This is a genomic window from Hyphomicrobium sp. (assembly GCF_051860585.1).
Lineage (GTDB): Bacteria > Pseudomonadota > Alphaproteobacteria > Rhizobiales > Hyphomicrobiaceae > Hyphomicrobium_C.
The window spans coordinates 310,408-365,422 of record NZ_JBHYDS010000002.1; the positions used below are offsets into that span (position 1 = coordinate 310,408).

The window sequence follows — 55,015 nt, forward strand, 5'->3', positions numbered from 1 at the left end:
AGGTCCTGGTAGAACACGGTGTTGATCCACGACAGGATCATCGCGCCCAGATATTCTCCCGACCGCATCAGGTGGTGCAGGTACGCGCGTGAATACTCGCGCGCCGCCGGACACGTGCTCCGCATATCGAGCGGCGCCGGATCGTCGGCATGTACCGCATTGCGCAGGTTCACCGGTCCGGCCCACGTGTAGGCGAGCCCATGCCGGCCGTTGCGGGTCGGCAGAACGCAATCGAACATGTCGATGCCGCGACGCACCGCTTCGATCAGATCGAGCGGCGTGCCGACGCCCATCAGGTAGCGCGGCTTCTCCTGCGGAAGAAACGGCAGCGTCGCATCGAGCGTGGCGAGCATCAACTCGTGCCCCTCGCCCACCGCAAGCCCACCGACCGCATAGCCCTGGAGATCCATGGCCACCAGCGCCTCTGCCGAGCGCCGCCTCAGCGCTTCGTCGGTGCCGCCCTGCACGATGCCGAACAGCGCTTGTCCCGGCCCCGCGCCCCCGCTCGCCCGTTGCGCCAGGAACGCGTTCCGCGACCGCTCGGCCCAGCGCAACGACAACTCCATCGCGCGCTCGACTTCTTTGCGCTCGGCGGGGAGCTCGATGCACTCGTCGAACTGCATCTGGATGTCGGAGCCCAGCAGGCACTGGATCTCGATAGATCGTTCCGGCGTCAGCATGTGCCGCGATCCGTCGATGTGCGACTGGAACATCGCGCCGTCCTCGGTGATCTTCCGGATCTTCGACAGGCTCATGACCTGGAAGCCGCCGGAGTCCGTCAGGATCGGTTTGTCCCAGCGCATGAAGGTGTGCAGACCGCCGAGCTTGGCGACCCGCTCCGCGCCCGGCCGCAGCATGAGGTGATAGGTATTTCCGAGCAGAATATCGGCGCCGGCATCGCGAACCTGTTCCGGATAGAGCGCCTTGACGGTCGCGACCGTCCCGACCGGCATGAACGCCGGCGTGCGGATGACGCCGCGCGGCGTCACGATTTCGCCGCGCCGCGCCAGGCCGTCGCGCCCGAGCGAGCGATAGTGAAATGTCGTGCTGTCAGTCATTGTAGTCCTTGTCGTGAGTGGGCGCGCCTGGCGCTTGTGCGTCGAGGGAGGCGCGATAGCGAATGCACCCGCGCATGAATTTCTCCCAGGGCGGAACGGCGATGGCGGGATCGGTTTTCTCCGGCAGCAGTCCCCAGAGCGCAGGATGATGCCAGCAGAGATCGTGGCCCGTGCTGTCGCGATGCTCGCGAATTCCGGCACGCAGCTTGCGCACCTCGGCGATCAGTCCCGCCCGGTCCATCGCCTCCAGATCGTCATCCATGATCTGCCTCCTGAAACAGCTTCATGGCCGCCGATATGGCAGATTGAGACGCGCCCGGATAGGGCGGAACGAATAGAGCAGACCGGATAGCGCACGTGCGTCGCTTGAACACGCCCCCGCCCATCCCCAGCTAGATGAGGGTTCACAGGAAAGCGGGCCGTCATGCGAAATCTCCGCTTTTTGGGTCTTGCTTTCCTCGCCGCACTCTCCCCGCCCGCGCTCGCGCAATCGTTTACCGGGACGCGCATGCCCTATGACGCGTTCGACCGTCTCCCCGCGAACCCCATCAATATCGGCAAGGCCCGCCTCGACGTTGCATTCGCTCCTGGCAAGCTTGCGCTGCCCCATCAAGAGATCCTGGAGTGGATCGCGAAATCGGCCCGCGCCGTCGCCGTTTACTACGGACGTTTCCCGGTCGACCGGGCTCGCATCCTCATCGTCCCGGTCGACGGGGCCGGGGTGAACGGTGGACAGGCCTTCGGCTATCGTGGCGCCGCGATCCGGCTGATGGTCGGCAGCGACAGCACCAAGGAGAGCCTCGTTCGCGATTGGAAGGCCGTGCACGAAATGGTGCATCTCGCGCTCCCGGATGTCGACCAGCAACACCTTTGGCTGGCCGAGGGAGTAGCGGTGTATGTCGAGTCCATCGCGCGCGCACAGACCGGCGACCTGCCCGCAACGAAGATCTGGGGCGAGTTTGCGCGCGATATGCCCAAGGGCCTTCCGGAAAGCGGCGATCGTGGTCTCGACTTCACGCCGACCTGGGGACGCACCTACTGGGGCGGGGCCATTTTCTGTCTCGAAGCCGATGTCGAAATACGCAAGCGCACGGACAACAGGCTCGGACTTCAGGACGCGCTTCGCGGCATACTCGCCAAGGGCGGCAACCACGAGCAGGATTGGCCGATCGAACGCGTGTTGGAGGTTGGAGACGCCGCGACCGGCACGTCCGTTCTGTCCGACCTGTACGAGAAGTCACGCGCGCAACCGGCCGCCGCGGACCTTGCCGGCATCTGGCGCGACCTCGGCATCGCCGCCGCTGATGGGCGCGCGACGTTCGACGACACGGCCAAGCTGGCGCAAGTCCGGAAGGCCATCACAGCGGCGCCGAAGCAGACGCCTCCCCTGTAGGCTCCGCCCGGAACAGCAGCGACGCATCGCCGTACGAGTAGAACCGATACCCCGACGCAACCGCGTGCGCATAGGCCGCCTTCATCGTCTCGAGCCCCGAGAAGGCCGACACGAGCATGAACAGCGTCGAGCGCGGCAGATGGAAATTGGTCATCAGCACGTCGACGGCGCGGAAGCGATAGCCCGGCGTAATGAAGATCGCGGTGTCGCCCGCGAAGGCAAGAACGCGGCCGTCTAGCGACGCGGCGCTTTCAAGGATGCGCAGCGACGTGGTCCCTGCCGCCACGATCCGCCCGCCGCGCGCCCGCACCGCATTGAGCGCATCCGCGGTCGCAGCCGAAACCTCGCCCCACTCGGAATGCATCTTGTGGTCGGCCGTATCGTCCGCCTTGACGGGGAGAAACGTGCCGGCCCCCACATGCAGCGTCACGAAATGCCGCGAAATCCCGCGCGCATCGAGCGCAGCAAAGAGGTCCGGCGTGAAATGCAGCCCCGCCGTGGGCGCCGCCACCGCGCCTTCGCGCGCGGCATAGATCGTCTGATAGGTGTCGCGGTCGCGCGCATCGGGCGCGCGCCGCCCGGCGATATAGGGCGGCAGCGGCATCGACCCGACACCCTGGATCGCCAAATCGAGATCGGGCCCCGATAAGTCAAACGCCAACTCGACTTCGCCCGCGTCGAGCTTGTCAGACACGGTCGCTTCGAGCGCGGACATGAGGCAGGCCGTGTCCGTCTCCGCGCCGAACCTCAGCCGGTCGCCCACGACCAGCCGCTTGGCGGGACGCGCCAGCGCGCGCCAGCGGCAGTCGTCCACGCGCCGCAGCAGATTGAACGACACGCGCGAGGCGACCCCGCTGCGCACCCGCACGCCGTCGAGAGCCGCCGGGATCACGCGCGTATCGTTGAACACCATCGCGTCGCCCGGCCTGAGCAGGTCCGCGAGGTCCCGCACCACCCGGTCCTGAAAGGCAGGCGAGCGCATCGGATCGACCACCAGCATGCGAGCACTGTCGCGGGGCTCGGCCGGATGCAGCGCAATACGGTCTTCGGGAAGATCAAACTCGAAAAGGTCGGTTCGCATGGCGGCTCTCATAGCCCCAATCGACCGGTCTCAGGAACCCCCGCGACAAGGCAGCGTTTATTCAGCGCACCCTTTGTCCGACCGTGGAGCGCCGCAGTGTCCGATCCGAACAAGCCGAAACGGCAGCCGACCGACCCCGATCCGCACACGCCGCCCGAACCGGTCCGCCATGACCCGACCGAAGCCCCTGTGCCTCCGCCGGACGATCATCCGCCCGAACCCAGGATCGAACCTCCCCCCGGCTCCGAACAGCCGCCGAAGTGGGCCTGAACATCTCTTCCCCTCCCCCGTCCTTACGGGAAACGCGGGGTGAGCAAGCTCTTCCCCTCTCCCGTTCTCACGTCCATGCGGAGCATGGCTCCGCCATGACGAGAGGGTCAGGGTGAGGGGCAGAAAGAGATGGTGAGGGGCGGAAGAATCGCATGTGAGCGGCAACAGAACCGCGCGAAGGTTCGAACCGCGTGAGCCGCTAGCCCCTGATCGCCGCCGCGATGGAGGCCACGGCCGCAATCAGCCAGGACGCGATCAGCAGGCTTCCCCCCGCCGGCGCCGCCATCGGAAACAGCCGGTCGCCGAGCAGCACCCGCGAGCTGACGTCGCCCGAAAACAGCGCCACCGCCACGAGCATCAGCGATGCGGCGCCGAGCAGCACCGAGGGCCACGGCGTCCCGCCCGCAATCGCCGTCAGCGCCACGGCGCCGACCCCATGCAGGATCAGAAACAACGCCGCCGTCGCCAGCGACGGATCAGCCGTTCGATGCGCGGCGACGGCCGCCAGCGCCACGCCTACCGCGCCCATCAGCGCTCCGATCCCGACATTCCAAAGCGCCCACGATCCTGCCGTCATCGTCGCCTCACTGTTTCGCCGCCTTCCAGCGGAGTGAACTTATAGATAGCGCACCATCAGCGCGCCCACGAAGGCGAGCGCCGCCCCGATACCACGCCCGAGTGTGACCTCCCGCACCGCCAGGCCGAACATCCCGAAATGATCGAGCGCCAGCCCGGCGACCACCTGCCCCGCGATCGCCAGCGCGATCACGGCTCCAATGCCGAGCGTCGGCGTCAACACGATGGTGATGGTGACAAAAATCGCGCCCAGCACGCCGCCGAGATACAGGAGCGGCGGAAGCGAAGCGGCTTCACCCCAGGCCACTTGTCCGCGCGCAACCACGAGCGTCACTGCGAGCAGGCAGAGCGCGCCGACCACGAAGGACAGCGTCGCCGCGCCCAAGGGATGACCGAGCCGTGACGCGGCGATGGCGTTGAGTGGCGCCTGCACGGAGATCATGGCGCCGGCCAGAAAGGCCAGCGCGGCGAGCCCGAGAGCTTGCAGTGACATGAGCTTTCCCATCCCGGCGATCACGCCGCGTCGGCAGCGACCTTCACCGACACCATCTTATCCGGGTTCTGCACCGGCTCGCCGCGCTTGATCTTGTCGACGTTGTCCATGCCTTCGATCACCTTACCCCACACCGTGTACTTCTTGTCGAGGAACGAGGCGTCGTCGAACACGATGAAGAACTGGCTGTTGGCGCTGTCGGGCGACGATGAGCGCGCCATCGAGCACACGCCACGCACATGCGGCTCGGCATTGAATTCGGCCTTGAGGTTCGGAAGCTTCGAGCCGCCGGTGCCGCTGCCGTGCGGGCATCCCGTCTGCGCCATGAAGCCGTCGATCACGCGATGGAACACGACGCCGTCATAGAACCCTTCGCGCGCGAGCTGCTTGATGCGCGCCACGTGGTTGGGCGCCAGATCCGGGCGCAATGCGATCACGACGCTGCCCTGCGTCGTCTCGATGATCAGGGTGTTTTCGGCATCTGCGATATCGGCCATTGAAAAAGCTCCAGTGGATGTTGAATGGAAAAGGACGGCGACCGGTGCCGAGGCTCCGCCGCCAGGACGTGAAGTCAGGTGCGCGAACGCGCGCTCAGGGTGCGCCGTTCGCCATGTACATCTTCACGATGACGTCCGGCCTTGGCGGCGGTTCGCCTTTCGCGATCTGATCGACATGCTGCATGCCGTCGACGACTTGCCCGAACACGGTGTACTGCCCGTTGAGATGCGGCGCGTGCGCGAACGTAATGAAGAACTGGCTGTTGGCGCTGTCGGGATCGCCCGTGCGGGCCGCGCCCAGCGTACCGCGCTCGAACGCCTGGCCCGAGAATTCGGCTTTGAGGCTCGGATACTTCGAGCCGCCGCCGCCGGTACCCTGCGGATCGCCCGTCTGCGCCATGAAGCCCGGGATCACCCGGTGAAACTTGAGGCCGTTGTAGAAGCCTTCGTTGACCAGCATCTTCACGCGCTCGACGTGCTTGGGCGCGAGGTCGGGCCGGAGACGGATCGTGACCTTGCCGGTCTTGAGCTCCATGATCACCGTGTTCGAAGGATCGTCGGCCGTCGCGCCCGTCGTCACCATGCTGCCGGCGCCGGCTGCGTTGGCGGCGGGAACCTGGCCGATCTGGGGAGCGCTGTTGCTGCCGCCGCATCCTGCGAGGCAGAATGCCATCGCCAGCGAGGCCAGAATCTCGATCGATCGCATGCGCGCTCCCTTGTCCTATATCGTGTCTTTTTATCGCGGCGGCTTCGCGAGCCGCCATTTCGCCCTTATGGCCCGCCCGCCCGTCCCGGGCAACCGACACACCCGCGCCCGGCAACCTGCCCGGGGACCTAGGCGGTTTTAGACGGGACTGTCCCGTTTGGCCTTGTTCGCGAGCCTAAGCGCCACGCCCTTGGACACGAACGGCGTCACGTCTCCGCCCAGCACGGCGATTTGGCGCACGAGATTGGCCGCGATATGCCGGACTTCGGGCGACGCCGCCACAAACACCGTCTGCACGGACGGGATCATCTGCCCGTTCATGTTCGCCATCTGCATTTCGTAGTCGAAATCGGTGCCGTCGCGCAGGCCGCGAAAGATGACGCTCGCGCTGGCCCTCTGGGCGGCCGACACGGCAAGGTCGGAGAACGTGACGATCTCGATCGGAATGCCGGCCGAAGCCGCGATCGCACGGGTCTCGCCCTCCAGCATCTCGACGCGCTCGTCGTTGTCGAACAGCGGCGCCTTGGAAGGATGGATGCCGATGCCGATCACGAGTCGGTCGACGAGACGGCTCGCCCGCTCGATGATGTCGGTATGGCCGTGCGTCACGGGATCGAACGATCCTGAGTAGAATCCGGTCCTGGTCATGGGTCACTCTAGCCGGGTGCGCCCGCCAAATTCAACATTCCGCCGCTGCCCCTCCGGTTGGCGGAACGCGCCTCCCGCGTCATAGTAGCTCATGCAACGATAGCTGGGAGGAGCAGATGGCTGCACGTAACACTTTGATGAAAGTTTCCGTTCCCGCCGTGACGGCCTTCGCCGCGCTGGTCCTAATGGTGCCGGCCATGGTCGCGCCAGCCGAGGCGAAGCCAGCCAGCTGCGTCACCAAGCATGGCTCGGCCACCGGCATCACGCGCGATTTCGCGGAGTACGAGGCGTTTCTGATCATCCGCCAGGTCACGGGCAACTGGCCCTTCGAGACCGACACCTTCTCGAAGCCGGTCTACAAGTGCTCGAGCGACGGCGCCCTCTGGACCTGCCGCGCCTCTGCCCAGGTGTGCAAGAGCTGACCCGGCGCCCAAGCGGCGGCCACCCGCCGCCCAATTTGTTATACCGAACATCGCAACACGGAGAGACGTTCATGGCCCGCCGCCTCGCACTCGCACTTGGACTTCCCGCTTTGGCAGCGTTGGTCTTGATCGCCGCGTCACCTCCCGCGAACGCAAAAGATATCGTGTGCGCCGCAGGCCAGGTCTCCGTACCGGACGATCGGGAAGAAGGTGGCAATCTCTGCGTCTCTCAAGCCGAATGGGACAAGGCAAAGGAGATCTGCGCCAAGCACGCGGCCAAGAATGATGAGATCGACCCGTCGTTTTGCATTTGCCAGGACGGCGACCAGGCCGGAGCGTGCGGCGACTAGCAGCCGACGCCCCGCCTCGCCCGCATCCGCAGTTTAGGAATTGGTATCCCGCACGCCCGAAGCCGCCGACACCGCTTGTCCCAGCCGCTCGGCGAGCGCCTTTGCCGAGTAGGGCTTGCGGACCACCGGCACCGCCCGCAGGTGGTCGGGTATAATGGTATCGTCGCCAAATCCCGTCGCGAACACGAACGGAATTTTCCGGCGCAACAGCTCGTCGGCGACCGCGAACGAGTTCTCCATGCCGAGATGCACGTCGAGCACCGCAGCGTCCGGCGGGCCGCGTGCCAGCACCCCCATCGCCTCGGGCGCCGTCGCCGCCGTCTCAGCGACAGCGCCGTGTTCGGCAAGCATCGTTTCCACGTCGATGGCAATGACGAGCTGATCTTCGAGCACGAGCACCTTAAGTCCCGCAATGCCGTCGCACGTGGCCGGCGCAGACGTGATCACGCTGTCCGCGCGGCGCCGCGAAGCGACATAAGTGACGAACTTGATTGGAATAAGAAAACGCGCGGAAACGCCGGAAGGATGAAACGTCAGCTCGCTTTCGCCGCCAAGATCGAACGGCACGCTGCGGTCCACAAGCACCATCCCGAAGCCGCTGCGCAAGGGCTTCCCGACGAGAGGCCCGCCCTCTTCTGTCCAGAGCACCTCGCATCCCCGATCCGCCGTGATCGACCAGCGCACCGTGAGGCGGCCGCTCTCCGACGAGAGCGCGCCGTATTTCGCAGCGTTTGTCGCAAGCTCGTGAAACACCAGTGCCATGACCGAGTAGGCACGGGAGTCGAGCCCGATATCCGACCCCTCGAGTTCGACGACTGTCGCGCCACCGGAATACGGCGTCAGCTCCGCGTCGAGCAGGTCCTTCAGATTCCCACCGCTGTCGCTCCGGATGACCTGATCGTGCGCGAACGCCAACGCCATGATGCGGCCTTTGAGCGAGTTGACGTACTCCTCGAGGCTCCGGCTGCCATCGACCGGTTGCGAAACGAGCGACTTGATGAGCGCCAGGATGTTCTTGACGCGATGGTTCAATTCTTCGTTGAGCATCTTATGGCGCAAGTCAGCCTTGCGCCGCTCTTCGGCCACCAGCTCCGTCTGGCGCATGACCACTTCCAACAGCGCCGTCCGCACGGCATCCGCGCAATCGCGATCCGTCTCCGACCACGGGCGCGACCTGCACTCGACCGTTTCCTTCCAGATGGCGAAGCTTTGTCGCGGCGTCAGCCGCTCACCATGCGGCCCCGTTTGGTAGACCTTATCCGGATTGCCGGCCCACGCGACGGTCTCGATCATCTCCTTACGGAAGAACAGGAGATAATCCCTCGGCATATGCGAAATCGGCACGGCCAGCACGCCGGAGACAGCGGCTCGATATCCTGACGCGCTCGGCACATGCGCGGAAAGGCCGGACGTCGCCCACACCTTTCCGTCGCTGAGAGCGCCGATCGCGCTTGCCAGCGTCGCAATTTCGCTCGCGGGTGGCACCGACCCGTGCGGCGCCCAATCTCCATCGATCCACAACCCGACCCCGTCGGAAGGAATGAGGTTCGAAAAAATCGAGACGCGGCTTTTCAAAAACGCGGTGATGTCTTCGTGGTGAATGACGTCGCGCAGCACGCCGTCGAGCGCTCTGCGGGTCATCCTCGCGGCATCGAGCTTCGACTTCTGGATGAGCGCCTCGAGGTGCAGCGAGAAAAAGTCGCCGAACATTTCCGCACCGACCCGGTCCGCCATCGCCAGCGCGCGAGGCGTGTAATGATGACACGCGATCAGGCCCCACAGCTCTCCGCCGACAATAATGGAAATCGACATCGACGCCGCCACGCCCATGTTGCGGAGATATTCGCAGTGGATCGGTGAAACGCTGCGCAGATGCGCAAAACTGAGATCGAGCGGCTCGCCCAGATCGTCGAGTTCCGGTTCGATGGGCACACGCGCACCACCCGCATCCGAGATCACCCGAATGGTGTTCTTGATGTAGAGTTCGCGCGCCTGCCGCGGAATATCGCTCGCCGGAAAATGCTGCCCAAGGAAGCTTTCGAGATCGGTCCTCTTGCTTTCAGCCATCACCTGGCCCGACCCATCGGCCGCAAACTGGTAGATCATGACCCGGTCGTAGGAGAGCAGCGCGCGGAGCAGCCTTGGCGATTGCCGGATCACATCGTCGACGGCCTGCAGCGGCTTGAGACGGTTGATCAGCGTCCGCACGAGTTCGAGCGGTTTTCCCTGCCGGCCGTTCGGCGACCGCTCGAGTTCGACGATCGCGTTGCCCTTCCATCGATGTACGGCAACGTCGAACACTTGGCCCGCGTCGTTCTGCAGTCCCATCACCAGGGCGGGGCGCGACCCCTCGGGCGTGGCGGCGAGCGCGTTTCTGAGATCGTGCGCGCCCCGGTTGCCGAACACCTCCTCGAACTTGAGGCCAATGAGGTCACCGCAGGAGAGGTATTCGGACGCGTTTGTGGAATGACGGCGGATGCTGCGGAATTCAGCGTCGAGGGCCACGAGACAGCCATGCGGCTGAATGCTGCCGGGAACGTGGATCGGCTCGCGATCGCAGTTCGTCAGGTTTACCGCGTCACGCCTCATCGTCGTCCGCTTTGAGAAAGGAAAGCTTTGCCGCCTCGAAAACCGCGTTGGCCGCCGAAACGGCGGCGCGCAGTTCAAGCCCCTCGGCCGTTTCAAGCAACGCCTGAAACCCCCGCCAGGTTTCAAACCCGGCTGCCTGCTGGGCGAGATGGCGCGCGCCGAAGGTGGCGGTCAGCCCCAGCTTCTGGGCGTCGCGGTAAAGCAGCCGGGCGCCGAGCGAGGAGCCTTCGAGCACGTACAGCACCCCGAAAGCACCGCTCCGGTCCATCCCGCCAATGGGGCGCACCGCTTCGAGCGGTGCCGCGCCAACGTCGCCCAGGTCATCGTGGAGGCTTTGCGCGATCAGGGTCGGCCGCCAATCCCCGAACAAGGCCGGCCAATCGAGACTCGAAAGCGCGGATTCGTACGGGGCCCTGAAGGCATGCATCCCGCGCAGGTAGCGAACGTAGGACGCGCGCGAGCCCAAGGCGCCGACGACGGTCTCGAGATCGGCGTGCTGCTTCGCCGTCTCCGAACGCAAGGCGCTGCGGCGCGAGCAATTTTCCGTCGGCGTCATGGTCAAGAGCTATACCCGCCCACGCGTTGCCCGCAAGAAAAGACCGCAAATCGTGACGGCCGCCAAAAGCAGACGAGCCGCAGCGGCCGCCCGGGCGGCCGCCCACCCGATCCAGAGACCGCTAGCCGGCCTCCGGCTCTGCAGCATCGACCTCCGACCCGTCGTCCGGGATGCGCTCGACCGAAACGACCCGCTCCTCGGCATCCGTCTTGAAGATGCGCACGCCCTGCGTGTTGCGCCCCGCGATCCGGACATCGTTGATTGGGCAGCGGATCAGCTGCCCGCCGTCCGTCACCAGCATGATCTGGTCCGACCCCTCGACGGGGAACGACGCTCTCAGGTTGCCGTTGCGCTCGTTGACAACCATGGCGACGATGCCTTTGCCGCCGCGCCCGCTGGTCCGATATTCGTACGATGACGTCCGTTTGCCGAAGCCGCGCTCCGACACCGTAAGCACGGTCTGCTCCTTGGCGGAAAGCTCCGCGTACCGCTCGGGAGACAGCTCGGCCGTAGCGTCCTCACCCTCCTCGATGTCTGGCTCCACCGCCTCGACCGCTTCGGTCTCCTCGCCGCCCTCGCTGCGGCGGATCTGCGCCGCCTGCTTGAGATAGGCGACGCGCTCGGCCGGCAGCGCCTCGACGTGCGTGAGGATCGCCATCGAGATCACTTCATCGCCGTCGTCCAGACGGATGCCGCGCACGCCCGATGAGTCGCGGCCCTTGAAGAGACGCACCTCGTCCTTGATGAGGAAGCGGATGCACCGCCCTTGGGCAGTCGTGAGCAGCACGTCGTTCTCGGGAGACGCGATCGCGACCGAAACGATGCGGTCTGTCTCGCCACCCTCCTCGGCGTCGAACTTCATCGCGATCTTGCCGTTGCGGTTGATGCTCTCGAAATCCGTGAGCGCGTTGCGGCGCACGCCGCCGCTCTTGGTGGCGAAAATCAACTCGAGGTTGGCCCAGGTGGACGTGTCTTCCGGCAGCGGCAGGATCGACGTGATGACTTCGCCTTGCGCCAGCGGCAGCAAATTGATCAGCGCCTTGCCGGACGCCTGCGGCGTGGCCGCAGGCAGACGCCACACCTTCATGCGGTAGCACATGCCGCGCGACGAGAAGAACAGCACGGGCGTATGCGTCGACGTGATGAAAATCTGGGTGACGAAGTCCTCGTCGCGCGTCGACATACCGGAGCGGCCCTTGCCGCCGCGCCGTTGTGCGCGATAGGTCGAGAGCGGCACGCGCTTGATGTAGCCCTTGTGCGAGACCGTGACGACCACGTCCTCGCGCTGGATCAGGTCCTCGTCCTCGAGCTCGCCTTCGAGATCGACGATCTCTGTCTTGCGCGGCGTCGCGAACTCGGCCCGGATCTGCGACAGCTCGCCCTTGATGATGTCGATGATGCGGACACGCGACGATAGGATCGCGAGATAGTCCTTGATCTCCTCGGCGATCTTCTTCAGCTCGTCGCCGATTTCGTCGCGGCCCAGCGCCGTCAGGCGTGCGAGCCGGAGTTCGAGGATCGCCTTGGCCTGCTCTTCGGAAAGCTTGTAGTCACCGTCCGCCGTAAGTTTGTGCCGCGGATCCGCGATCAGCTCGATCAGCGGCGCCATGTCCTTGGCCGGCCAGAAGCGTTCCATCAATTGCGCCTTGGCCTCGGCCGGAGACGGCGAGGTGCGGATCAGCCGGATGACTTCGTCGATGTTGGCGACCGCGATGGCGAGACCGACCAAAACGTGGGCCCGGTCGCGCGCCTTCGTGAGCAGGTGCCGCGTCCGCCGCGTCACCACCACCTGGCGGAACGACGTGAACGCCTCGATGAAATCGCGCAAGTTGAGCTGTTCGGGCTTGCCGCCGTTGATCGCCAGCATGTTGGCGCCGAACGTCGTCTGCAGGTCCGAGTAGCGCCACAGCTGATTGAGCACCACGTCGGCGATCGCATCGCGCTTGAGCTCGATGACGATCCGCATGCCTTCGCGGTTGGTCTCGTCCCAGATGTCGGAGATGCCCTCGACGCGCTTTTCGCGCACGAGGTCGGCGATCTTCTCGATCAGCGTCTTCTTGTTCACCTGGTACGGGATGGCGGTGACGACGAGCGCTTCGCGGTCCTTGCGGATCTCCTCCACTTCGACCTTGGCGCGCATGATGATCGAGCCGCGGCCCTTATGGTAGGCCGCCAGCGCACCCTGCCGCCCGAGGATCAGGCCGCCGGTCGGGAAATCCGGACCCTGGATGATCTGGGTCAGATCCTCGACCGTCGTCTCCGGATTTTCCAGCATCAGCATGCAGGCGTCGATGACTTCGCCGAGGTTGTGCGGCGGAATGTTCGTCGCCATGCCGACGGCGATGCCGCCGGCGCCGTTGACGAGCAGGTTCGGGAACTTCGCCGGCAGCACCACCGGCTCGAGCAGGCGGTCGTCGTAGTTGGCCTTGAAGTCGACGGTTTCCTTGTCGAGGTCGTCGAGCAGATACTGCGCGATCTTGGCGAGCCGGGCCTCGGTGTAGCGTTCGGCCGCCGGCGGGTCGCCGTCCACCGAGCCGAAGTTGCCCTGCCCGTCGATCAGCGGCACGCGCATGGAGAAGTCCTGCGCGAGGCGCACGAGCGCGTCGTAGATCGCCAGGTTTCCGTGCGGATGGAAATCGCCCATCGTGTCGCCCACCACCTTGGACGACTTCATGTGCTTCTTGTTCCAGTCGAGCCCGAGGCGCTGCACCGCGTACAGGATGCGCCGGTGCACGGGCTTCAGGCCGTCGCGCACGTCGGGCAGCGCGCGCGAGATGATCACGCTCATCGCGTACTCGAGGTACGAGCGCTTCATCTCGTCTTGGATGAGAATGGGGCGGATGTCGCTCGGCCCCGAGGCGCCGGGCCGGTCAGTGGGTGCGTTCAAAGCTGATGTCCTGAGAAGCCTGCAACGGCGCGAAAGCGACCATTCTGCGGGCACGGTTAGTCGTCGCCCCGAGTTTAGCCGGACACACCCCCCAACCGCAATGCGCCAGCACCTCTTGGGGGCTTATGTCACTGGGTTTTCGGCACCTTTCGTCGGGAATATGCCTGTGTACGGCGCAGGCTCTGCCGCGAACCGGCCAAAAAGTCGCGGTTGGGTGATGGAACGCGCTTGAAAGATTCGCGGTACCTCCCACGTCTTAGTGCGCTTTCTTCACCTCCAGGGAAAATTGACCCCATGAAACATCTCTCGCTTCTAGCCGCCGGCCTTCTCGCGGCCGCCCCCCTCGCGGCCTCGCTCGCACGGGCGGACACCACGTTCGTGCCGGCGCAATCCGAGAGCGAGTACCTCGCCAAGGACCACCTGATCGGCGCCAAGGTGCACGGTGCCGAAGGCACCATCGTCGGCGACGTCGAAGACCTGATCGTCAATGACCAGAACCAGGTCGTCGGCGTCGTGATGGGCACCGGCGGCTATCTCGGCTGGTCCGAGAAGAAGGTCGGCGTCAGCCTCGACTCGCTGAAGTTCGAAGAGAAGGACGGCACGATGTTCGTGTCGCTGCCCGATCTGACCAAGGCCACCATCGATTCCGCGCCGGAGTTCCAGCGCAAGAAGCCCGCCAAGTCGCTGTTCGACCGCGCCAAGGAAAAGGTCGACGAGTTCTCGGACAAGTCCAAGCCGCAGATTGACGATGCGAAGCAGAAGGCACAGGAAGCCCTCGACGCCGCCAAGAAGGCTGCCGGCCCCGCACTCGAGAAGGCGAAGGAAGCCGTCTCCGGCGCCATCGACTCGGCCAAGGAAGCTGTCGGCACCACCACGCCAACCGCACCAGCGCCGCCTGCTGATACGCCGCCCGCCAACCCGACGCTGCCCGCCGAGCCGACGACTCCCACGCCGCCGGCACCCTAAAGCCTCGCACACGTCGCATCTAGCGAAGGCCCCATCTCTCGCCCCGGCGAGAGATGGGGCCTTTTTTTACATCCAAGCTTTCGGCGGGGGTGAATCTCGCTTAAACACGAAGGCACGGAAACATCATCGGCGGGAGAGAACCGAATTGGCAGCAGGAAACACGGCGAACGTCGTGATCATCGCGATGTCTTTCAACATCGCGCTCACGTTCGCGCTGTTTGCAACCGCTGCATGGTCGGGATCGTCCGCGCTGCTGGCCACTGCGATCCAGTGCCTGATCGGCGCATCGAGCCAAGCCATGGTTTTCTATGGCTTGTCGCACTCCGCGCGCAACTCGACCTCCGCGCGTCACCCGTCACCACGCACCGCCGGAACGCAAGCCAACGAAATCTCATTCTGGAGCTTTGGCGTCGCGGTGCTGCTGTTCTCGCTCGGCGCCGGCATCGCCATCTACGACGGCGTCGCCAAGCTCGCCGATCCGCTGCCTAACAAATACGTCCACATCGCCTATGCGGCGCTCGCAGCGGCCTTCATCGCGCACGCGGTGACGGCGCGGCTGGCTGTGAAGCAGCTCACCCCGGCCGTGCCGCGCACGACAGGGACGGCGCGCGCCGCGCAAGAACCGGCAGCGAGCACGGTCGCCATCGAAAGCCTGGCCGGACTGCTCGGCGTCATGATCGCGGGTGCCGGCATCGCCATTTCGGACTGGCTGTCCGTGCCGATGGCCGACGGTTATGCGGCCATCGCGATCGGCCTGCTGCTGGGCGTCGTCGCGGCATTCATGTCGCTCGAAATTCGCAATCTGCTGATCGGCGGCACGCATGTGGAGACCCGCCTCGGGCTCTCCGCGGACACCGAATCGCCGTTCTTTATCGAGGACGCGCCGACCGGCGATCCCTCGCGCGGAGCAAACTCTGTTGCAACCTCGTCCGCGCGAAGCGCCCCCAGCACTCAAGCCCCGTCTCGCCCGACGAGCGGTCCCGCCTCGGATCCGGGCCGCCCCCTGAGCCGCAAGGAACGCAAGCGCCACAAGGGCAAGCGCTAGTCTCTCATAGTTCTGAAGGAGAAGGCGGTGGTGACATCCCTCGGCTCGGGTGGCGATACGCCACCTTCAAACCTCTCAATTTGAACGACGTCCGACTAAACCCGGACGCGCGCCGGAGTGATCGTCCGCCAGTGCCGCTAGGCATCCACAATCTGGAAGCGCTTCTCCAACCGATCCATCCGAGCTTCCAGCCGATCGATGCGCCTATTGATGCCGCCGATCCCCTCTTCGACATGCGACATCCGCACCTTGAGATCGTGAACGTCTGCACGCACCAAATCCAACTTGGCATCAATCTCGCGGAGATACCGCAGTATGATGTTATCTGGCTCGCTCATAGACGTACTTTATGAAAACATCAGACGATTGCCTAGAGCCGCCACGCTCCCTCCCCCGTCCTGGGAGAGAGAGAGCGACCTCGTTTCCAAACGTTTTATGGGCCACCCGCCGGTTACCCCTCTAATTATCCACCAAGCCCCCCTCTCCCTCTAGCGGGGAGGGGCGCCGCATCCGGCGCGCAAATCCTAGAACGGGATTTCGTCGTCAAACGGCTTGTCCATGCCGCCGCCGCCGCCCTTCGAGCCGCCGCCACCGCTGCGCGGCGCGCGTTTCGTCTCGCTGCTGCCGCCGCCGAAGCCACCGCCGCTGCTGCCGCCACCGAAGTCGCCGCCGCCGCCGTAGTCGGCCTGGCCTTCCTGCATGCCGCCGCCTGAGCCCTGACGTCCGTCGAGCATCGTAAGCGTCCCATTGAAACCCTGCAGAACGACCTCAGTCGAGTAACGGTCGTTACCCTGCTGGTCCTGCCATTTGCGGGTTTGAAGCTGTCCCTCAATGTAGAGCTTCGCGCCCTTCTTCACGTACTGCTCGACAACCTTGCAGAGGTTCTCGTTGAAGATGACGACCGAGTGCCACTCGGTCTTTTCCTTGCGCTCGCCGCTGTTCTTGTCCTTCCAGGACTCGCTCGTCGCGATCCGCAAGTTCGCGATCGGACGTCCGTCCTGCGTGCGGCGGATCTCGGGGTCCTTGCCCAGATTTCCGACCAGGATCACCTTGTTGACCGAACCGGCCATGTCGCGTCTCCTTGTTGTGCGTTGCCAGGCGCTCGCGGGCAGACCTGGCCGATGGGCAGCCGCATTCCCGCGCGGGGTCAAGCGGCCCGCGACGTGCGACTCAAGTTGCAGCACCCTACCCGCATCGCTGGGTGGCCGGGCAAACGGTGCCGCGCTTATCCAAGCCTTTTTCAATTTCCCGCACGTGTGCGCGGGGTTTAGGTGCCGAAGTTCGGACGTCCTGTTCGCCATCCATCACATGTCAAAACGACGAAGCGACGGCGCAGTTCCCGTTCCGTTCTAGTCTATTTCGCCGTTGACCACAACAGCCGCTCAACCGCCCCGCACCGCGTCGGCCGCGCCGGAGAGATCCTTCATCACCTTGGGCAGGACGGTCTTCGACGCCGCACACGCATCGTCCTTGAGCCGGTCGAACACGGCCACCAGATCGCCCCGGAACTCCTGCCGTTGCGCGCGCCGCGCCACGCCCGTCGCCACTGCGCCATTGCTCCAGCGCGGCCGGCACTGCATCCGCACGAGAAACTCCGTGATCCGGGGACCATATTGCTCCGGCGCGGAGTTCGTGCCCGCGCCGACAAGTCCCTGCCACACGACGGCATCCGCGGAAGAGGACCATGCTGCCGCGTCGCTCACCGCCATCAGCGGCTGCATCAATTCGCTCACCCGCGCTTTCGCGCGCCGGCTCTGGATCCTCTCGAGGCTCGCCTTGAAGTCGGCCGCGTCAGCGTCCGTGATGGCGTCCATCTTGAGGCCGGTCAAATCCGCGATGCCCTCCGGGTCGGCCTGCGGCGGCACGGTCATCCAGACCTTCGCCTCCCGCATGTCTGCGCCCGTCATGCTGGCGCCGACAAGATCCGCCCCGCGCAGCGAAGCCCGGAACAACACCGCGCCGTCGAGCTTGGCGTCGCGCAGGTTGGCCGCGTTGAGATGCGCGTAGGCCAGCACCGCCGCCGTGAGATCGGCGCTCGAAAGATCCGCGCCCGTGAGATTCGCCCCGGTGAGGTCGGCGCCCTGCAGGTTGGCGATCAGGAAATTCGCGCCCTGCGCCTGCACGCCCCCGGTCATGTCCGCCTTGTCGAGCCGGGCCGACGAAAAATTCGCCCCCTGCAGCACCGCGTACGGCAGCGTCGCGTTGTCGAGTTTGGCGTCGACGAACTTGGCCCCACGCAGATCGGCGCCGGTCATGTTCGCGCCCTCGAGACGCGCACGCGTGAAATCGGCCCGCCGCGCCGTGGTGCAGTTCGCGGCCACCCGGTCTTCGGTCATCACGAGTTGGGTCGGGTCGGCGCATTGCAGCCAGCTCCCCCGCAGATCGGTCCCCACCAGCGAGGCCCCGCGCAGATCGCTGCCGGTCAAGTCCGCCTGATGCAGGTCGGACCGGTCGAGCTTCGCGAAACGGAGATCGCGGTCGCGGAGCGAAAGGCTGGGTTCGCCCGGAGCCTGGTCCCGGTCGACGACGAGATCCGTATCGACCACCACGAGGTTGCGCTTGAACATCCCGAGCAGCGACCCGTCGGAGCCGAACGTCAGGAAGGGAACGGTGTATCCGGCCACATAGCGCGGCGCCTGCCCGGCCTCGTCCTCGTTGTTGAAGCCGAGCACCTGCTGCGCGAAGCGGTCCAGCCGTTCGCCGGGAATGGTGGCGATGAAGAACGAAACCGCCCACACGAACAGCAGCACCAGGATCGTCGCGACGAAGCTCACCGGATGCGAGGCCGTCGTGCGCATGAAGGCCTGCGCGAACGAAGTCTCCGCCCGCATCATGAACACGCCGATGGAAATCAGCATCGCGATATCGACCAGCAGCGCGATGCGGTGCGTCCACGTGATGGCTTCGTCGTGATAGGGCAGAAACACGACCTGGATGTAGAGCAGCAGCAGCACCGGCAGTACGGCCAGCGTCAACCACGTCATGCCGTGCAGGAACGCGCTCATCACGCGGCTGCGATAGGGCCCCGCGATCGCCTGCACGAAGAAGAAGTTGTTGAGCTCGAGCCGCAACGGATGCGTGCGCCGGTCCGTCGCCTCGAGCAGGCGGATCGCGTAGTCGAACTCCAGAGTTTCGCGCGCCAGCAGCGCCAGTTGCGAGACCAGCCCCAAGTGCATCAGCACGAGCACGATGGGCGCGAACTGGAAAAACTGCGCGAGCTGGATGTTGACCTGGAGGATCGGCAGCGAGACCGGCGTCTCGAGCAGCAGATCCTTATGCGTGACGCCGGCCACCGCGATGACGAGATAGGCGAGGATGGCGAGGAAGATCAGCCAGCCCGTGTGGGCCGTGTCGCTCGAGTGGTTCACCGCCTCGAGCAGGCTGTACGGGTTGACGGGCGTTTCCCCCTCGGGCGCGCCACGAGCCAAATCCGTCATTCGGGTAGCCCTCGATACTGTACGGGTACTGACATGGCGGGCATTAAAGGAGAAAGTGTGTCCCGAGGCCAAGGCGCGCGAGCGTGCCGGGCCACACTTTCGAACAGAACAGTGGCCCTTGAGCCGCAAGTGAAGTTCGACCGCATCATTGAGCCGACCGGCGAGACCTTTAACATTGCCGTCCACGCCAAGGGAAGTTAACAGAAGGCGCGACAGCCTTATGACACCCGCACGCGCCGCCACCGGTCAAGGCCGCGGCCGCGCTCCGGGAGCCAAAAGGCGCCAAGCTTGAAACGGATAGATCGCTCAACACGGATAGAACGCTCGTGTACGATTGCCGCAAGTGCCCCGGTTATTGCTGCTCCTATCCGCTCATCGCGTTGGACAAACGCGACGTCGAACGGCTTGCCCGCCACCACGATATGGAATTCGAGGAAGCCCGGCGCGCCTTCACCCGCGAGGCTCACGGCCGCAAGTACGCGATGAAGCGCAAGAGGGACAAACACTTCGGCGCGATCTGCCGCTTCTTCGACACCACCAAACGGTGCTGCACGATCTACAAGGCCCGCCCGTCCGTGTGCAGATCGTTCCCCGGCAAAGGCCGTTGCGGCTACTACGATTTCCTGAGCTTTGAGCGCCGCGCGCAGGATGACCCGACCTGGGTTGCAGTCACCACCAATCAGTAACTCAACAAAAGCGAGTAAGTTCAAAAACTTGTCGCGCGGAGCGCGTACGAGTTCATAGAGAATTTAAGTAATTTATTAATCATACATTATTTAAGATGTCGCATGCGCCGCCCCATGTTATGCGGCACCCCACGAGCGCCGGAAGCCAGAATCGGAAAACGACAACAGCGCTCGAATGGCCAGGAGATCACGATGACCTTCATGACACGCGCCGTTACCGCTTTTGCCGTCCTCACGACCGCGGCCATCCCCGTCGGCGCCCTCACGGTCAAGAACACATCCTCGAACGAGGTCAGCATCGCCGTCGACAACGGCGCCAGCGAAGGCGTCTACCAGATCCCGGCTGGCGGCTCGGTCGACGTCAAGGAAGACTGCGTCTCCGACTGCGCGGTGACGGGCCCGTGGGGCTTTTCGCGCCTCGTGTCGCAGAACGCCACCATCGAAACCGACGGCATGTCCATGGTGACCGCCGGCGCTGCCCCGTCTGCTACCGCCCCGGCACCCGCGGCGGCGGCCCCTGCCGCTGCACCGCAGAGCCTCGTTCCCCAGAACCCGGTCGATGAAGCGCCGGCCCCGCCCGCCACGGAACCGACGGCCAAAACGGCGGCTGAACCGGCCCCGGCCGCAGCGCCACAAAAACCGCGCCGCGCCACCCAGCCCCGCAAGCAAGCCAAGCCCGCCCCGAAAGGCCCCGGCTCCGGCAGCTTCGAGATGCTGTTCCAGGGCCCCGGCAAGTAACGCCGGTCCTTTCCCAAAGAAGCCTCGTCCCATAGAAAAAGCCGCGGATCGATACCGATCCGCGGCTTTCCTTTTGAGCGCGTTGCAGCCTGTCAGCCCGACGCGTTGCACTTCGTATCGCAGGGAACCTGCTCGCGCTTGTCGACGGAGCCGCGCACCGGCGACAGCACCTCGCGGTAGCACTGGCTGCCTTCCTTGACGACGCGCACCAGCTGCGACTTGCTGATCAGCGACTGGCAGACGACCTCCATGCCCTGCGCGACCTGCACGCTGCGCGGGCCGGCCTGGTCGGCACGCGCGCTGCCGATGATGAGGTCGAGGAAGCCCGAAGGCGGCGCCTCGCCCGGCTTCTGCAACTGATTGTAGGCGATCCACTCGTAGGTCGCCTTGCCGTCGTCGGTCGAAACCTTGAGAGAGATATCACCCGTCGACGGGCAAGCGCCCGCATCGACCTTGGTGCCTTGCGATGTGGAAAGCGCCTTGTAGTCGATCTTGCAGTCGATATTGCGCTCCCAGATCTCGAACTGGGCCAGCCGGTGCGAGACCTGCGTGAAGGGCACCTTGTACTGCCAGGCATGATAGGCCGTGATCGCGGTTGGCACCGCGCCCACGATCGTCACAACGAGGGCCATGGTCTTGAGGAGAGGGACGAAGCGCTGCACTGGCCCCAAGTGCGGTTCGTCTGAAATGCCACGGTCTGTCATGGGTGTCGTTCCCTCGAATGTCATTGTCTCGGTCATCTACGCGCCGGTCCCGTCCCAATAAGCGAGAGCTTGGGCCGCGTTATGGCGCACCACCGCTGAACGGCGCTTGAGCGAAGAGTTCATGCGCCATTCAGAAGCGTACGGACGTCGCCCGTGAAGTTAGCGTTCAAGCGGCCCATTAACCACCGCCTTTACTTATCAGTAAAGGCCCCTTCCCTGGGCGCTCTCCCGGCATATCTGTCCAAGACGGTTCCGCCGCGCGCTAAGCCGAGCCGGATGGAGGCTCCGATGTCAAAACCGCTACGCGTCACGCTTCTCGCCATCGCCGCCTCGGCCGCCGCCGCATCCGCCTTCGCGGCGCCCGATGCCGCCCCTGTCGGCGACCCGAAAGTCGCGACAACCCAGGACGGTAAATACTTCGATGCGGCCGGCAACCCGACCTACAAGATCGCGCCGAACGGTCAGGTCGACTGGTACACCTTCTCCGGCTACCGCCGCTTCAACGGCACGTGCGAAACCTGCCACGGGTTCGACGGCTCCGGATCGAGCTTCGCGCCGGACCTCACCCAATCGCTAAAGACCATCGGCTACGACGACTTCCAGAAGATCGTCATCAACGGCAAGCAGTCCGTCAACACGGCCGAGAGCCTGGTCATGCCGGCCTTCGGCGATAATAAAAACGTGATGTGCTACCTCGACGACATCTACGTCTACCTGCGGGCTCGCTCCGACGGCGCTCTTGGATCCGGCCGCCCTCCGTCCAACGAAGCAAAGCCAAAGACGGCGATCGCCAACGAAAACGACTGCATGGGTCCCTGAAAATTATCGCCGAGCCCAGTGCCCACCCTCGAGTGGCATCAACCCGCAATCCTACGTAATGCAATCACGTAACGCCGGATCCGGATGGCATCGTCCGCAATGGCGCGCGGCCGGGCCGGCACCACATCCTCTTCATCCGCAGACTTCGCGCACCCCGATTGGACACGATCGGGGAGACGACTGCGGCCGCGTAAAAAAACGAAACCAGGAGAGGAGAAGACGAATGAAACATTTCAAATCGCTCTGCGTTGCCGTCGCCGCCGTTGTGTGTGCGAGCCCGGCATTGGCGCTGACCGTTGAAAATCAGGACAAGGCCGAACTCAAAGTGGGCATCGACGAAGGCAACACCGAGCACGTCGAAACCATCGCCGCAGGAAAAACCGGCGACCTCTCGGCGAAATGCAAGGACGGATGCGGACTGACCGGACCGTGGGGTTTTTCATGGATGGCCGCCCCCGGCGACAAGCTCGTGTTCAAGGACGCGAAGCTGAACGGGGCAACCGTGACGGAAGGCTCCATCACGCAATAGCCGAGCCTCGAGAGCAGGCGGAACCGCCGGCATGATCCGGGCGTCCTCACGCAGGGCGTCCGGTCATTGCTTATCCGTGGATGCCAAAGAAAGTTGGATGCCAAAGAAATCCGCGTTGGCGCTCGCAAGACGACCTGTCGCGAACATCGATGAGACGCTCGCAGCCGAGCACAAAAAATGAGCCCCGTCGCGCACTCGGCCGATCGGGGCTCTCTTGTCTTCGATAACCTACCCAGCTGAGCCGGGCTCATAAGGCAAGGCTCTGGCACACCGGCCCAGATCTTGACCGGCCATCCGCCCTCGCATGAAGATTTTCAATTTTGAATTTGAAAGCGCTCGAGTTTAAGGAGCTTGAGCTGCAGCAGCTCCCGCTATTCAAGCGTGGACCTCGCGTCAGCGCGGGGTCCAGTGAGACTACCCGGTGGAGTCATTCGCCCTCCATTCGCTGTTGATCCCAGATCGCGGTCTGCGGCGGATCCCTTGGATCCCGCCCGCCGAGCGCGCGATCTAATCGACGACGGCCGTCCTCACAACCGCGAGGTACTGTGGGCCGGGCGGAAGCGGATGCTTCAGTCAACGACGCCAGCGACAACCGTCACCTTTGAGAGTTGGCCTTCTTTGCAGCGCTGTCAAGGCCGCTCACATTAAATAAGCGATGCACCGCAGTTACGCGCCTATGGCGTTTCCATCGCCTATTGCAAACCCCGCACGCTGGCCGTATCCCCCAAACGCATCTGAAATGCTGCGGCCCCCATAGGATCTCTCGTGAAAACCAAACCAGGCGCGCTGGCGAACTTGTTCGGCCCGTCCAACAACGATCAGTTCGCAACGCTTCTCCGGCAGCTTTCCGAAACCGTAGTTCAATGCTCGAGCCATTTCGTCGAGACGCAGGGCCGCGACCTCCAGGGCATCGTTGACTTCGAGCACAAGGCAGATGCGCTCGTCGATGCGATCCACGAGCTGCTCGACAACTCGTTCATCATGCGGTTCGACATTCCGGACTCGATGAAGCTCACCGACGATCTCGACAACGTCATCGATGGAATGCGCAAGGTCGCAATCCATCTCGACGTCTACCGGTTGCATCTCGGCGAACTCCGCCCCGCGGCCTTGGAGTTGATGCAGATCGGCGACCGCATGGCTTCGATGCTGCACGCGCTCATCCGCATGCTCGGAGAGCCGAAGCTCAAGCTCGCAAAAGTCCGTGAGCTTGCAACAGCCGTCGACGACGCCGAAGCGGAGGCCGACCGCCTGGTCTCCAGCGTCGAGCGCATGCTGGTCGAGGAATACAGCCGCCCCGGCGCCAACGCGATTGGCTTCATTGCCTGGCACCAGCTCTTTCATCTGCTCGAGGAAATGACCGACGACGCCAACCACGTCGCGCGACATATCCTGTCGCTCGCCCGCAAGGAGGCGTGAGTGGAGAGCTTGACGGTGGGTGTCGTCATCGCCCTCCTTGCGGTGCTCGTGGCCGAATTCGTGAACGGCTGGACCGACGCACCCAACGCAATCGCGACGGTCGTATCGACCGGAGTCATGACGCCCCGCTCGGCAATCCTCATGGCCGTCGTGCTGAACACGTTGGGCGCAATGTCCGGCACCGCGGTGGCGACGACCGTCGGCCAGGGCATCGTCGCGGCGTCCGCTCTCACCATTCCGGCGATCACCGCGACTATGATCGCAATCATCGCCTGGGGTACGATGGCCGCCAAGCTCGGCATCCCGGTCAGCAAATCGCATGCGCTGCTGGCCGGCCTCGCCGGCGCTGGTTTCGCGGGCGGCGGTTTCGATGCTCTGCAATGGCACGGCTGGCAGAAGGTTGGCATCGGCATGGCGCTGTCGATCGGCATCGGTTTTGCTGCCGCGTTCCTGTTGGCGCGCCTTGTCATCCGCGTTGCCGCCGCGGCTTCCCCTGGCCGGGCAAAACGCAGGTTCGATCACCTGCAGATGGCATCGGCCGCCTTCATGGCGTTCAATCACGGGCTCAACGACGGCCAGAAGTTCATGGGTGTCTTCGCCCTCACCCTGCTAGCGGGCGGCGTCACTTCGGAATTTACAATTCCGTGGTGGGTGATCGTCATTTGCGCCCTCACCATGGGCCTTGGCACCAGCGCAGGCGGTTGGCGGATCATCGAGACCGTAGGGTCAAAAATGACTCGCCTCACGTCGTGGCAGGGTTTTGCCGCAACCGCCGCGGCCTCCAGCACGATTTTCGGGGCGTCGATGTACGGCATACCGCTCTCCACGACACACACCATCACGAGCGCCATCATCGGCGTCGGCGCCGGCAAGAGGGTGTCGGACATCCGGTGGGGCGTGCTGCGCAAGATCGTCATCGCCTGGTTGCTGACTTTCCCCTCGTGCGCCGTCATCGCTTACTGCGCGGCGTTGATCGCAAATCGTTTTTGGGGGTAAGCGTCGGCTCGCCGCACATGCTTTGGCTTGCAGCCCACTGTCCGTTCCAGCGGCAGAGGAACGCAAACGGCACTCGCGCGTTATACCGGCCAACAACCGGTCGATGGACATGTCGCCAATCGCTTCGCAGCTACCCGACCAGCCGTCCAATTTCCCAAAACCCGATGCACAACCGATTGATGTCGTTCGCATCGCCGCGACCCTCGTCAGCGCCGCCGTCATCATCGCCGCGCTGTACTACGGCCAGGATGTCCTCATCCCCCTGGTGTGCGCCTTCCTGATCAGCTTCGCGCTCAATCCGCCCGTCGCTTGGCTGAGCCGCCGCGGCGTCCCGCGCATCGTCTCGGTCATCGCCGTCATGATCATGATCGTTGCCGTGTTGGCCAGCATGGTCGGCGTGCTCGGCTCTCAGTTGCGCTCGCTGAGCCAGGAACTTCCGACGTACCAGTGGACGATCCGCACGAAGCTCGCCGACTTGCGCGCCCAACTGAAAGCACCGGGTTTCCTTGAAGGCGCTTTGCAAACCGTCGAGACAGTCCAGAAGGAAGTGAAGGCGAACGACAAACCTCCCGCCGCGACTGCGGCCGAGGCCGGCCCCCAGCGCGTCGAAATCGTGCCGACTCCAAGAGACCCATTCGAAACGGCGATGGAGTGGCTGCAGAGTTCGCTGGAGCCCATGGCGAAGATCGGCATCGTCTTCGTGTTCGTCTTTCTCGCGCTTCTCGACCGGAGCGATCTGCGAGACCGCTTGCTGCGCATGCTCGGTGGCAACTTGCATCGATCGACCGACGCCATCGAGGAAGCCGGCAAACGCATCAGCAAATACCTGCTGATGCAGCTCATCGTGAATATGACGTACGGCATACCCATGGCGCTTGGGCTTTACATGATCGGCGTGCCCGGCGCGCTGCTGTGGGGCACCGTCGCCGCCGTGATGCGCTTCGTCCCCTACGTCGGCCCGATGCTGTCGGCGATCTTCCCGATCGGTCTCGCCTTCGCCGTCGATCCGGGTTGGAACATGGTGCTCTGGACGGTGGCGCTGATCGTCGTCCTGGAGGTCGTCAGCAACAACATCGTCGAACCGATGCTTTACGGAACCAGCACCGGCCTCTCGGCCATGTCGCTGATTGCATCGGCCACGTTCTGGACCGCGCTCTGGGGACCCATCGGCCTCATTCTCGCGACCCCGCTCACCGTCTGCCTGCTCGTCATTGGCCGCAACATTCCGCAGCTCCAGTTCCTGGATACCATGCTCGGCTCGCTGCCTGCCCTCGATCTTCCGACACGCGTCTATCAGCGATTGCTCGCCGACGACGCCGAGGAAGCCATCGACATCGCCACGATAGCGATCGAAGAGTCCTCGCCGCAAGAATTCTACAACGATGTCGGCCTCGAAGTTCTTCGCCTCGCCAGCGACGACCATTTGCGCCACGCCACCGCCGAGCATCGCCTACGCGTCGCGACCGGAATGGACGAGCTTCTCGACGAACTGCGCGAGGAATACCCGGCGGAAATACCGGCAGACGCGAAACCCCGGGTCGTCTGTATCGGCGGCAAATGGGAAGCGGATACGATCTCCTGCGAGATGCTGTGCCACGCGCTCGCTCTCGACGGCATTCCCGCCGTCTACCGGCCAGCCACGACGGTCAGCGCAGCCTCCGTTGCCAAGCTCGACCTCGAAGGCGCCGATACCGTGTGCGTGACCTACTTCTCGTCCAGCCCCGCCATGCCCGCGCGTCACTTCTGCCGCCGCCTGCGCCGCCGCTGGCCGAACCTGCGCATCGTCCTGGCACTTTGGAACGCACCTCCCGAACTCCTCGTTGGCGATGCCCACGAAGCCCTCGGCGCAGACGAAGTGGTCACGTCCATCGAGGAAGCGATCAGACGGCTGCACCGCATCGTCGCCCCGGAAGCAGCGGAAGAGGCGCAGAAGGCCGAAGCGCCGGAGAATGACGAAGAGCGCGTGGCCGCCCTTCATGCGACAGGCGTGCTAAGCGGGTCCGCCCGCGAAGATCTCGACGCCGCCGCGACGCGCGCCGCCGATGTGTTCACAGCCGGTTTCGCCGTCATCTCCGCCATCGACAAGGATCAGGAGTTCATCGTCGGCCAAAGCAAGCAGCTCGCTGGCTCCCTGACCAAGGACGGCACGGATATGATCGTGATCCCGCGCACGGACGCGGTCTGCGATCACGTCGTCTCGACCGGCGAAACACTCGTCATCGAAGACACGGAACGCGATCCCCGTTTCGCCGAAAATCCGACCATCAAACTTTGGAACGCCCGTTTCTATGCGGGCGCGCCCCTGCGCACCGCCGACGGCAAGGTGCTGGGCGCCATGTGTATCCTGGGCACCGAGCCCCGCACGCTGGACGACCGCGAGTTGGAGATCCTGGAAACCATGGCCGCGGACGTGGCCGCCATCATCACCGGCGACGAGGCCGGGGCAACCGAGCCGCCTGAACGGGCCGACAGCAGCGCCACCCTCGGCCAGCCGGTGCCGGATTAGAGCATACGCCATCGACGCAGCTGGCCGCAGCAGCAGATGCCCGGCTTCGACGCGGCGAGCATTCCCGACACCGAAATCGACGCGCTGATCGCCTTCTTCACCTATATGGCCGCGCGCTGAGGGAAAGCGGATCTGCCGCCGGCTTGAGCGCGACCCGCGCCTAGAACGCGACCGCAGCCTTCACGCCACCGGCATGCATGTCGGAATGCTCGGAGAAGCGCCCGTCATAGGTGAGCTTCACGTCCACGCCATGGGCAGTGATCACGTCCACGCCCGCTGCCACGTCGAGATAGCGCTTGTCGAATTCGCTCGAGATCGTGAACGACGCCCCGGGGGCAGCGAGGAAGCTCGCCGTCGTCTCGAAGACCGCATCCTGGAAGAACGTCGCGCCGATGCGGGCGTACGGGCGCAGCACCAGGGTACCGCTGCGCATCTCGCCACCGATTTCAAGCGCGGGGCTCGCCGTCAGAATCCATGTCGCATCGCCTGAAACCGCCAGGTTTGCGGCACCTGCGCCATGCTCACTGAAGCCGTCAGTCTCGATACGCGCGGCGTTGAAATCGATCATCGGCTTGAGATACCAGCCGCCCGCCTGCTCGAAGAGTTGGCTCAGGCGCACCTGCGAGCCGGCGAACCACATCTCTGACTCGCTCTCCGCCTTGCCCAGGCCGCCAAAACCGATCAGGCGCTGCGTATCGGTCCAGCCATAGCCCGCAAAGGCAGTCGCAGCGAGGCTGACGGTATCCCAGCGGTTCTTGAGCACGATCGCGCCTTGCGCGCGTTCGGTCTCGCTCAAAGCACCGTTGTTCGTCGAGACGTTCGCATGCTCGTAGGCGCCGGCAAAGCCGAGACGCCATTCGTCGCGCAGCGCGACCTGCACGCCGCCCGAGGTGGTCCACGTCTCCTCGTCGCCGCCGACGTTGCGGCTGGTCTTGTCCCAATCGTGCTGACGGCCGCCCATCTTGGCCCAATAGCACTGGCCTTCCTGGATAAAGCCGGGATTGCTTTCCAGCGTCGGGCAGCTCATCACCGAGCCTAGGAACGCGAGATACGATTGCGGCGTATCGGAAAAGCGTTGCGCGTAGTGCTCCGGGTTCAGCTTGTTCGCTGCATTCTGCGCCTCTTCGGGCGTCATGTCGGCAACGGTCTCCACCATGTCGTCGAACGCCGCGGTGCCGTCCCCGTTGCCCACGGCCGCGTCGAGATGCGCGGCGATCTTCTGCTGGCTTGGTGACACGTTGCCGCCGCCTGTCCCGTTGATCGTCTCCGCAACGGTGGCCATACCGAACATCCAGTTGAGCGTCAGGTAATCGGTGACGCCATAGGTGGCCGTGAGCTGGTAGCGATAGCCGCCGCTGGATTCGACCTTGCCGAGGTTATTCGTGAGATCGCCGTTGGTAACCGAAGCGATCACGATGGAGCCGGACCGGCCTAGGTCTCCCGAAGTGTTGACGACGACCGTTCCAGCCAGCGTCGCATTGCCGTCGACGTCGATCCTGTCGGCTGTCACCGCCCCGCTGCTCTCGACGAGATCGACCGCATACTTTCCGGTGCTCGTCTGCTGAAGGTTGCCAGTGACCTGCGTCGTCTGGATGTCTCCTCTTCCGCCCGGCGAGAGTATGCCGCTATTCACAATGGACTCGGCGGAGAGGCTCGCGCGGGATTCGATGATCCCCGATTGGGTGTTCGTGAGCGCGTCCACCCCAAGCCCCATGGAGACACTTCCAACGATCGCGTTGTAGTTGTTGATCGTGTCATTGCCGTCGGCCGACTCGATTGCATAAGTGAGGCCGATGATCACGCCGTGGTTGTCGACCGTGAGCGACCCGGAACCGTCGGCATGGATGCCCGTAGTGTAGCCTCCAACGGCTCCGTCGTTGATCGTCACATGCGCGCCATTGGTCGTCTGGACCAGGATGCCATGCGTAGCGCCTATGATGTCTCCACCATTTGAGACGATGGAGATGGCTCCGGCCGTACCGGACGAATTCGAGGACTTCGCCCAGATTCCGTAGATGCCGCCGTTAACACCTCCGCCAACAAGGGCTTCGTTAAGGTCTCCGTTCGTCGTGATATTGACCGCACCACCGCCGCGCGTCTCTCCATAGATTGCCGCGTGCGTGGAACCCGATGTGATCGAGCCGATATTGTCGATCGTCACGCTGCCCGGTCCAGTCGTGACCGTGGCGGTGAGACCGTATTGGGGGGACACGAGACCGAACGGACCCGTATCGACATTGATGACGAGGGGCCCAGCGCCATAGAGGTCGATCGCGCAGCCTGCGAGCGCGATGAACGTCTGCGTCATGCTGTGGACGTGAACCGAGCTGACAACAGTCGAGTCGCCCAAGGTAAGGTCCGCACCGCTGGCCTCCCCGGTGCACTCTTGATGCGTGCCAGTCATGTCGCACCAGGACGACGCGTGCGCTTGCGGCGCTGGCGGAAACAGCAGCCACACGGCGGCGGCGAGCGCAAGAAAGGGAAGGCGCAAGGCGAGGCGCGTCAAAGCAGTCTCCTGGGTCAGGAATTCGACGCGCATGAAACGAGTTCATCCGCATACAAGTTGATTCGCGCGCTTCGCACACGGTCAGAAACGAACCTTCGGCCCTTTTCTTCAATTAATTGGATAAGATGATGCGCCTCGGACATGCGGCCGCTCGCGGCCAGCCGGTGCCCGACTAGAGCCCCCTAGAGCCTAGAGCCATACGCCGTCGACGCACCACCGTCGCCCTGCTAGTCTCGCCCCGCGTGCGTGGGGAAGCGCGAACGCAGGGCTGCAGGCAAGCAGATGGGGGAAAGTAGAATGGCCGCCGGTCTCCGTGTACTCGCCGCCGCGATCGGCTGGTTCGCCCTCGCGCTCCAGTATTGGCTCGTCATGACCGGCGACATCGGTCCCGACCCCGTCAACCGAACCATCAACTTCTTCAGCTACTTCACGATCACGACCAACATCATCGCCGCCATCGCGATGACCGCCTCGGTCCTTGCGCCGGGATCGTTCTTCGACCGCCCGTCGGTTCGCACCGCCATCGCCACCTACATGATCGTCGTCGCCATCACCTACCATCTGATCCTGCGCGACCTCTGGAATCCCCAGGGCTGGAACTGGGTCGCCGACATGAGCCTGCACTACGTCACGCCGGCGCTCTTCGCACTCGATTGGCTGCTCTTCGTGCCGAAGACTGCGGTGCCGTGGAGAACAGCCCTCCTCGCCCTCGTCTACCCCCTCCTCTACATGGGTTGGACGCTCTGGCACGGCTCCTGGAGCGGCTTCTACCCCTACCCGTTTGTCGACATCTCCCAGATCGGCCTCGAAAAGGCGCTGATCAACGCCGGCGGCATGACGGCCGCATTCCTGGTCCTCTGCCTCATCCTGATCGCCGTCGGCCGGGTGTTTGGGCTCATCGGCCGCACCCGCACGTCGGCGGCCTGATAATCCGGCCGCCCCGCCCCTATATTCCGGCGTCCACGCCATATTTCTGGGCGCGCCGTTGGGTTGCATTGCCGTTGCTCGGAGAGCGAGCTACGTAGGGGGCCATGAGCAAACTTCCGAAGAAATCCCAGGGCCGCCAGGGCTCTGATCTGATGAAGACGATTCACGTTCGGGGCGCCCGCGAGCACAACCTCAAGAACGTCGATCTCGAGATTCCGCGCGACGCCCTCGTGGTGTTCACGGGCCTGTCGGGCTCCGGCAAATCGTCGCTGGCCTTCGACACGATCTACGCCGAGGGTCAGCGCCGCTACGTCGAGAGCTTGTCGGCCTACGCGCGCCAGTTCCTCGAGATGATGCAGAAGCCGGACGTCGACCACATCGACGGCCTGTCGCCCGCCATCTCGATCGAGCAGAAGACCACGTCCAAGAACCCGCGCTCGACCGTCGGCACCGTCACCGAGATCTACGACTACCTGCGCCTCCTGTTCGCGCGCGTCGGCGTGCCGTACTCGCCGGCCACGGGCCTGCCCATCGAAAGCCAGACCGTCTCGCAGATGGTGGACCGGGTGATGGAGATCCCCGGCGGCACGCGCCTGTTCCTGCTCGCCCCGATTGCTCGCGGCCGCAAGGGTGAGTTCAAGAAGGAACTTGCCGAACTCATGAAGAAGGGCTTCCAGCGCGCCAAGATCGACGGCACGGTCTACGAAATCCCGGACGCGCCCAAGCTCGACAAAAAATTCAAACACGACATCGACGTCGTGGTGGATCGTCTGGTCCTGCCCAAGGCTGGTGACGACAAGGCGCGCGCCGAGCTCAAGAAACGCGCCGCCGACAGCTTCGAAACCGCGCTCGGCCTCGGCGACGGCATCGCCATTGCCGAATTCGCCGACAAGCCGCTTCCGAAGGCCGACACCGAAGGCGCCAACAAGAGCAAGAACGAGACGCACGAGCGCCTCACGTTTTCGGCCCGCTTCGCCTGCCCCGTCTCCGGCTTCACCATCGAGGAAATCGAGCCGCGCCTGTTCTCGTTCAACGCGCCGGCCGGCGCCTGCCCCGAATGCGACGGCCTCGGCACGGAATTGCAGTTCGAAGCCGACCTCGTCGTCCCGGATCAAACGCTCTCCTTGAAGGACGGCGCCATCTATCCCTGGTCGCGCACCGGCAACACCTCGCCCTATTACGAGCAGACGCTCGAAGCCCTCGCCAAGCACTACAAGGTGTCGATGTCGATGCCGTGGGAGCGCCTGCCGAAGCACGCGCAACTCGCCATCCTCTACGGCACCGGCGAGGAAGAGGTGGAGTTCACCTACGAGGACGGCCACCGCAAGTACAAGACCGCCAAGACCTTCGAAGGCGTCATCGGCAACATCGAGCGCCGCTGGCGCGAGACAGACTCGGAATGGGTGCGCGAGGAGCTGTCGCGCTACCAGGGCGCGCATCCATGCGAAGCCTGCAAAGGCTACCGCCTGAAGCCGCAGGCGCTCGCCGTCAAGGTCGGCGGCCGTCACATCGGCGAGGTCGGCGACCTGTCGATCAAGGCCGCCAACCAGTGGTTCGCCGAGGTCCCGAAGACCTTCACCAAACAGCAGACCGAAATCGCGACCCGCATCCTCAAGGAAATCCGCGAACGCCTCGCCTTCCTCAACGACGTCGGCCTCGAATACCTGACGCTCTCCCGCGCCGCCGGCACGCTCTCCGGCGGTGAATCGCAGCGCATCCGGCTTGCCTCCCAGATCGGCTCCGGCCTCACGGGCGTTCTTTATGTTCTGGACGAGCCCTCCATCGGCCTCCACCAGCGCGACAACGACCGCCTGCTCGCCACGCTCCGCCACCTGCGCGACCTCGGCAACACCGTCATCGTCGTCGAGCACGACGAGGACGCGATCCTGACGGCCGACTACGTCGTCGACATCGGCCCCGGCGCGGGCATCCACGGCGGCGAGATCATCGCGCAAGGCTCGCCCGACGACATCATGGCCGACCCGAAAAGCATCACCGGCCAGTATCTCTCCGGCGCCCGCCAGATCCCGCTGCCGAAAGAGCGTCGCCAGCCGCAGAAGGGCCGCGCCCTGCGCGTCACCGGCGCGCGCGGCAACAACCTGCACAATCTCACGGCCGAGATCCCGCTCGGCCTCTTCACCTGCATCACCGGCGTCTCCGGCGGGGGCAAATCCACGCTCCTGATCGACACCGTCTTCAAGGCCGTCGCCCGCAAGCTCTCGAACGCGCGCGAGCACCCCGCCCCGTTCGACAAGCTCGAAGGCCTCGAAAACCTCGACAAGGTGATCGACATCGACCAGTCGCCCATCGGCCGCACGCCGCGCTCGAACCCGGCGACCTACACCGGCGCCTTCACGCCCATCCGCGATTGGTTCTCAGGCCTCCCAGAATCCAAAGCGCGCGGCTATGGCCCCGGCCGCTTCTCGTTCAACGTCAAGGGCGGCCGCTGCGAGGCCTGCCAGGGCGACGGCGTGCTCAAGATCGAGATGCACTTCCTGCCCGACGTCTACGTCACCTGCGACCAGTGCAAGGGCAAGCGCTACAACCGCGAAACGCTTGAAGTCACGTTCCGCGAGAAATCCATCGCCGACGTGCTCGACATGACCGTCGAGGAAGGCGCCGAGTTCTTCCGCGCCGTCCCGCCGATCCGCGACAAGCTTGAAACGCTCGCCCGCGTCGGCCTCGGCTACATCCACATCGGCCAGCAGGCGACCACCCTCTCGGGCGGCGAGGCGCAGCGCATCAAGCTGTCGAAGGAACTCTCGCGGCGCGCGACGGGCCGCACCCTCTATATCCTCGACGAACCGACCACCGGCCTCCATTTCCACGACGTCGCCAAGCTGCTCGAGGTGCTGCACGAGCTGGCCGACGCGGGAAATACGGTGGTGGTCATCGAGCACAACCTGGAGGTCATCAAGACGGCCGACTGGGTGATCGACCTCGGCCCCGAAGGCGGCGACGGCGGCGGCCACATCGTAGCCGCCGGCACGCCCGAGCACATCGCGAGCGTCAAGGAAAGCTACACCGGGCGGTATCTGAAGGATCTGCTGGTGAGGCGGTCGGGTCGTACCGGAGGCGCGCAAGCAAAGAATGGCTCAGCCGGGAGCAAGAAGCAGGCGGCGGAGTAGCTACCGCAATCGCAAACTGCCGCTCTCTGTGCAACCGTGCAATCCACCCCAAACGTCATCCCGGCGAAGGCCGGGACCCACGACACGCTTCAGCGATCTCTTTTGGTCCCGTTGCCCACCCCCGCCGACGCCCCACTGCTTGCTGCTTGCTGCTTGCTGCTTGCTGCTTGCTGCCCGTTGCCTGCTGCCCCCCTTCCCCCAATAGCAAACAAGGGGCAGAGTACGGACAATCCGCGCAACAGATCGACAAGGGGGGACACATGCACACACGGCTCGCAGCGCACTTCTTCGCGACCGCCCTCGTCTATGCCGTTCTCGGCATGGCGCTCGGCCTCGTCATGGGCATCACCAAGGACCACAGCCAGATGCCGACCCACGCGCACCTGCTGGTGATCGGCTGGCTCTCGTTCGCGATCTTCGGCCTCTTCTATCACCTGTTCCCGGAGGCCGCCGCGAAACGCCTCGCCCACGTCCACTTCTGGCTCGCGCAGACGAGCTTGATCACGTTGATCGCCGGCCTGTACCTGCTCTTCAACGGCGTGGAGACGGCAGACCCACTCGCCGCCATCGGCTCCATCGGCCTGCTCGTCTCGATGATCGTCTTCGCCATCGTCGCGTGGCCGGTCCTGACAAGCCGAGCGTAAAACCCCGCACCAGCTTCCGACTGCGTCACTGCCGACTGCCTTACTGCCAACCTGCTGCTGCCGGCTGCCCCGCTGCCTGCTGCCTACAAACACGGAACACGACCATGAGCACACTCCCGCCCTGCCCCAAATGCGCGTCCACCTTCACCTACGAGGACGGCAACCTGCTCATATGCCCGGAGTGCGCGCACGAATGGAGCCCAGCTTCGGCCCAAGACGCCGACGCCGCAGACGACACCGCCACAGATGACAACGTGATCCACGACTCCCAGGGCAACATCCTGCAGGACGGCGACACGATCACCGTGATCAAGGACCTCAAGCTCAAGGGCTCATCCAAGGTCATCAAGATGGGCACGAAGGTGAAGAACATCCGCCTCGTCGGCGGCGATCACGACATCGACTGCAAAATCGACGGCATCGGCCCCATGAGCCTCAAGTCCGAATTCGTGAAGAAGGCGTGAGGGAGGGGAGTGGCCCTCAAAGCTGGCGCGAGGAAACGAAGCCTCCAGTATGCTGCCTATTCGGCCAACCCGCACGCTGTGGTAGTTTGAGCGTGAAGATTCGGGGGTGACGTGTTTATCCAGCAAGCGATTATCAAGAATTACCGGTGCCTACAAAAGGCAAGGGTTCGCTTCAATGACCGGATGAATGTCGTTGTCGGGCATAACGAATGCGGAAAGTCGACGCTTCTTGAAGCCATTTATCTAGCGCTTACTGGTCAACTCAACGGACGCCCTATTCAGATCGAACTTCACCCATATTTGTTCAATCTCGACCTCGTTCAAGAATATATCGACAAGCTGAAAGGCGGCGCATCGCCCGAGCCGCCCTCAATCCTAATCGAAGTCTATCTCGCCGACGATTCCGCCCTAGCCAAGCTTAAGGGGGACAATAATTCGCTTGGACTCGACCTGCCGGGCGTATCCCTCCTCATCGAGCTGAACCCCGCTCACGCCGATGATTTCGCTCAGTACGTCTCCGATCCTTCCGAAATCCGGACGATGCCGATTGAGTACTACTGGATCAAATGGCGGGACTTTGCCGACAATGACATCCAGAATTCGCGCTGGATCCCGCTTCACGCGAGTCTGATCGATGCCAGCACGATCAAGAACAACGTGGCTGCTAGCCGCTTTGTTGTCGACATTGTGAAGGAGAGCCTCAGCTCGAAGGAGAAGGTCGACCTAGCCCTGACCTACCGGCTAATGAAAGACCGATTTCTGGAGGAGCCCAAGGTCAAGACGATCAACGATGCGCTGGCCGCCAAGAAGGGCAAGATCAGCGACAAGGCGATTTCTATCTCTCTCGACACGTCAGCACGTGCCAATTGGGAGGCTGGTATTATGCCTCATCTTGACGACATTCCTCTCCCGCTCGTCGGCAAGGGCGAGCAGAACTCCGTAAAGATCAAGCTTGCGATGGAGACGTCAGCGAAGTCGCACATCATCCTGATCGAGGAAGCCGAGAACCATCTTTCATATGCGAGCCTCAACGAGTTGATCGGCCATATTTCGGCGAACGCCGGATCGCGACAGATTTTCATCACCACGCACAGCAGCTTCGTTCTCAACAAGCTGGGTGTGGAGTCGGTCTTGCTCTTTCAGCGCGGCGAGGGCATGCGACTTACCGACCTGAAAGATGCAAGCACGCAAGACTACTTCATGAAGCTGCCGGGTCACGACACCCTGCGGATCATCCTCGCGAAGCGCTCCATCCTCGTCGAAGGCCCATCAGATGAGCTGATCGTTCAGCGCGCCTACCAGAAAAAGCATGGCAAGATGCCGCTTGAGGACGGGGTCGATGTGATCTCCGTAAACTCGCTGGCGTTCAAACGCTTCCTCGAAATCGCCGTCCTTCTGAAAAAGCCAGCCGATGTTGTGACCGACAACGATGCCGATGTAGCCGCGCTCGAGAAGAAGTATGCTGATTACCTGAAATCAGAAATAGTCTCGATACAATACGACAAGGACGAGGCAGCACGTACGCTGGAACCACAACTGATGAAGAAGAACGGACTGACGACGATCAGCGCTGTCCTAGGGAAGGACTTTGCCGACGAGGCGTCTGCCATCGAACACATGGTCAACCACAAGGCCGAGACCGCGCTTCGGTTCTTCGATACTAAGGTCGAATGGTCGCCGCCGGACTATATCGCCCGTGCCATCCGCTAGCCGCATCCTGATATCCGCTGCAGGCGGTGGAAAAACGACGCGAGTTGTCGACCAAGCGCTATCGCATAGTCCGGGTACCGCAGCCCTGATCACCTATACCAGAAACAACGTACGAGAGATTCAGCTGAAGGCGTACGAACGCGCGCCAGCCATTCCCTCCCATGTGGAGATCATTTCTTGGTACTCGTTCCTTCTCAGGGAGCTTGCCCGTCCATATCGCTCGGCAATGCACAACTGTCGGATAGAGGGCATCCACTGGATCGAAGGCAAATCCGTTCCATACATTCCCGAGGCGAAGACCAGCGCACACTACTTTCTTGATGGCCGCCGAATTTACTCCGACAAGATCGCTAAGTTCATCTGCGAGTGTGACAGCCGTTCGGGCGGGGCCATCATGCGTCGCCTCAAGCAGCGTTTCAGCCACATCATTATCGACGAAATCCAAGACATGGCGGGGTACGACCTCGAGCTATTGGAGCTAATGCTCAAGTCCGGGATCCCGGTTACATTTGTCGGCGATCACCGGCAGGCAACTTTCGCCACTAACAATGCCGCGAAGAATAAGGCGTTCGGCGGGCCTGCAATCATAAAAAAATTCGAGCTGTGGAAGAAGGCCGGCTTAGTCACGATCGAGTACGAGTGCCACACTCATCGCTGCAATCAGACCATCGCCAATCTGGGCGACAGTTTCTTTCCGACCGAGCCAAAAACCATCTCGCGCAATGATGTACTGACTGGTCACGACGGGGTGTTTCTCGTGGCCAACGCTACCGTGGACGAGTACGTGAAGCGCTTTTCACCACAGGTGTTGCGTTACTCGGCTAAAAGCAACTGCGACCCGCACGAGGCGTTGAACTTCGGGGAATCGAAGGGGCTCACCTTCGAGCGTGTGTTGATTTATCCGCACGGCTTGGCACGCTCATGGCTTGCTTCCGGCAAAATACACCACGTCGAAAAGTCGGCGGCCAAGATGTATGTAGCTGTCACCCGCGCGAGGTACAGCGTTGCGTTTGTCTACGACGGAAAGCTGTGCGGAATCCAGGCGACAAGATGGGTCCTGTAGCTCTTTTGGAGAACCCTCCGAAAGGGTAAATTCAATTCGCACCATTTGAATAGGTAAACATCGCCAAGCTGCATCGCCCAGGAGGCGGGGCTACTTGAACTAGAGACCACGGCGTGATCCCGCTGAATGGATATCGCGCCTTGAAAAATCTTATCCCCGCTCCACTATCCCCGCCGTAACCTAGCCCATCCCGCTCATTCGGGGGCCTGGCGCGTGCTGGGTGACAGAGCGAGCGGGAGCAGCGTCTCCTCTACCTGCTGGTTCCATCAGCTAGTTCTGGAAGTGTGCGCGGCGGTCTCGCTCGATGGAGGAGATCAACTTGCGGGCGGTTGGATGGTCGCCCAATAGGCCGCGTACCGGTGGAGGCGTTTGCGTGGGGCGGCGAAAGCCGCATCCTTCCCGTGGTCGGCTTCCGCCGCTCCACCCCCGAAAGGGGAAAGTCTCGCCTTTTGTTTGCGCGCCTCCGGCGCGACCCGCTCTTTGAGCCCAACCAACCTGACGCCCACGAGATCGATCCCTCGCGGCTATCCAAGCACGTCCCCGACTGCCGACTGCCGACTGCCCACTCCCTGCTGCCCACACTTCACTTACCAACTTCCGCGCCCGCTCTTGCAATAGGCCGGCTCTCGGTTCGATAGTGGACGAGCGGCATCGAACCCTCACGCTCGGGGGGGGCCGCAGTCCACCCACCGAGCGTTCAAGGAGCGTCCGCCATGGACAAGCGCTTGACCTCGACGCTGACCGTTGCCGCAATCGTGGCCTGCGTGGCCGTCCTGGCAGCCCAGCCTGCTGCCCATCCCGAGATAACCGTCGCCCAGAACGAACCGGCCGCGGAGACGACGGCTCCCCCGCCCGCTCCCCCGAAAGGCGACGCCTCGGCGGTCCCGCCCCAGCGGTATCCGGAGACAGCCGCCGAGGTGGCCGAATGCATGAAGACCTGGGACGCGCAGACGGGGATGAGCAAAGCGGAATACGAGGCGGCCTGCAAACGGACACTGAAGTACTACCCCGAGGACGCCAACACGCCCCCGCGCTAGGTCGCGATCGCGCCCGCGCAAAGTCCTGATGCACTCCGCGCCACAGCGAGTGGCAACACATCTATGAGGCAGGATAAGCTTGCGCGTGCGGGCCAGCGACCCGTGCCCCGCCGACGCCTCACCGCTGCACGCACCGCACGGAGCACCCCATGATCAAGCCCATCATGAACCTCGACGACGCCGTGTTCGACGACGTCGAGGAGAACGGCATCTACACGTCCAAACGCGCCAGCATCGGCACGCACATCGGCGCGAAAAAGCTCGGCTACAATCTCACCGTCCTGCCGCCCGGCAAGGTGCAGTGCCCGTTCCATTCCCATCACGGCGAGGAAGAGATGTTCCTGATCCTCGAAGGCGAAGGCGAGCTGCGCTTCGGCACCGCGCGCTACAAGATCCGCAAGCACGACGTTATCGCCTGCCCCACGGGCGGCCCCGAGGTCGCCCACCAGATCATCAACACCGGCACGACGACGATGCGCTACCTCGCCCTCTCGAACCTCTCCGACATCGACGCCTGCGAATACCCGGACTCGGGCAAGGTCTCGATCGTCACCGGCACGAGCAACGACTCCGGCCTCCGCAAGATCTTCCGCGCCGAAGCCACCGTCGACTACTACGATGGGGAGACGGGGTAGAACCGAACTAAAAAGCGGCAACGGAAAATCCGCCGCCGCCCATCAAGCAACGCACACAGCGTCAGTGCGAACGTACGGCATTAGTAGCCGTAGGGACCGTAACCGTAGCCATGACGCGGGCCGACATAGATGCTGACGCCCGGGCCGCCGTAGCTGTAACGGTATGGCCGATAGCCGCTCCAGTAGCCGTCATCATTGCCGCCGTAACGGCGCAGGTTCTCGCGATCCTGCCGCGACAGACGAAAACCGCCGCGCTCCATGGCGCGGGAATTCTCGACGCCGCTGAGCGAGCTGTCGGCCTGAGCGGCAGGCACTGCGAGTGCGGCCATGAGAGCCGCGCCCAACGCGGCCGCGATATAAGTTTTCATGATCATCTCCATGTCCCAGGCATCGCGCGGTTAAGGCGAACGCCTGATGGTCTGATATCGGAACGTGGCCGCCCCCAAACCGTTCCCGCAGCCGGCTGTCGCAGGGCGGACGCACTGTCGCAAGACGAAGAGGCACCTGACTTCCCTCACGCGGTGCTGCATCGCCGCATCTCGATAATCGCTGCCTGCTGCCGACTGCCCAACTCCTTTTCCATTGCGCTGCCCCGCCAATTTCCTAACATCGGTCTTCGTGGTGCACGCCCAGACCGAACCAAAAAGACCAAACCCAAGAGGTGCCCGCAAATGCCCCACCAGCCGACGCTCGAACTCGCTGATTTTCCGGCCGTTCCGCATGAGAGTCAGAACTGGCTCCATCACGACGGCCGGACGTTTTTCCTTTGGCCCGCGCGCGACCCGAAGACCAACGACGTCGTTCAGGTGGAGGTCGAGGTCACCCACATCAGCACCGATGACGTCGCGGGGCAGCTCAAGCCAAGCCGCCGGTCGATCGAACTCGCCGCGCGCGAAATGTACCGCCCAGGCAAAAAATCCATCCGGCTGATGCGGCCGGACACCTATTGGATTCCGCCCGGGGTTAGCGGCCACTGATTTTTGCCCGCCAGCTGCCCGTTGCCGGCTGCCAGCTGCCCACCTCCCCGGGGAACAATTCCCGCGCTCTCGCATTTCTGGACAAAACCAGCCAGAGAGGAGCCCCCCCATGCGCGTTCTTGCATCCCTGATGATTTTGTCCCTGACGGCAGCCGGCGCGTTCGCCGAGCCGGAGAAATCCGCTGAAGGCAGCGTGAAAATCGGCAAGCCTGCGGGCGTGAAGTTGGCCAAGGCCGAATGCGAGGCCGCCTGGAAGAAAGCCAACCCATCCAATAAGCCGACGATAGGCGCGGGCCAGGCGATTGCCTTCGTCGCCGACGTGAAGGCCGCCAACACCAACGGCGACGCCGGCATCGACCAGAGCGAGTTTATGGCCGCCTGCGACAAGGGCTTGATGAAGGATGCCAATGCAGCCAGCACCGGCAGCGCCAGCACGGGTGCGGGCGCAGGCACGGAAGGCGCCGGCCCGGCCGCACCTCCCGCCCCGGCAGCACCGGCCCACTAACCGCGACGCACGCGTAATCGGCAAAGCGGCAGCCGCGGGGATGACGCCCCCGCAGGTTGCCGCTATCGTCGCATGATGGCCCACTCGTCCATACTAAAAATGCGGGCACTCGTTGTTGTCGCGACGTGCATAGGCGTAGCGGCAAGTATCGTTATCCCCGCGCAGGCCGAGCAGCCTAAGCTGACACAGCCTAAGCTCACCAAAGAGCAGGCAGCGGCAGTCGCGGCCTACGACAAGGCTCTCGCGGCATTCAAAAAGGTACTGGCCGAGCGCCGCGCGCAGATCGACGCCCTGCAGGCACCGGCACAAAAGCCCGCGAAAAAGCAGGCGAAGGTAAAGGCGCTGCCAAGCCTGCCGGGACAAGCGATCTACCTCGCCCGCCTCAAGGTGATGAGCACCTACAAGGACCTCACGGAAGTTCTTCCATCGCGCATCGGACGGCCGAACAAGTTCAGCGTCCCGCCCGCGTACTTCGAGGCGGGTATCGAGCCGCTGATCGAGGACTACGCCGACCTGTTTCGCATCATGCAGGCCCCGCCCGCGTACGCGCAAAGCTCAGAGACGCCGCTCCGGGATGTCGTTCAGCTCGGCACCGCGATTGCGCGCGCCAAGGGCGCCGACGCTGCAGCCGCGGAGCGCGCAGGCCTCATCGCGCTCGGCATTTTCTTCGCCGAGACGAACGCGCGCCAGAACATCGGCAACGCGCGCTCGAATACCTACAAGGGCAGCCTGCAGACCGGCCCGACCGAAGATCGCAACGGCCGCAGGAAGTGGGCCGCGATCAAGCAGGCGGTCGCGAAGCTCGATCCCGCCGTCGCCGCCCGCGATGACGCGGAGGAAGCCCGCGCCGCTGGCATCGACCAGCGGTTCAACCACTGGACCGCAGTGCGTAACGGCCTGATGAACGCGCACGCGGATTTGTTCGAGGACATTCCGGCCATTGTCGCGATGCTTCCCGACGAGATCGACCAGATGAAGCTGTTCCAGCTCATCCAGATCGTACCCACGCCGACGCGGGCGGCGCTAAAATCGGGAGATGTCGCCGCCTACGAGATTTCGGACAGACGGATCATGGGCTTCCTGCGCAACAACAGCATCTTCACGTTCGGCCACGCAGATAGGGCCAGAAAATCGGCGACCTATCGCGAGATCCTCGATGCGATGTGGCTCTTCAATGCGAAATTCGAGAAGGCGCGGGCCAGGTTCGCGGCCATCAAGCACGGCGCGGCAGAGTAGCACCGGCGGATTGCCCCAAAGTTCGGAACCTGAGTTCGGGACCTGACTCATCCCCGACCCAGCGACCTGACATAAAATGTCCCGCGCTTACGATCTCGCATCCACGGGACCCATAAGCGATCTGTCGGAATGCAATCCGGACAGCGCTGCACGGCGTTCCAGCCCGCAGCAGCCTGATCGAATGGTCAGGCGTCCGGCTCCGCCTCATGCGCGTCCCGATAGCTCTCGAGGTCCACGACATTGCTACTCGGCCCGTTCACCTCGGAATAGTGCGTTACCTTGTTGGCGTCGCACACGTAGACCCACTTCCAGTCGAACAGCTCGCCGTCGCGGAGATAGCCGAGCACCGCGCCCTTCTTGGTGCGCCAGAACAGCCACGGCGGCAGCGCCGTTCCGTCCTTCATCCAATTCGGTTCGGCGTATTCGTCGACAGGTTTCCAGTGAATCATGCGCTTTCCTTGCGAGGCGGACAAAAGACGTTCGCCCCGACATACGGCCGAATGGAGACCGCCGGTTGAGACAGCCGGCGTGGCCGGGCAGAGAGTTGGCGAGAGGCCGGCGCTCGAGACCGGCGGAAAACCGGATCGAGACAGCCGATGCCGCCGCTCCTACTTCTTCGCGCCGGGCTTGGTCTTGTCCTGCTTCGGCTTGCGCTTTTCCTTGTTGCTCTTCTGAACGCCCCTGGCCATCGCGCAAATCCTCCTCGATTGATAACAGGCAATGCCGGCTTCGCGTCGCGCGCCGATGGCCGGTGGCCAGCGTCGCGACGAGAAAGCAAGCGCGACTCATATAGCACGCCGCGCAACGGACCGAGCCAAAGACCTGCTGCCCGATGCACTGACATGAGATAGACTTCGGACTGCGCGCCCGCTGGAGCCGCTCGGAGAACGAGCCCATGACGACACCCCGCCGCCTCGCCGTCAGCATCGCCCTCGCCGCCCTTGTCTCTAACCCCGCCTTCGCCGGGGATCAACTCGCCGAGTGCAAGGACTTCTTCGCAAAGTTCGAAAAGTGCGCAGACGGCTTGAAGGGTGACCAGCAGGAAGAAGCCCGCGTCTACATCAAGACCTTGCGCGGCACGCTCGGCATGAACGATGCACTCAACCAAGGCGATCCGACGCTGACCGGCATGATGTGCTCCCTCACGATCCGGGAAATGAAGAAAGAACCCGACATCCAGAAATACAACTGCGCGTGGTAGGCGTCCTGCCGAAGGCGGGCAAGAAACAAGAAATGTGTGCCGAAGGCAGGCAAGGAATGTGTGCCGAAGGCAGGTGAGAAAATGAGCGCCGAAGGCAGGCGCGAAAAACGCGCTTTGCGGCCTCACATCCGGGCCGAAGGCCTTGCAAAGCGGCCAGGCCGCGCCACCTTCAATTCACGGGGCAAAATACTGAGGGATCATGCCTATGGAGACACCCCATGGCGACCTATCCCGTCGGCTACAACGACCAAGACAATGACTACCAGGCGCACGTCCAGACTTATCACGCGTTCCTGCGGGGCGTCGGGATGGCCCTGTGCGCTGCGGCGCTTGTCCTCATCCTGATGGCCACGTTTCTGCTCTAGCGCCAATCGACGGCTGGCGGGCTGATCGAGGCCAGAACCCCCGCGCGCACATCAGCGAGAGAGGCAAAGTTTCTCTCGGTAAGGAAGTGCGCTCGATCAGGACCGCTTCAGATCGGCTTCCTCTTTCGGCCGACGGAGCATTACGGAACCAAACATCGGAGGGCGCGCGTTCCTCACCCATCACTGCTGAAAAAAGGAGCAGGACATGTCGATTAAAATCGCCGCGTTGGCTGTTGCAGGTTCCCTGACACTCATGACGACGGGTGCTTCTGCAGCCATCGTCTGCAACGACGAAGGAGACTGCTGGAAGGTAAAGGAAAAATACGAATACAAGCCGGAATTCCGCCTCCACGTTTATGACGACAACTGGAAATGGGACAAAGAACACGACCACAAGTATCGCTGGCGGGAAAGCCGCGGCCGCGGCTACTGGAACAAGGGCGTCTGGATCGAATTCTAGATCGCGCCAGATATTGGATTAGATGACAGGCTGCTCGGGCCGACACCCGGGCAGCTTTTTTGCGTCATGCACACCCCAGTCGATCGGCGCACGCGCGGTGTGATCCATTGGCATCACATGTGCCCCGTTCTCCTCCCGTGCCTCGAATCTGGCTACTTACGTAAATACACGGAGAGGCCGCCACCGAGTCGGCGGCGAAGACGGGAGAACCATCATGAAATCGCTGAAGATTTTGACCCTCGCTGCCGCTGCAGCAATGACAGTGTCGGGGGTGGCCGCCGCCAAGGAGTGCAAGCCCATGGCCGCTGTCGGAACGGGCCTCACCAAGGGCATTGCCGAGATCATGGCGAACGGCGGCATCAAGACGATCATCGATACGCGCGGCATGACGCCTGAGGGCCCGATCAAGATGAAGTGCGTCGACGGGACGTTCGTCACGGAGTGCACGGCGCAGCAGCGCGCCTGCAAGTAAGCCGCAACTGGCGGGGCGATGCGCCGATGCCTATCTATCGGCCATCACCCGCCGCCGCGAGGACAGAATGTCGAAACCGCTCGTCGTCACCCTCTCCCACAGCCTCGGCAAGGAAGAAGCGACGCGCCGGCTCAAGTCGGGCCTCGCCAAGGCCACCGCCTCACTCCCGATGTTCACGTTGGATGAGGAGGTCTGGACCGGCGATACGATGACCTTCAAGCTCAAGGCCATGGGCCACGAGGCGTTCGGCAATGTCGCCGTTGCCGAAAACGATGTGCGCATCGAGGTCACGCTGCCCTGGCTGCTGCAGCGCTTCGGCGAGATGATCCAGGGCGCCATCAAATCGAAGAGCCAGATTCTGCTCGAAAAGAAATGACCGCCCGACCCTTTCGCAAGCGGCCGTTCACAACGAATGAGCTGCGGTTCCAAGAGCAACGTCATCGAAAGCGCCGCGGCTCACATACCTCCGCGCTCGACGGCCGTTTCGCACATCGAGGCCACACCCGAGAGCTTGTTGGTCTCGAACAGCGGTAACACCGTCATTTTGTCGAGACACTTGGCGATTTCCGGCCTGTCCGCCGTGGATTTCTCAAACTTGAACGCACCGATCCAAGCGTCCTTCTCGGCCTGACTTGCGGCGACCCACGCCGGTGCCAAACTCTTTTCGTCAAGAACAGCAGCAAGGCAAAAGCCTGCCGACGCGACATAGCCGAGTGCAGCGAGTGGCAGAACGAGCTTCATGGGCAGCCTCGATGTTGAGCCACGGAAGGCCGTCAGTTTGGATGCGATCCGCGGCCGGAGCAATGACGGCGTTCGGCATCAAAGGTAAGCCGCAAAACCGGTTCGTCCGAGCCGCGACCGGACAGATTGGAAGTCCCTGACGGCCTTGATCTTTCCTAACCTGTCCCCAGTTCTTCAGGATGACCAAACACCCCACGTCTTTCAACCGATACGGCGAATCTGCAAGAACAGCGACGGCTGCCCAACCCGTGCGCGTCGCGGCCAAGAGAGGCGCTGACGTGCTTGGCTTTCTTGCGATCTTCGCGGCGAGTGTCGCGGGCTACGGCAATCTCGGACTCTGGGCCATCGCCGCGAGCGCTATTGCGCTGGCGTCCGCATCCTATGCCGAGCACCACGCTCTCTATCGTCGAGGCCAGGAACTCGGCCTGACCGATGTCACCCGCGCCGCCGTCCTACGCAGTTTCGGAAACGGCTTGGTCGCTGCCGGCGGTGCTTATCTTGGCGGATGGCTGTTGCGGCTGCTGTGATTTTGGCAACCAGCCAGCGTCATAGGTGCCGAGCGCCTGGGCGGTGGCAACGCGCGCTAGCCCCTCTTTCACTCGAGCTCTAAGCCGCCGGGTCGACCAACGTCGCCCGCCCGACGCGACCTGCCCAGCTCGATAACTTGCCGCTGCTGCATCGAGTTGGATAGGTTCTGCTCGTGTGTAGCCGAGAGCGTGAGCCAGAAACGCGGCTAGATAATGCGTGTCTCCCTTTTCGACGAATTCCCACGCATTCAAGGGTTGACAGCGCTCCATTAACGCGAGCGCGCCAGGTGCGTAGGCCCCGACCGCCATGTCGGCAGTCAACATCAGGTAGGCATTTTTAGGCAATGCAAACAGCTCAATTTCAGCGATGTACCGTTTTGCTCGCGCCTTGATGATGTCCCTGTCGTGATCTGACTGGATGCCGTCCGCCAGAGCCACAACTCTTTCGTAAGCAGCTTCGGCAGCCTGAAAATGCCCCAGCTTCCGAAGCTGATGCGCCTCAAGCTCCTTGAGCAGCACGTCGCTATCATGCCCCGGCAAGCCCAGCGCAATCCGGAAGTGATCGAGTGCCTTCGATGCACTGCCCTGCTTCGTCGAAGACGCCGCGATGGCGCCGCGCACGCTATAGGCCGTGCAAAGCTCCTGACGCAGCGACGAGGCTTCACGCTCCGCTGTTTGCAGCTTCCTCATGATGCTTTCGATGGCGCTCGAAAGCTGCCAGTCCGAGCTGCTCTCAACGGTGAGCGCGACCGCAGTGTGGTCCCACCGCGTTTCGCGAAGTACCGATCGCAACTCCTTGTCGATGAAGAGCGGCGCATCGAACGCCTGTCCGGGAGCGGGACGTTGTATCGCCTCGATGGCCTGGGACCTGACATCCCTCAAACGACCGTCGCGCGCGGAAATATATTCGGCGAGACGCTTGTGCAGGATGTGCTCGCGGTAAAGCCACCATCGATAGAAACCGAACGACAAACCGAGCAAGCCGACAATGGCTTGGCCATAGTCCTTGACGATGCCGGCCGCGACGCCCGCTGCTCCTTGAGCGTTTTCACCGAGCCCCGCCAGTAGCTCCGCAAATCCACTTGCAACCAGCTCGTTCTCCGTCAGCCACGTCAGCATGTGGCAGACGAGTTGATCCGACCCGCACTCCATGATCGCCCCCGCGATACGCAAACCCAGGCGCGCACAATGCTCCGTTAACGGTTGCCTGTACAGGCACCGAACTGACGAAGTCCGCGACTTTCAATGCTGCGGCTGCTCACTCGGACGCAAACGGACCGCGCTAAGCCTGCTGTGACGGGAAGCCAATCGGTGCCGCATCGGCTGAAGCGCTTGCGCATTGACCACGCGCAGCCGACCGCCGTTGATCCGCGCGGTCAAGCGCCGGATCCACTCAGGAAGCGAAGGAGTTTTGCGGTTGCGGCAGCCCCCTTGGGAGCCGTACGTGCTTACGTCGGCAGCACCGAGCGGATCTGCGTTTCGTATTGCTTCAGCGCTTCGAGGGCGCGCTGCTTCATCGCCGGATCGCGCTCGCCGTCCGTTTCAGCTGGGAAACCTTCGATGGCGGTGCGCGCCTCAGCCATCAGCTTGGTCGCGGAATTCCAAGGGTTGAGCTCGCGTTTCAGGTTGGCCTGCAGGAGCTGGGTGAGAATGACGCCCGTCGCCAGCGCCAGCCCGGAAAGCTCGGCCACTTCGCGCTTAAGCTGATTGATCTCCTCGGTCGTATCCGTCATGCCCTGAAACTCCGTTTCGTGTGGTTCTTCATGCCCATCCTAAATCATGAACGCGACGAACCGTACAGGTCCAAACGCGCGCAGCTCGGGCCGCCGGACCCTAGAGTGCTTCCGGAAAAGTGGGAACCGGTCATGGCGGAGCCATGCCAGCGACAGTGTCCGGTAAGAAGCACGACAAACCAGAGACCTAGAGTCGTTCCGCGATTCATTTAAGCGGAACGGATCTAGAGGCCGGTGTCGAGTCTCGAAAGGTTTGGAAGCCGGCGGCAGCAGCGACGAATGCGCCACCCCGAACGCGCCGTCACGGACGGCGCATGAAATCGGGCCGCGAGTAGGCTGCGGCCCGCAACACCGCGCGAACCTATTCGCAGGGCACGGTAACCACGGTTCCGACCGTGGCTGAGAACTTCTTGCAGGTGCGCGCCTCGTCGGCCTTCGGCTCGGCCGCGGGCGCATCGGGATCGGTCAGGGCAGCCGTTGACGTATCGGTTGCCGCGTCTGTGTCCGCCTGCCGCTCGATCGGCGTCGTCTTGCCGGCATCCGTATCCGGCTGCGTCTCGGTCGCCGCCTCGTTGGTCGTGTCGGGCGTCTTGGCTTCCTTCACGTCCTTCTCGGCCGGTGGACGCTTCGCGACGCGCTTCTGCGGCGGCCGCGCCACGTACTCCTTCACCGGCGCCCGCTTCGGCTTCGCGACCCGGCTCGGCTTGGCCCGGGGCGAAGGCGAGACCGGCGTATTGACCACCTCCGGCACGTAATTGCAGGAAATGCACGCCTCGGCCGCCGGAGCGAGAAAGAACGCGCCGGAAATAAGAGCGATGGCGATAGCTGGGACGGATCGGGTCACGCGTGCCTCCGACGATCAAACGTGGGTCTACTCGTGGTGTCGAACATCGTTCTCCCGAATACCCGATTGTCTCATTTACAGGCCATCCGCGCAATGACCATCACGACCCGCCGGGGCGGTCTTCACCGCCATTCCCCTCGATGGCCGCTGCCAGCTCGTCCGGAGAGCGCTCGACGCACCAAGCCCCGCCCTCATAGATCCTGAGCCGGCCCGCCCAAACATGGCTATCGTGGTTGCCATAGTCGGCGAGCATGAGCAGGTCCGCCACGCCGTCCGCATGACGCGTCAGCGCCCAGCCGCCCCATCCGTCATCCCGCGCCTCGAAATAGAGAAGCGCGCCCTGCCGGATCACCTGGGCATTTCGCGCGCCTTGGAACGCGCCCCACAAACCGGCCGCGACAGGGTCTCGATGGGGCGTGAGGGCGAGCAGATCATCGACTTGCAGGGCCGCTTCGACAGTTGCGACCGCGACGCCTGCGGCGTCACGCGTGCGGTCGAAGCCCTCGATGCGGCATTGCAAAAGCGCAAGATCGCTCAGCCGCGCCTCAGGCTCGTCGAACCCCATGTAAAAAATCTCGGGCGTCTCGTAGAGCACCCAGAACGGCGCATCGGCGTCGGCGGCGAAATGATCGCCGAGCGACACCCAATGGCGCGCGCCGACCGCGGGCTGCGAGCGTGGCATGTCGACGTTCTGCCCCGCGCTCGCCCCGATCCGCGCCGCGAGCCGTGCCCCCGCTTCGCTTGCGTGCCAAACGAGCGTGATGAAATCACCGAGCCCGGCCACATGCGCCCAAGAATGGCTCGCGCGCGACGGCGGCGCGCTATCGGCGCCGCAGCGGCAACGGAACGAGATCATGGTGATCGGGCGCATGACGGGGATTTATCACGCGCCACACGATGGCCAATGATCATTCTTGGGCATGACAGCGTGCACGCCCTATGACGCGCGCGCCTTACGACGTATGCGCTGGCGTGTCGCCCCGCGACCGCATCTTGAGTCCCAGGGCGCCGTCCCATGTGAGCAGCGCGCCGACGGCCAGCATGAAGAGACCAGCCGCAAAGCCGGTCCAGTCGCCTTCCGTAACGCCCATTGCAAAACCACCTGCGGCCAAGACCAATGAGAAAAGCCCGAGTCCGAGACAGACGCGATGCGTCCAAGGTGCGCGCGCGGCACGTCCGCGCCGGAACCATTCCCCAACCGTGGGCGCAGGACCCTGCATCGGCTCGAGGCCGTGGGACAACCGCGACTGCATATAAACGATCGCGCCGAGCCCCGCTGCGAATGCGGCCCCGCCGATCAGCCACGTCAGCAGCGGCACGGTCTCAAGCGGCGCAAGCATGCGCAGCACGACGACGCCAAAGAAGCCGCCGAACAGCAGCGAGAAAGCCATGAGCCAGCGCATTGACCGGCGCATCCCGGCCTCGCGGTCGGCGGGCAGCAGATACCCGCGCCCCATCAGACCGAACGGATAGAAGATCGTCTCGCCGCGTTCGTTCTTGTGAAAGAGTTGATCGACGTACAGCCCATCGAAAATGTTGCTCACGTTCGCCTCCTGCAAAAATGCCGGCACAGCACCGGCGCAAGGGAGCGACGATGCGATGCCGGCACGTTGGCGTCTGTTCCCGCAGGATCAGGAAAGCGCGTAAGCCTCGACCGCTTATTTGCCGAGCGCCGCCTCGATTTCCTTGGCGGTCGCATCCGCGTCCGTAAACTTGCTGTCGGCGCACTGCCCTTCGAGCTTGCTCACGAGCTCGTCGACCTTGACCGCTTCGGCCTCGCCCAGCTTCTTGCTGGCCGCCAGTTCGGCGAGTTCGAACGCCGTCTTGTTGCAGGCGTCCTGGTCGGCGGGGGGCGCCGCCGACGCAGGCAGCATCGATGCTGTGAAAAGCGCTGCGGCAGCGAGCGCTGATTTCAGGATGGTCTTCATGAACGAATGTCCTTTTCTAAGTGATCGTGGGTGACGGGACAGGCGCGGAACGACGCGTTCGCCTTAGCGCCGTCCGGGGCGGCCGTCGTCACGCCCAGGGCCGCCGTCGCGCCAATCGTCACGCCCACCGGGACCGCCGCCGCCTTCCATGGCCAGCACGCAAACGCGCGAGCTGCGCTTCAGGCTGATGGACGGCAGATATTCGAGATCGATGCGGTCGATGATGCGGCGCCGGCCGTCGAGATCGATAGGCCGCGTCTCGGCGCCCGCCGGAATAACCGACCGGACGTCGAAGACTTGTGTCGTGCCGTCGCCGAACACCACGCGCAACTTCTGCAACCGCAGCTTCGATTCCGAAACTTGCAGCTTGAGAGCGCGAAACGCGCCTTCGCGGCGGCCGACTCGGATCGAGTCCTTGGAATCGAGGAAGCCCACGCTCTGGCAGCCAAGCTCAACCCAGGCTGGCGGCGGCGGCGGGCTGCGCCCCTTCTCGCCGTAGAAGTCGATTTTCACCGGGCCGGCCGAGCGATAGGCCACCTCGATGCGCTGGATGAATTGACCGCGGCCGGGCAGGTCGATCGGACGCGAACGCGAGCCCGCCTTCAGCACCTCGCGCACGCGAATCTGGTCGGCCTCGCCGTTCGAATACAGGACTTTCAGCTCTTCGATCTGCACATCGCCGCCGCTGACCGCGAAAGCGATCGTCCGGAATCGACCCTCGCGCCGTCCGACTTCAATGACGTCACGCTCGAGGCGGGTGCCGATCTGGGCCGAACCGAGCAACTCCCACTCACTGCGATTGTCGGGCCGCCAGTCGTCGCGGCCCCGTTGCGCCTCGGCCGAGGCAAGGGGAACGATGCAAGCCATCGCCGCTGCGATGGCGAAAAGGAATTGTCTTGGCATGTGAGGCTCCTGGGGTCTCCCGGCGGCGTCCGAACCCGGCCGTTGCGCGCAGCCTGTTCCAGCTCGGTCCGCTGAACATTGGTTATCCACACATTGGGCCGGAACAGTGACAGACGGGCGACAGCACGGTGACGAACCAGCCGTTGGACCGTACACGTCCTCCGCACAAATCGTTCGAATTGTCGTGGACCGGTGCTAGCATTCACGGACGGGACAGGGGAGTCGACGCCGATGAACGGGATCATCAATCAGATTGTGCAATTTCTTCAGCAAGGCATTGCTGCCATTTTTCGCTTTTTCGAGCTGATTTGGAACTGGTCGTTCGGCCAGATGGTGGCGATTTTTCAATCGGACTGGCAGTCGCTGCCAATCTGGAAGATCGCCGTCTTGGCGGCCGTCGTCATCGCCATCATCTACGTGCTCTACAAGGCCATCATCCAGCTTTGGAAGGCGGCGGAGCAGATCCTGAAGGCCTTCATCGGGCTGCTCAGCGTTCTGGTGACGATTTTGCCTTTCATCCTCATCGCGGGCCTGATCGCGGCCGCCGGCAGCTATGTGATCCAGAACGTCAACTTCTAAGACAAAGCACCGAGGTCCGGGACCGAAGGCGGCAGCTTTCGGCCGCCTCGGCGGCTGGTCTTGCCGTCGCCGCGCGCGCGGCGTGCATGCAAATGTCGATTCGCATGTTGAGCTGTCGGACCTCGCTTCAACTGGACGTCGCCTCCACCGGGCAATTTCCGATTGATCGCCGCTGACCGCCCATCGCACCGGCCGCGCCGCCATGGTTGCGATCTTTCGGCGTGCCCTTCGTGCCATCTCCACCCGTCACCGGAGATGTGCTATCCACTCGCCCACGCCATCCGCGTCATCTTCGAGAGGGAATTGCCATGAACCGCTTGCTCATGATTGCGCCGCTTGCTTTCGGCCTCGCCGCCACCAGTGCGCATGCAGAAGTCAATGATGCGGTCAGGAACGCTTGCCGCGCGGACTATCACAAGCACTGCGAAAACCTTGCCGTCGGCAGCCCGGAACTGCGCGCCTGCATGAAATCCAAGGCCACAGAGCTGTCACAAGGTTGTTTACAAGCACTTGTCGACAACAAGGAAGTGACAGAAGCCGACGTCGACGCGTACATCAAGGATATGGACGCAAAACGTAAAGCCGCTCAATAGAGCGACACCGTAAGGACACGCATGATCTCTGTAGCAACTTTCCCCCGCGCCGCAGCCATTGCGGCGCTCTTTCTCATCATGACACCAGCATTGTCCCCGACTACGCCGGCGGCAGCACAAGACTCAGGAGCCCCCGTGGCAGCATCAGGTTTGAAAATCACCGACACTGTGGTCGGCACGGGCGCGACGCCGAAGACCGGCCAGACGTGCGTCATGCACTACACCGGCTGGCTGTACGAGGACGGCGCCAAGGGCCAGAAATTCGACAGCTCCGTCGATCGCGGCGAGCCGTTCGAATTCCGCATCGGCACCGGCCAGGTCATCAAGGGCTGGGATGAAGGCGTCGCCACGATGAAAGTCGGCGGCAAGCGCACGCTCGTCATCCCCGCTGAACTCGGCTATGGCGCACGCGGCGCCGGCGGCGCCATTCCGCCGAACGCAACTTTGATTTTCGACGTGGAGCTGCTGGGCGTAAAATAGCGCCCGGCCGCAATCGAACAACGTCGGCCAGAAGCGGCCCGGTCCAAAAGGCCGGGCCGTATTGCGATAAGCTCAGGATCGGAACCCAAGGCCATGGCCACGGCAGCCTCACGCTCGAAGGGTTTCCTCGACACGCTGCGCCACTATTACGAATCCGGTACGCCCGAAGGCCATCGCTTCCGCTATGCCCTGCTCGCGTTCGATGTCCTGACGGTGGCATTCATCGTCGCGACGTCGTTTCTGCCGCGCACGCGCGCCATCGTCGGCATCGACTTCGTGCTGGGCTTCCTGCTGCTGGCCGATCTCACGGCCCGCCTGTCGATTGCCCGAAACCGTTGGCGCGAGCTGGCCCATCCCGCCACCTGGGCCGACATGGCCGCCGTCGTCTCGTTTCTCGCGCCGCTGCTCGGTGGCGCCGGCGGATTTCTCCGCATCCTCCGCACCGTGCGCCTCTTGCACACGTATCAACTGCTCGCCCGTCTGCGGGCCGACAGCCCTTGGTTCCGGCGCAATGAGGAGGTGATCCTCGCCACCGTCCACCTCGGCGTGTTCCTATTCTGCATGTCGGGGATCGTCTACGAGACCCAGCGCCTCACCAATCCGCAGATCGCCAACTACGCCGATGCGCTCTATTTCACGGTGACCGCGCTCACGACCACCGGCTTCGGCGACATCACGCTGCCCGGCACCACCGGCCGCCTGATCTCCGTCGTCATCATGATCCTGGGCGTGACGCTCTTCCTCAACCTCGTGCGGACGCTGCTACAGCCATCGAAGGTCCGTTTCCGCTGTCCGCAGTGCGCCCTCCTGAAGCACGACCTCGACGCGGTGCACTGCAAGGCATGCGGCCACATCCTCTCGATCCCGAACGAGGGCGATTAGGATCGGCGTACCGGTGGCGCTGGCGGCCTACTGCCGCGACTGACGGCGCTTCTTGTTGACGCGATACGCGCGGTTGTCCCGCTCGCTCAGCTTCCGGCAGAAGTCGCTGTTCGTGCCGCTGAGGCATCCGTAGCGTTCGAGCAGCTCGGCGTCGTGCGCGCTGACGGGGCCGCCGGCTCGCGCATTCGCACGTGCCGCCTCGAGATCCCAAAACGAATCCGCCAACGCCGGCGCCGCGCCGAGGCAGCCCCATGCCGCCATTCCGAGGGCCAGCAAACGTGTGCGTGTCATGATCGGATCTCCATTCCTTCCCCCAGCATGTACGCAATCCCGCCTCCGCATCAAGGGCGCCGATGCTCCGCATCGAGGCTGCTGATCGGGCGCGTCACGCCGCCATCCCTCAGGGATCGCGAGTTGCAGGGGTGTTCCGTGCGGAATAGCTGCCGGGGCGGGCGAACGGCAATGTCCCCGTTAAGGAAGCCTGCATCTGATTTTTCATAAAGGGACCCGCCATGCTGAACACCCGCGCACTGTCGCTCGCCGCCGTCGCCGGAGCTTCGCTCTGGTCCGCATCCGCCAACGCCGCCTCCGACCCGACCGGCCTCTGGTTCGACCACAACGGCCGCGGCGCCGTCGAAATCGCACCCTGCGGCAGCGGCAACGGCTACTGCGGCTATGTCGTTCACGTCACCGACGCAAAGAACACCAAGCGCTGCGGCATGCAGATCCTGGGCAACGTCACGGACAGCGGCGGCGGATGGATCTACAGCCCGGACCGCGGCAAGAAATACAGCGTCGAGCTGACCCGCCTGTCGGATGACAAGTTGCAGGTCATCGGCAACGCCGGATCGCTCTTCAGTAAGACCTACACGTGGAAGCGCGCACCCGATGACGTCGCGCGCTGCGGCGAGACCAACGCGGCCGCACCGGCCAAGCCCGTCGAAGTCAAGAAGGCCGAAGTCACGCCGGAGCGCGAGCCCGTCGCCGTGGAGCGGCGCGAACCAGCAGCCGAGAAGCCCTCCAAGAAGCGGGCGCTCGGCCAAGGCAACGCAACGAGCGCATCGATGGCGCTGATCGCCGCTCCGAAGCGCCAGCGGGAAGACG

61 protein-coding genes (1 of these 61 cut by a window edge) are annotated in these 55,015 nt (G+C 63.6%); 34 read left to right on the top strand and 27 right to left on the bottom strand.

The window, feature by feature from the left end:
- Together tgt and ACTIFK_RS04270 are read right to left on the bottom strand one after the other, a co-directional pair.
- The coding region (tgt, locus tag ACTIFK_RS04265; RefSeq protein ID WP_439541803.1) for a tRNA guanosine(34) transglycosylase Tgt at positions 1-1,058 on the bottom strand (1,058 nt) is incomplete at its 3' end.
- Positions 1,051-1,320, bottom strand: coding sequence for a hypothetical protein (locus ACTIFK_RS04270; protein WP_439541804.1), 270 nt, complete (start codon positions 1,318-1,320; stop codon positions 1,051-1,053). The genes ACTIFK_RS04270 and tgt, both read right to left, overlap by 8 nt.
- 162 nt (positions 1,321-1,482) lie before the next feature.
- Between ACTIFK_RS04270 and ACTIFK_RS04275 the strand changes: the two genes are divergently transcribed.
- Entirely contained in the window at positions 1,483-2,451 is a 969-nt protein-coding gene (locus tag ACTIFK_RS04275; protein WP_439541805.1) for a hypothetical protein, read from the top strand.
- Here the strand turns inward: ACTIFK_RS04275 and queA are convergent.
- Positions 2,417-3,532 (bottom strand): tRNA preQ1(34) S-adenosylmethionine ribosyltransferase-isomerase QueA, encoded by a 1,116-nt coding sequence (gene queA / locus ACTIFK_RS04280; protein ID WP_439541806.1) that lies wholly within the window; start codon positions 3,530-3,532, stop codon positions 2,417-2,419. The genes ACTIFK_RS04275 and queA overlap by 35 nt on opposite strands.
- Positions 3,533-3,628: 96 nt before the next feature.
- On the opposite strand from queA, the gene ACTIFK_RS04285 reads away from it, so the two are divergent.
- The gene (locus ACTIFK_RS04285) at positions 3,629-3,802 is read left to right on the top strand and encodes a hypothetical protein (protein WP_439541807.1); all 174 of its coding nucleotides are present in this window, start codon (positions 3,629-3,631) and stop codon (positions 3,800-3,802) included.
- 199 nt (positions 3,803-4,001) lie between these two features.
- Here the strand turns inward: ACTIFK_RS04285 and ACTIFK_RS04290 are convergent, their stop codons facing one another.
- From ACTIFK_RS04290 to coaD, 5 genes are all read right to left on the bottom strand, one after another.
- Positions 4,002-4,379 (bottom strand): DUF423 domain-containing protein, encoded by a 378-nt coding sequence (locus ACTIFK_RS04290; protein WP_439541808.1) that lies wholly within the window; start codon positions 4,377-4,379, stop codon positions 4,002-4,004.
- A 39-nt stretch (positions 4,380-4,418) separates the two neighbouring features.
- Complete coding sequence (locus ACTIFK_RS04295; protein WP_439541809.1) at positions 4,419-4,871, bottom strand: DMT family transporter; 453 nt, start codon at positions 4,869-4,871, stop codon at positions 4,419-4,421.
- 20 nt (positions 4,872-4,891) lie between these two features.
- Positions 4,892-5,368, bottom strand: coding sequence for a peptidylprolyl isomerase (locus ACTIFK_RS04300; protein ID WP_439541810.1), 477 nt, complete (start codon positions 5,366-5,368; stop codon positions 4,892-4,894).
- A gap of 94 nt (positions 5,369-5,462) precedes the next feature.
- A complete protein-coding gene (locus ACTIFK_RS04305; RefSeq protein WP_439542072.1) occupies positions 5,463-5,951 on the bottom strand; it encodes a peptidylprolyl isomerase in 489 nt (162 codons plus the stop codon).
- A gap of 261 nt (positions 5,952-6,212) precedes the next feature.
- Positions 6,213-6,722 (bottom strand): pantetheine-phosphate adenylyltransferase, encoded by a 510-nt coding sequence (coaD, locus tag ACTIFK_RS04310; RefSeq protein WP_439541811.1) that lies wholly within the window; start codon positions 6,720-6,722, stop codon positions 6,213-6,215.
- 116 nt (positions 6,723-6,838) lie between these two features.
- On the opposite strand from coaD, the gene ACTIFK_RS04315 reads away from it, so the two are divergent.
- Positions 6,839-7,144: a hypothetical protein gene (locus ACTIFK_RS04315; protein WP_439541812.1), complete on the top strand. Its 306-nt coding sequence runs from the start codon at positions 6,839-6,841 to the stop codon at positions 7,142-7,144.
- A 71-nt stretch (positions 7,145-7,215) separates the two neighbouring features.
- Positions 7,216-7,494, top strand: a complete 279-nt coding sequence (locus ACTIFK_RS04320; protein ID WP_439541813.1) for a hypothetical protein — start codon at positions 7,216-7,218, stop codon at positions 7,492-7,494.
- 33 nt (positions 7,495-7,527) lie between these two features.
- Here the strand turns inward: ACTIFK_RS04320 and ACTIFK_RS04325 are convergent, their stop codons facing one another.
- The 3 genes from ACTIFK_RS04325 to gyrA all read right to left on the bottom strand — a co-directional run bounded on the left by ACTIFK_RS04325 (position 7,528) and on the right by gyrA (position 13,526).
- Positions 7,528-10,083, bottom strand: coding sequence for an HWE histidine kinase domain-containing protein (locus ACTIFK_RS04325; RefSeq protein WP_439541814.1), 2,556 nt, complete (start codon positions 10,081-10,083; stop codon positions 7,528-7,530).
- A complete protein-coding gene (locus ACTIFK_RS04330; protein WP_439541815.1) occupies positions 10,073-10,645 on the bottom strand; it encodes a biliverdin-producing heme oxygenase in 573 nt (190 codons plus the stop codon). Before ACTIFK_RS04330 ends, ACTIFK_RS04325 begins: the two co-directional genes overlap by 11 nt.
- Before the next feature lie 115 nt (positions 10,646-10,760).
- A complete protein-coding gene (gyrA, locus tag ACTIFK_RS04335) occupies positions 10,761-13,526 on the bottom strand; it encodes a DNA gyrase subunit A (protein ID WP_439541816.1) in 2,766 nt (921 codons plus the stop codon).
- A 294-nt stretch (positions 13,527-13,820) separates the two neighbouring features.
- Here gyrA and ACTIFK_RS04340 point away from each other — a divergent pair, with 294 nt between their 5' ends.
- Together ACTIFK_RS04340 and ACTIFK_RS04345 are read left to right on the top strand one after the other, a co-directional pair.
- Positions 13,821-14,492, top strand: coding sequence for a PRC-barrel domain-containing protein (locus ACTIFK_RS04340; RefSeq protein WP_439541817.1), 672 nt, complete (start codon positions 13,821-13,823; stop codon positions 14,490-14,492).
- Between the two features lie 145 nt (positions 14,493-14,637).
- Entirely contained in the window at positions 14,638-15,537 is a 900-nt protein-coding gene (locus tag ACTIFK_RS04345) for a cation transporter (protein ID WP_439541818.1), read from the top strand.
- Between the two features lie 137 nt (positions 15,538-15,674).
- On the opposite strand, the gene ACTIFK_RS04350 is transcribed toward ACTIFK_RS04345, so the two are convergent.
- The 3 genes from ACTIFK_RS04350 to ACTIFK_RS04360 form a co-directional block, all read right to left on the bottom strand.
- Positions 15,675-15,875 carry a hypothetical protein gene (locus ACTIFK_RS04350; protein WP_439541819.1) on the bottom strand — a complete coding sequence of 67 codons (201 nt, stop codon included), beginning with the start codon at positions 15,873-15,875 and terminating at the stop codon, positions 15,675-15,677.
- Between the two features lie 186 nt (positions 15,876-16,061).
- Entirely contained in the window at positions 16,062-16,607 is a 546-nt protein-coding gene (locus ACTIFK_RS04355) for a single-stranded DNA-binding protein (protein WP_439541820.1), read from the bottom strand.
- Positions 16,608-16,919: 312 nt separating this feature from the next.
- Positions 16,920-18,974, bottom strand: coding sequence for a pentapeptide repeat-containing protein (locus tag ACTIFK_RS04360; protein ID WP_439541821.1), 2,055 nt, complete (start codon positions 18,972-18,974; stop codon positions 16,920-16,922).
- A gap of 326 nt (positions 18,975-19,300) precedes the next feature.
- Between ACTIFK_RS04360 and ACTIFK_RS04365 the strand changes: the two genes are divergently transcribed.
- Together ACTIFK_RS04365 and ACTIFK_RS04370 are read left to right on the top strand one after the other, a co-directional pair.
- Entirely contained in the window at positions 19,301-19,660 is a 360-nt protein-coding gene (locus ACTIFK_RS04365) for a YkgJ family cysteine cluster protein (protein WP_439541822.1), read from the top strand.
- 192 nt (positions 19,661-19,852) lie between these two features.
- Positions 19,853-20,398: a hypothetical protein gene (locus ACTIFK_RS04370; RefSeq protein WP_439541823.1), complete on the top strand. Its 546-nt coding sequence runs from the start codon at positions 19,853-19,855 to the stop codon at positions 20,396-20,398.
- 92 nt (positions 20,399-20,490) lie between these two features.
- On the opposite strand, the gene ACTIFK_RS04375 is transcribed toward ACTIFK_RS04370, so the two are convergent.
- Positions 20,491-21,138, bottom strand: a complete 648-nt coding sequence (locus tag ACTIFK_RS04375) for a hypothetical protein (protein ID WP_439541824.1) — start codon at positions 21,136-21,138, stop codon at positions 20,491-20,493.
- Between the two features lie 252 nt (positions 21,139-21,390).
- Between ACTIFK_RS04375 and ACTIFK_RS04380 the strand changes: the two genes are divergently transcribed.
- The 5 genes from ACTIFK_RS04380 (at position 21,391) to ACTIFK_RS04400 (ending at position 27,371) form a co-directional block, all read left to right on the top strand.
- On the top strand, positions 21,391-21,921 hold the full coding sequence (locus ACTIFK_RS04380) for a c-type cytochrome, methanol metabolism-related (protein ID WP_439541825.1): 531 nt from the start codon (positions 21,391-21,393) through the stop codon (positions 21,919-21,921).
- Positions 21,922-22,144: 223 nt separating this feature from the next.
- Entirely contained in the window at positions 22,145-22,450 is a 306-nt protein-coding gene (locus ACTIFK_RS04385; RefSeq protein ID WP_439541826.1) for a hypothetical protein, read from the top strand.
- A 765-nt stretch (positions 22,451-23,215) separates the two neighbouring features.
- Positions 23,216-23,869 (top strand): DUF47 domain-containing protein, encoded by a 654-nt coding sequence (locus tag ACTIFK_RS04390; protein ID WP_439541827.1) that lies wholly within the window; start codon positions 23,216-23,218, stop codon positions 23,867-23,869.
- Positions 23,870-24,865: an inorganic phosphate transporter gene (locus ACTIFK_RS04395; protein ID WP_439541828.1), complete on the top strand. Its 996-nt coding sequence runs from the start codon at positions 23,870-23,872 to the stop codon at positions 24,863-24,865.
- A gap of 109 nt (positions 24,866-24,974) precedes the next feature.
- Entirely contained in the window at positions 24,975-27,371 is a 2,397-nt protein-coding gene (locus ACTIFK_RS04400) for an AI-2E family transporter (RefSeq protein WP_439541829.1), read from the top strand.
- Between the two features lie 160 nt (positions 27,372-27,531).
- Here ACTIFK_RS04400 and ACTIFK_RS04405 read toward each other — a convergent pair whose 3' ends face one another.
- Positions 27,532-29,910 carry an autotransporter outer membrane beta-barrel domain-containing protein gene (locus tag ACTIFK_RS04405; RefSeq protein WP_439541830.1) on the bottom strand — a complete coding sequence of 793 codons (2,379 nt, stop codon included), beginning with the start codon at positions 29,908-29,910 and terminating at the stop codon, positions 27,532-27,534.
- 264 nt (positions 29,911-30,174) lie between these two features.
- Between ACTIFK_RS04405 and ACTIFK_RS04410 the strand changes: the two genes are divergently transcribed.
- From ACTIFK_RS04410 to ACTIFK_RS04445, 8 genes are all read left to right on the top strand, one after another.
- Complete coding sequence (locus ACTIFK_RS04410; RefSeq protein ID WP_439541831.1) at positions 30,175-30,804, top strand: Pr6Pr family membrane protein; 630 nt, start codon at positions 30,175-30,177, stop codon at positions 30,802-30,804.
- A 104-nt stretch (positions 30,805-30,908) separates the two neighbouring features.
- On the top strand, positions 30,909-33,932 hold the full coding sequence (uvrA, locus tag ACTIFK_RS04415; protein WP_439541832.1) for an excinuclease ABC subunit UvrA: 3,024 nt from the start codon (positions 30,909-30,911) through the stop codon (positions 33,930-33,932).
- 260 nt (positions 33,933-34,192) lie between these two features.
- Positions 34,193-34,576, top strand: a complete 384-nt coding sequence (locus tag ACTIFK_RS04420; RefSeq protein ID WP_439541833.1) for a hypothetical protein — start codon at positions 34,193-34,195, stop codon at positions 34,574-34,576.
- A gap of 104 nt (positions 34,577-34,680) precedes the next feature.
- Positions 34,681-35,040 carry a zinc ribbon domain-containing protein YjdM gene (locus ACTIFK_RS04425; RefSeq protein ID WP_439541834.1) on the top strand — a complete coding sequence of 120 codons (360 nt, stop codon included), beginning with the start codon at positions 34,681-34,683 and terminating at the stop codon, positions 35,038-35,040.
- Positions 35,041-35,151: 111 nt separating this feature from the next.
- Positions 35,152-36,750 (top strand): ATP-dependent nuclease, encoded by a 1,599-nt coding sequence (locus ACTIFK_RS04430; RefSeq protein WP_439541835.1) that lies wholly within the window; start codon positions 35,152-35,154, stop codon positions 36,748-36,750.
- Positions 36,737-37,813 (top strand): UvrD-helicase domain-containing protein, encoded by a 1,077-nt coding sequence (locus ACTIFK_RS04435; RefSeq protein WP_439541836.1) that lies wholly within the window; start codon positions 36,737-36,739, stop codon positions 37,811-37,813. The genes ACTIFK_RS04430 and ACTIFK_RS04435 overlap by 14 nt, the downstream gene beginning before the upstream one ends.
- A gap of 713 nt (positions 37,814-38,526) precedes the next feature.
- Positions 38,527-38,850 (top strand): hypothetical protein, encoded by a 324-nt coding sequence (locus ACTIFK_RS04440; RefSeq protein ID WP_439541837.1) that lies wholly within the window; start codon positions 38,527-38,529, stop codon positions 38,848-38,850.
- 149 nt (positions 38,851-38,999) lie between these two features.
- Positions 39,000-39,485 (top strand): cupin domain-containing protein, encoded by a 486-nt coding sequence (locus ACTIFK_RS04445; RefSeq protein WP_439541838.1) that lies wholly within the window; start codon positions 39,000-39,002, stop codon positions 39,483-39,485.
- A gap of 80 nt (positions 39,486-39,565) precedes the next feature.
- On the opposite strand, the gene ACTIFK_RS04450 is transcribed toward ACTIFK_RS04445, so the two are convergent.
- Entirely contained in the window at positions 39,566-39,853 is a 288-nt protein-coding gene (locus ACTIFK_RS04450) for a hypothetical protein (protein ID WP_439541839.1), read from the bottom strand.
- A 303-nt stretch (positions 39,854-40,156) separates the two neighbouring features.
- Here ACTIFK_RS04450 and ACTIFK_RS04455 point away from each other — a divergent pair, with 303 nt between their 5' ends.
- From ACTIFK_RS04455 to ACTIFK_RS04465, 3 genes are all read left to right on the top strand, one after another.
- Positions 40,157-40,462: a hypothetical protein gene (locus ACTIFK_RS04455; RefSeq protein ID WP_439541840.1), complete on the top strand. Its 306-nt coding sequence runs from the start codon at positions 40,157-40,159 to the stop codon at positions 40,460-40,462.
- 109 nt (positions 40,463-40,571) lie between these two features.
- Positions 40,572-40,967, top strand: coding sequence for a hypothetical protein (locus ACTIFK_RS04460; protein WP_439541841.1), 396 nt, complete (start codon positions 40,572-40,574; stop codon positions 40,965-40,967).
- A 99-nt stretch (positions 40,968-41,066) separates the two neighbouring features.
- Positions 41,067-42,203, top strand: a complete 1,137-nt coding sequence (locus ACTIFK_RS04465) for a hypothetical protein (protein WP_439541842.1) — start codon at positions 41,067-41,069, stop codon at positions 42,201-42,203.
- A 185-nt stretch (positions 42,204-42,388) separates the two neighbouring features.
- Here ACTIFK_RS04465 and ACTIFK_RS04470 read toward each other — a convergent pair whose 3' ends face one another.
- Complete coding sequence (locus tag ACTIFK_RS04470) at positions 42,389-42,652, bottom strand: hypothetical protein (protein WP_439541843.1); 264 nt, start codon at positions 42,650-42,652, stop codon at positions 42,389-42,391.
- Positions 42,653-43,098: 446 nt separating this feature from the next.
- Between ACTIFK_RS04470 and ACTIFK_RS04475 the strand changes: the two genes are divergently transcribed.
- The 5 genes from ACTIFK_RS04475 (at position 43,099) to ACTIFK_RS04495 (ending at position 45,077) form a co-directional block, all read left to right on the top strand.
- On the top strand, positions 43,099-43,404 hold the full coding sequence (locus ACTIFK_RS04475; RefSeq protein ID WP_439541844.1) for a hypothetical protein: 306 nt from the start codon (positions 43,099-43,101) through the stop codon (positions 43,402-43,404).
- A 218-nt stretch (positions 43,405-43,622) separates the two neighbouring features.
- Positions 43,623-43,769 (top strand): aa3-type cytochrome c oxidase subunit IV, encoded by a 147-nt coding sequence (locus tag ACTIFK_RS04480; protein ID WP_439541845.1) that lies wholly within the window; start codon positions 43,623-43,625, stop codon positions 43,767-43,769.
- Positions 43,770-43,974: 205 nt separating this feature from the next.
- The gene (locus tag ACTIFK_RS04485) at positions 43,975-44,229 is read left to right on the top strand and encodes a hypothetical protein (RefSeq protein ID WP_439541846.1); all 255 of its coding nucleotides are present in this window, start codon (positions 43,975-43,977) and stop codon (positions 44,227-44,229) included.
- A 214-nt stretch (positions 44,230-44,443) separates the two neighbouring features.
- Entirely contained in the window at positions 44,444-44,701 is a 258-nt protein-coding gene (locus ACTIFK_RS04490; RefSeq protein WP_439541847.1) for a hypothetical protein, read from the top strand.
- A 67-nt stretch (positions 44,702-44,768) separates the two neighbouring features.
- Positions 44,769-45,077 (top strand): polyhydroxyalkanoic acid system family protein, encoded by a 309-nt coding sequence (locus ACTIFK_RS04495; protein WP_439541848.1) that lies wholly within the window; start codon positions 44,769-44,771, stop codon positions 45,075-45,077.
- 80 nt (positions 45,078-45,157) lie between these two features.
- On the opposite strand, the gene ACTIFK_RS04500 is transcribed toward ACTIFK_RS04495, so the two are convergent.
- The 8 genes from ACTIFK_RS04500 to ACTIFK_RS04535 form a co-directional block, all read right to left on the bottom strand.
- A complete protein-coding gene (locus tag ACTIFK_RS04500; RefSeq protein WP_439541849.1) occupies positions 45,158-45,442 on the bottom strand; it encodes a hypothetical protein in 285 nt (94 codons plus the stop codon).
- Between the two features lie 452 nt (positions 45,443-45,894).
- Positions 45,895-47,088 carry a hypothetical protein gene (locus tag ACTIFK_RS04505; RefSeq protein WP_439541850.1) on the bottom strand — a complete coding sequence of 398 codons (1,194 nt, stop codon included), beginning with the start codon at positions 47,086-47,088 and terminating at the stop codon, positions 45,895-45,897.
- 329 nt (positions 47,089-47,417) lie between these two features.
- Positions 47,418-47,702, bottom strand: coding sequence for a hypothetical protein (locus ACTIFK_RS04510; RefSeq protein WP_439541851.1), 285 nt, complete (start codon positions 47,700-47,702; stop codon positions 47,418-47,420).
- A 361-nt stretch (positions 47,703-48,063) separates the two neighbouring features.
- Positions 48,064-48,546, bottom strand: coding sequence for a hypothetical protein (locus tag ACTIFK_RS04515; protein ID WP_439541852.1), 483 nt, complete (start codon positions 48,544-48,546; stop codon positions 48,064-48,066).
- A 100-nt stretch (positions 48,547-48,646) separates the two neighbouring features.
- The gene (locus ACTIFK_RS04520) at positions 48,647-49,417 is read right to left on the bottom strand and encodes a hypothetical protein (RefSeq protein ID WP_439541853.1); all 771 of its coding nucleotides are present in this window, start codon (positions 49,415-49,417) and stop codon (positions 48,647-48,649) included.
- 82 nt (positions 49,418-49,499) lie between these two features.
- A complete protein-coding gene (locus ACTIFK_RS04525) occupies positions 49,500-50,090 on the bottom strand; it encodes a hypothetical protein (protein ID WP_439541854.1) in 591 nt (196 codons plus the stop codon).
- 114 nt (positions 50,091-50,204) lie between these two features.
- Positions 50,205-50,474, bottom strand: a complete 270-nt coding sequence (locus tag ACTIFK_RS04530) for a hypothetical protein (RefSeq protein ID WP_439541855.1) — start codon at positions 50,472-50,474, stop codon at positions 50,205-50,207.
- Positions 50,475-50,537: 63 nt separating this feature from the next.
- Complete coding sequence (locus ACTIFK_RS04535; protein WP_439541856.1) at positions 50,538-51,377, bottom strand: hypothetical protein; 840 nt, start codon at positions 51,375-51,377, stop codon at positions 50,538-50,540.
- Positions 51,378-51,608: 231 nt separating this feature from the next.
- Between ACTIFK_RS04535 and ACTIFK_RS04540 the strand changes: the two genes are divergently transcribed.
- The 4 genes from ACTIFK_RS04540 to ACTIFK_RS04555 all read left to right on the top strand — a co-directional run bounded on the left by ACTIFK_RS04540 (position 51,609) and on the right by ACTIFK_RS04555 (position 53,911).
- Positions 51,609-51,956: a hypothetical protein gene (locus ACTIFK_RS04540; RefSeq protein ID WP_439541857.1), complete on the top strand. Its 348-nt coding sequence runs from the start codon at positions 51,609-51,611 to the stop codon at positions 51,954-51,956.
- Positions 51,957-52,264: 308 nt separating this feature from the next.
- Entirely contained in the window at positions 52,265-52,549 is a 285-nt protein-coding gene (locus tag ACTIFK_RS04545; RefSeq protein ID WP_439541858.1) for a hypothetical protein, read from the top strand.
- A 78-nt stretch (positions 52,550-52,627) separates the two neighbouring features.
- Positions 52,628-53,029 carry an FKBP-type peptidyl-prolyl cis-trans isomerase gene (locus tag ACTIFK_RS04550; protein WP_439542073.1) on the top strand — a complete coding sequence of 134 codons (402 nt, stop codon included), beginning with the start codon at positions 52,628-52,630 and terminating at the stop codon, positions 53,027-53,029.
- 93 nt (positions 53,030-53,122) lie between these two features.
- Positions 53,123-53,911, top strand: a complete 789-nt coding sequence (locus ACTIFK_RS04555; protein ID WP_439541859.1) for a potassium channel family protein — start codon at positions 53,123-53,125, stop codon at positions 53,909-53,911.
- A 27-nt stretch (positions 53,912-53,938) separates the two neighbouring features.
- Here ACTIFK_RS04555 and ACTIFK_RS04560 read toward each other — a convergent pair whose 3' ends face one another.
- On the bottom strand, positions 53,939-54,202 hold the full coding sequence (locus ACTIFK_RS04560) for a hypothetical protein (RefSeq protein WP_439541860.1): 264 nt from the start codon (positions 54,200-54,202) through the stop codon (positions 53,939-53,941).
- Between the two features lie 221 nt (positions 54,203-54,423).
- Between ACTIFK_RS04560 and ACTIFK_RS04565 the strand changes: the two genes are divergently transcribed.
- Positions 54,424-55,015, top strand: the 5' portion of a protein-coding gene (locus tag ACTIFK_RS04565; protein ID WP_439541861.1) for a DUF2147 domain-containing protein. Its footprint extends 218 nt past the window's final position; the window shows 592 of its 810 coding nt (coding positions 1-592); it begins with the start codon at positions 54,424-54,426; its stop codon lies off the right edge, out of view.

Coding starts and splice junctions, on each gene's coding strand:
- ACTIFK_RS04270 (WP_439541804.1), bottom strand. CDS start 1,320: ATGGATGACGATCTGGAGGCGATGGACCGGGCGGGACTGATCGCCGAG.
- ACTIFK_RS04275 (WP_439541805.1), top strand. CDS start 1,483: ATGCGAAATCTCCGCTTTTTGGGTCTTGCTTTCCTCGCCGCACTCTCC.
- queA (WP_439541806.1), bottom strand. CDS start 3,532: ATGCGAACCGACCTTTTCGAGTTTGATCTTCCCGAAGACCGTATTGCG.
- ACTIFK_RS04290 (WP_439541808.1), bottom strand. CDS start 4,379: ATGACGGCAGGATCGTGGGCGCTTTGGAATGTCGGGATCGGAGCGCTG.
- ACTIFK_RS04295 (WP_439541809.1), bottom strand. CDS start 4,871: ATGTCACTGCAAGCTCTCGGGCTCGCCGCGCTGGCCTTTCTGGCCGGC.
- ACTIFK_RS04300 (WP_439541810.1), bottom strand. CDS start 5,368: ATGGCCGATATCGCAGATGCCGAAAACACCCTGATCATCGAGACGACG.
- ACTIFK_RS04305 (WP_439542072.1), bottom strand. CDS start 5,951: ATGGTGACGACGGGCGCGACGGCCGACGATCCTTCGAACACGGTGATC.
- coaD (WP_439541811.1), bottom strand. CDS start 6,722: ATGACCAGGACCGGATTCTACTCAGGATCGTTCGATCCCGTGACGCAC.
- ACTIFK_RS04315 (WP_439541812.1), top strand. CDS start 6,839: ATGGCTGCACGTAACACTTTGATGAAAGTTTCCGTTCCCGCCGTGACG.
- ACTIFK_RS04320 (WP_439541813.1), top strand. CDS start 7,216: ATGGCCCGCCGCCTCGCACTCGCACTTGGACTTCCCGCTTTGGCAGCG.
- ACTIFK_RS04325 (WP_439541814.1), bottom strand. CDS start 10,083: ATGAGGCGTGACGCGGTAAACCTGACGAACTGCGATCGCGAGCCGATC.
- ACTIFK_RS04340 (WP_439541817.1), top strand. CDS start 13,821: ATGAAACATCTCTCGCTTCTAGCCGCCGGCCTTCTCGCGGCCGCCCCC.
- ACTIFK_RS04350 (WP_439541819.1), bottom strand. CDS start 15,875: ATGAGCGAGCCAGATAACATCATACTGCGGTATCTCCGCGAGATTGAT.
- ACTIFK_RS04355 (WP_439541820.1), bottom strand. CDS start 16,607: ATGGCCGGTTCGGTCAACAAGGTGATCCTGGTCGGAAATCTGGGCAAG.
- ACTIFK_RS04360 (WP_439541821.1), bottom strand. CDS start 18,974: ATGACGGATTTGGCTCGTGGCGCGCCCGAGGGGGAAACGCCCGTCAAC.
- ACTIFK_RS04370 (WP_439541823.1), top strand. CDS start 19,853: ATGACCTTCATGACACGCGCCGTTACCGCTTTTGCCGTCCTCACGACC.
- ACTIFK_RS04375 (WP_439541824.1), bottom strand. CDS start 21,138: ATGACCGAGACAATGACATTCGAGGGAACGACACCCATGACAGACCGT.
- ACTIFK_RS04380 (WP_439541825.1), top strand. CDS start 21,391: ATGTCAAAACCGCTACGCGTCACGCTTCTCGCCATCGCCGCCTCGGCC.
- ACTIFK_RS04385 (WP_439541826.1), top strand. CDS start 22,145: ATGAAACATTTCAAATCGCTCTGCGTTGCCGTCGCCGCCGTTGTGTGT.
- ACTIFK_RS04400 (WP_439541829.1), top strand. CDS start 24,975: ATGTCGCCAATCGCTTCGCAGCTACCCGACCAGCCGTCCAATTTCCCA.
- ACTIFK_RS04405 (WP_439541830.1), bottom strand. CDS start 29,910: ATGCGCGTCGAATTCCTGACCCAGGAGACTGCTTTGACGCGCCTCGCC.
- ACTIFK_RS04410 (WP_439541831.1), top strand. CDS start 30,175: ATGGCCGCCGGTCTCCGTGTACTCGCCGCCGCGATCGGCTGGTTCGCC.
- uvrA (WP_439541832.1), top strand. CDS start 30,909: ATGAGCAAACTTCCGAAGAAATCCCAGGGCCGCCAGGGCTCTGATCTG.
- ACTIFK_RS04420 (WP_439541833.1), top strand. CDS start 34,193: ATGCACACACGGCTCGCAGCGCACTTCTTCGCGACCGCCCTCGTCTAT.
- ACTIFK_RS04425 (WP_439541834.1), top strand. CDS start 34,681: ATGAGCACACTCCCGCCCTGCCCCAAATGCGCGTCCACCTTCACCTAC.
- ACTIFK_RS04440 (WP_439541837.1), top strand. CDS start 38,527: ATGGACAAGCGCTTGACCTCGACGCTGACCGTTGCCGCAATCGTGGCC.
- ACTIFK_RS04445 (WP_439541838.1), top strand. CDS start 39,000: ATGATCAAGCCCATCATGAACCTCGACGACGCCGTGTTCGACGACGTC.
- ACTIFK_RS04450 (WP_439541839.1), bottom strand. CDS start 39,853: ATGAAAACTTATATCGCGGCCGCGTTGGGCGCGGCTCTCATGGCCGCA.
- ACTIFK_RS04455 (WP_439541840.1), top strand. CDS start 40,157: ATGCCCCACCAGCCGACGCTCGAACTCGCTGATTTTCCGGCCGTTCCG.
- ACTIFK_RS04460 (WP_439541841.1), top strand. CDS start 40,572: ATGCGCGTTCTTGCATCCCTGATGATTTTGTCCCTGACGGCAGCCGGC.
- ACTIFK_RS04465 (WP_439541842.1), top strand. CDS start 41,067: ATGCGGGCACTCGTTGTTGTCGCGACGTGCATAGGCGTAGCGGCAAGT.
- ACTIFK_RS04470 (WP_439541843.1), bottom strand. CDS start 42,652: ATGATTCACTGGAAACCTGTCGACGAATACGCCGAACCGAATTGGATG.
- ACTIFK_RS04475 (WP_439541844.1), top strand. CDS start 43,099: ATGACGACACCCCGCCGCCTCGCCGTCAGCATCGCCCTCGCCGCCCTT.
- ACTIFK_RS04480 (WP_439541845.1), top strand. CDS start 43,623: ATGGCGACCTATCCCGTCGGCTACAACGACCAAGACAATGACTACCAG.
- ACTIFK_RS04485 (WP_439541846.1), top strand. CDS start 43,975: ATGTCGATTAAAATCGCCGCGTTGGCTGTTGCAGGTTCCCTGACACTC.
- ACTIFK_RS04490 (WP_439541847.1), top strand. CDS start 44,444: ATGAAATCGCTGAAGATTTTGACCCTCGCTGCCGCTGCAGCAATGACA.
- ACTIFK_RS04495 (WP_439541848.1), top strand. CDS start 44,769: ATGTCGAAACCGCTCGTCGTCACCCTCTCCCACAGCCTCGGCAAGGAA.
- ACTIFK_RS04500 (WP_439541849.1), bottom strand. CDS start 45,442: ATGAAGCTCGTTCTGCCACTCGCTGCACTCGGCTATGTCGCGTCGGCA.
- ACTIFK_RS04505 (WP_439541850.1), bottom strand. CDS start 47,088: ATGCTGACGTGGCTGACGGAGAACGAGCTGGTTGCAAGTGGATTTGCG.
- ACTIFK_RS04510 (WP_439541851.1), bottom strand. CDS start 47,702: ATGACGGATACGACCGAGGAGATCAATCAGCTTAAGCGCGAAGTGGCC.
- ACTIFK_RS04520 (WP_439541853.1), bottom strand. CDS start 49,417: ATGCGCCCGATCACCATGATCTCGTTCCGTTGCCGCTGCGGCGCCGAT.
- ACTIFK_RS04530 (WP_439541855.1), bottom strand. CDS start 50,474: ATGAAGACCATCCTGAAATCAGCGCTCGCTGCCGCAGCGCTTTTCACA.
- ACTIFK_RS04535 (WP_439541856.1), bottom strand. CDS start 51,377: ATGCCAAGACAATTCCTTTTCGCCATCGCAGCGGCGATGGCTTGCATC.
- ACTIFK_RS04540 (WP_439541857.1), top strand. CDS start 51,609: ATGAACGGGATCATCAATCAGATTGTGCAATTTCTTCAGCAAGGCATT.
- ACTIFK_RS04545 (WP_439541858.1), top strand. CDS start 52,265: ATGAACCGCTTGCTCATGATTGCGCCGCTTGCTTTCGGCCTCGCCGCC.
- ACTIFK_RS04550 (WP_439542073.1), top strand. CDS start 52,628: ATGACACCAGCATTGTCCCCGACTACGCCGGCGGCAGCACAAGACTCA.
- ACTIFK_RS04555 (WP_439541859.1), top strand. CDS start 53,123: ATGGCCACGGCAGCCTCACGCTCGAAGGGTTTCCTCGACACGCTGCGC.
- ACTIFK_RS04560 (WP_439541860.1), bottom strand. CDS start 54,202: ATGACACGCACACGTTTGCTGGCCCTCGGAATGGCGGCATGGGGCTGC.